Source organism: Dickeya oryzae, assembly GCF_020406815.2.
Classification (GTDB): Bacteria; Pseudomonadota; Gammaproteobacteria; order Enterobacterales; family Enterobacteriaceae; genus Dickeya; species Dickeya oryzae.
The window spans coordinates 3056585-3114255 of the sequence record NZ_CP162670.1; the positions used below are offsets into that span (position 1 = coordinate 3056585).

The 57671-nt window shown below is 54.1% G+C and carries 30 protein-coding genes and 2 pseudogenes; 9 read left to right on the forward strand and 23 right to left on the reverse strand.

Annotated elements, in window-relative coordinates:
* Window positions 1-29: 29 nt before the first annotated feature.
* Window positions 30-377 carry an HNH nuclease YajD gene (gene yajD, locus LF929_RS13390; RefSeq protein WP_038903932.1) on the forward strand — a complete coding sequence of 116 codons (348 nt, stop codon included), beginning with the start codon at window positions 30-32 and terminating at the stop codon, window positions 375-377.
* A gap of 114 nt (window positions 378-491) precedes the next feature.
* On the opposite strand, the gene LF929_RS13395 is transcribed toward yajD, so the two are convergent.
* From LF929_RS13395 to LF929_RS13410, 4 genes are all read right to left on the reverse strand, one after another.
* Complete coding sequence (locus LF929_RS13395) at window positions 492-968, reverse strand: DUF1348 family protein (RefSeq protein WP_016943792.1); 477 nt, start codon at window positions 966-968, stop codon at window positions 492-494.
* A gap of 64 nt (window positions 969-1032) precedes the next feature.
* The gene (locus LF929_RS13400) at window positions 1033-1599 is read right to left on the reverse strand and encodes a TetR/AcrR family transcriptional regulator (RefSeq protein ID WP_226093124.1); all 567 of its coding nucleotides are present in this window, start codon (window positions 1597-1599) and stop codon (window positions 1033-1035) included.
* Window positions 1600-2159: 560 nt separating this feature from the next.
* Entirely contained in the window at window positions 2160-2462 is a 303-nt protein-coding gene (locus LF929_RS13405; protein ID WP_038907515.1) for a putative quinol monooxygenase, read from the reverse strand.
* A 60-nt stretch (window positions 2463-2522) separates the two neighbouring features.
* On the reverse strand, window positions 2523-3539 hold the full coding sequence (locus tag LF929_RS13410; protein WP_226093123.1) for an NADP-dependent oxidoreductase: 1017 nt from the start codon (window positions 3537-3539) through the stop codon (window positions 2523-2525).
* Window positions 3540-3630: 91 nt separating this feature from the next.
* Between LF929_RS13410 and LF929_RS13415 the strand changes: the two genes are divergently transcribed.
* The gene (locus tag LF929_RS13415; RefSeq protein WP_226093134.1) at window positions 3631-4533 is read left to right on the forward strand and encodes a LysR family transcriptional regulator; all 903 of its coding nucleotides are present in this window, start codon (window positions 3631-3633) and stop codon (window positions 4531-4533) included.
* 111 nt (window positions 4534-4644) lie between these two features.
* On the opposite strand, the gene LF929_RS13420 is transcribed toward LF929_RS13415, so the two are convergent.
* Window positions 4645-5133: an Lrp/AsnC family transcriptional regulator gene (locus LF929_RS13420; protein ID WP_210175404.1), complete on the reverse strand. Its 489-nt coding sequence runs from the start codon at window positions 5131-5133 to the stop codon at window positions 4645-4647.
* A 321-nt stretch (window positions 5134-5454) separates the two neighbouring features.
* On the opposite strand from LF929_RS13420, the pseudogene LF929_RS13425 reads away from it, so the two are divergent.
* The 5 genes and pseudogenes from LF929_RS13425 (at window position 5455) to LF929_RS13445 (ending at window position 9503) form a co-directional block, all read left to right on the forward strand.
* A pseudogene (locus LF929_RS13425) lies at window positions 5455-5711 on the forward strand (DUF2000 family protein).
* Between the two features lie 211 nt (window positions 5712-5922).
* Window positions 5923-6549, forward strand: coding sequence for a LysE family translocator (locus LF929_RS13430; protein WP_210177069.1), 627 nt, complete (start codon window positions 5923-5925; stop codon window positions 6547-6549).
* A 69-nt stretch (window positions 6550-6618) separates the two neighbouring features.
* Window positions 6619-7232, forward strand: a pseudogene (locus LF929_RS13435) (IS3 family transposase); the annotation flags it as partial.
* Window positions 7233-7508: 276 nt separating this feature from the next.
* Window positions 7509-8090, forward strand: coding sequence for a hypothetical protein (locus LF929_RS13440; RefSeq protein WP_038907511.1), 582 nt, complete (start codon window positions 7509-7511; stop codon window positions 8088-8090).
* A gap of 558 nt (window positions 8091-8648) precedes the next feature.
* Window positions 8649-9503 carry a fumarylacetoacetate hydrolase family protein gene (locus LF929_RS13445; RefSeq protein ID WP_210175402.1) on the forward strand — a complete coding sequence of 285 codons (855 nt, stop codon included), beginning with the start codon at window positions 8649-8651 and terminating at the stop codon, window positions 9501-9503.
* 73 nt (window positions 9504-9576) lie between these two features.
* Here the strand turns inward: LF929_RS13445 and solL are convergent, their stop codons facing one another.
* From solL to LF929_RS13510, 13 genes are all read right to left on the reverse strand, one after another.
* Window positions 9577-10992: a solanimycin export family MATE transporter SolL gene (gene solL / locus LF929_RS13450; protein ID WP_264085003.1), complete on the reverse strand. Its 1416-nt coding sequence runs from the start codon at window positions 10990-10992 to the stop codon at window positions 9577-9579.
* A 101-nt stretch (window positions 10993-11093) separates the two neighbouring features.
* On the reverse strand, window positions 11094-11636 hold the full coding sequence (locus LF929_RS13455) for a MaoC/PaaZ C-terminal domain-containing protein (protein WP_226093132.1): 543 nt from the start codon (window positions 11634-11636) through the stop codon (window positions 11094-11096).
* 178 nt (window positions 11637-11814) lie between these two features.
* A complete protein-coding gene (gene solJ, locus LF929_RS13460; protein ID WP_226093122.1) occupies window positions 11815-12534 on the reverse strand; it encodes a solanimycin biosynthesis MBL-fold hydrolase SolJ in 720 nt (239 codons plus the stop codon).
* 73 nt (window positions 12535-12607) lie between these two features.
* Window positions 12608-13873 carry a glycosyltransferase gene (locus LF929_RS13465; RefSeq protein WP_038907508.1) on the reverse strand — a complete coding sequence of 422 codons (1266 nt, stop codon included), beginning with the start codon at window positions 13871-13873 and terminating at the stop codon, window positions 12608-12610.
* 60 nt (window positions 13874-13933) lie between these two features.
* Complete coding sequence (solI, locus tag LF929_RS13470) at window positions 13934-15220, reverse strand: solanimycin biosynthesis cytochrome P450 SolI (RefSeq protein WP_226093121.1); 1287 nt, start codon at window positions 15218-15220, stop codon at window positions 13934-13936.
* Window positions 15221-15347: 127 nt separating this feature from the next.
* Window positions 15348-21137 (reverse strand): non-ribosomal peptide synthetase, encoded by a 5790-nt coding sequence (locus LF929_RS13475; protein WP_226093120.1) that lies wholly within the window; start codon window positions 21135-21137, stop codon window positions 15348-15350.
* Window positions 21134-24625, reverse strand: a complete 3492-nt coding sequence (gene solG / locus LF929_RS13480) for a solanimycin non-ribosomal peptide synthetase SolG (RefSeq protein WP_038903910.1) — start codon at window positions 24623-24625, stop codon at window positions 21134-21136. The genes LF929_RS13475 and solG overlap by 4 nt, the downstream gene beginning before the upstream one ends.
* 103 nt (window positions 24626-24728) lie before the next feature.
* Window positions 24729-31643: a non-ribosomal peptide synthetase gene (locus tag LF929_RS13485; RefSeq protein ID WP_226093119.1), complete on the reverse strand. Its 6915-nt coding sequence runs from the start codon at window positions 31641-31643 to the stop codon at window positions 24729-24731.
* Between the two features lie 3 nt (window positions 31644-31646).
* Window positions 31647-33539, reverse strand: a complete 1893-nt coding sequence (gene fabD, locus LF929_RS13490; RefSeq protein ID WP_226093118.1) for an ACP S-malonyltransferase — start codon at window positions 33537-33539, stop codon at window positions 31647-31649.
* A gap of 71 nt (window positions 33540-33610) precedes the next feature.
* Entirely contained in the window at window positions 33611-33880 is a 270-nt protein-coding gene (locus LF929_RS13495; protein WP_019844740.1) for an acyl carrier protein, read from the reverse strand.
* A 24-nt stretch (window positions 33881-33904) separates the two neighbouring features.
* Window positions 33905-35149, reverse strand: coding sequence for an aminotransferase class I/II-fold pyridoxal phosphate-dependent enzyme (locus tag LF929_RS13500; protein ID WP_038903904.1), 1245 nt, complete (start codon window positions 35147-35149; stop codon window positions 33905-33907).
* A 51-nt stretch (window positions 35150-35200) separates the two neighbouring features.
* Window positions 35201-36190 carry an NAD-dependent epimerase/dehydratase family protein gene (locus LF929_RS13505; RefSeq protein WP_226093117.1) on the reverse strand — a complete coding sequence of 330 codons (990 nt, stop codon included), beginning with the start codon at window positions 36188-36190 and terminating at the stop codon, window positions 35201-35203.
* Window positions 36187-52383, reverse strand: coding sequence for an SDR family NAD(P)-dependent oxidoreductase (locus tag LF929_RS13510; RefSeq protein ID WP_226093116.1), 16197 nt, complete (start codon window positions 52381-52383; stop codon window positions 36187-36189). The genes LF929_RS13505 and LF929_RS13510 overlap by 4 nt, the downstream gene beginning before the upstream one ends.
* Window positions 52384-53054: 671 nt before the next feature.
* Here LF929_RS13510 and LF929_RS13515 point away from each other — a divergent pair.
* Window positions 53055-53552, forward strand: a complete 498-nt coding sequence (locus LF929_RS13515; protein WP_038903900.1) for a hypothetical protein — start codon at window positions 53055-53057, stop codon at window positions 53550-53552.
* Between the two features lie 166 nt (window positions 53553-53718).
* Here LF929_RS13515 and LF929_RS13520 read toward each other — a convergent pair whose 3' ends face one another.
* Both LF929_RS13520 and LF929_RS13525 read right to left on the reverse strand, forming a co-directional pair.
* Complete coding sequence (locus LF929_RS13520) at window positions 53719-54057, reverse strand: DUF1869 domain-containing protein (protein ID WP_226093115.1); 339 nt, start codon at window positions 54055-54057, stop codon at window positions 53719-53721.
* A 10-nt stretch (window positions 54058-54067) separates the two neighbouring features.
* Entirely contained in the window at window positions 54068-54400 is a 333-nt protein-coding gene (locus LF929_RS13525) for a DUF1971 domain-containing protein (RefSeq protein ID WP_226093114.1), read from the reverse strand.
* A 341-nt stretch (window positions 54401-54741) separates the two neighbouring features.
* Between LF929_RS13525 and LF929_RS13530 the strand changes: the two genes are divergently transcribed.
* Window positions 54742-55332, forward strand: a complete 591-nt coding sequence (locus tag LF929_RS13530; RefSeq protein WP_226093131.1) for a flavin reductase family protein — start codon at window positions 54742-54744, stop codon at window positions 55330-55332.
* Between the two features lie 120 nt (window positions 55333-55452).
* Here the strand turns inward: LF929_RS13530 and LF929_RS13535 are convergent, their stop codons facing one another.
* The 3 genes from LF929_RS13535 to LF929_RS13545 all read right to left on the reverse strand — a co-directional run bounded on the left by LF929_RS13535 (window position 55453) and on the right by LF929_RS13545 (window position 57565).
* Window positions 55453-55938, reverse strand: a complete 486-nt coding sequence (locus tag LF929_RS13535; RefSeq protein ID WP_038903894.1) for a DUF2501 domain-containing protein — start codon at window positions 55936-55938, stop codon at window positions 55453-55455.
* A gap of 146 nt (window positions 55939-56084) precedes the next feature.
* Window positions 56085-56984: a helix-turn-helix domain-containing protein gene (locus LF929_RS13540; RefSeq protein ID WP_038903893.1), complete on the reverse strand. Its 900-nt coding sequence runs from the start codon at window positions 56982-56984 to the stop codon at window positions 56085-56087.
* A gap of 125 nt (window positions 56985-57109) precedes the next feature.
* A complete protein-coding gene (locus LF929_RS13545) occupies window positions 57110-57565 on the reverse strand; it encodes a MarR family transcriptional regulator (RefSeq protein WP_152446766.1) in 456 nt (151 codons plus the stop codon).
* Window positions 57566-57671 lie beyond the last annotated feature (106 nt).

Sequence of the window (57671 nt, forward strand, 5' to 3'; positions counted from 1 at the left end):
TTATCCCTTTACAACAGGCAGCATCGGCAATGGCTTTAATCCCCAAAAACTACGCGCGGCTGGAAAGCGGTTACCGTGAGAAAGCACTAAAAATCTATCCATGGGTGTGTGGACGTTGCTCACGGGAGTTCGTTTATTCAAACCTACGCGAATTAACGGTTCACCATATCGATCACGACCACACCAATAACCCTGAAGATGGCAGCAACTGGGAGTTGTTATGTTTGTATTGCCATGACCACGAACACTCGAAGTACACGGAAGCCGAGCAGTACGGTACAACCGTTGTGGCGGGGGAAGACGCGCAAAAAGATGTTGGCGCAGCCACCTATAATCCCTTTGCCGACCTCAAATCGATGCTTAATAAGAAGAAGTAGTGACAGCAACGTCCGCTTTACACACTGAGGCATTCGACAAACGAACATCACACCGATGAGACAAGCCCGGCAAGGACACAGTAGCCGGGCACCCAATGAGGGGAACAGGGAAAGTTACAGGCCCAGCTCAGATAAACCCGGATGGTCATCCGGACGACGTCCCAGAGGCCAGTGGAACTTGCGCTCACTTTCTTTGATAGGCATGTCATTGATACATGCGTAGCGATGATGCATCAGCCCGTCTTCACCAAATTCCCAGTTTTCGTTGCCGTAAGAACGGAACCAGTTACCGGAGTCATCGCGCCACTCGTAAGCGTACCGGACAGCAATGCGGTCACCGTCGAAGGCCCACAGCTCCTTGATAAGACGGTACTCCAACTCTTTTTTCCACTTGCGTTCGAGGAAACCCCTGGCCTCTTCACGATTATTGGCAAACTCTGCGCGGTTGCGCCATTTGGTGTCCAGAGAGTAAGCGAGCGACACTTTATCGGCATCGCGGGTGTTCCAGCCATCTTCAGCAAGCCTTACTTTTTCAATTGCTGACTCGCGGGTGAACGGCGGCAGTGGTGGACGGATTTGTGAATCGGACATGGTGGTGCCTCCAGGATAATTGGATATTTCAGTGAGTGTTTCATCGTTGGAGCTCAGACCCCTGTTACGGGATCGGTTTCAGTAATAGCTGAGCGACATCTCTTGCATCATCGGCGGCGCTGTAATCGCCCATAACACGCGACATGGTGATAGCGCCTTCAATCAGTATCAGTAGCTGCCGGGCCAGAGGTAACGGCTGCCCTGTATCCAGTTGCCCGGTAAGCTCAAGCACGTAATCCAGTAGTTTCTGTTTGTGCAGCTTGGCTATTTGACGAACCGGATCAGAAGGATCCCCCACTTCGCCTGCCGTGTTGATAAACGCGCATCCGCGATATCCCTCTGACTCGAACCAGCCTTTAAGCACAGTGAACATATTCAGGATGCGCGCCTGCGGCGTATCCGCCTTGTCGCATTCCGTCCTGAACCACTCCATCCAGCGCACATCACGCGCACTCAGCGCCGCGGCAGCCACTTCATCCTTGTTCGTGAAATGGCGATAAATACTTTTCCGGGCCACGCCTGAAGTCTTCACCAGAAGATCCATACCGGTGGCATGAATACCGTTCTGGTAGATGAGCTGTTCAGCGGTCGCGAGAATCTTCTCTCGTGTGTTAGTCATGTTTTTGTTCATAGGATGATGGTAGAACGATCGTTCTCCTCGATCAAGTGTTAGTCGATAATCTTTTTTATCCCCCGGCGGGGGGAATTAACAAAGTGCTTTAAAATCAAAAACAAAACATACATCTGGCAAAAAAATTGTATAACGCTGTAGCGTGTCGGAACGAAAACCCGATATCCGGCGGGTTATTCCGTACGATCTCAGCGTGATGGATGGATGACGCGTTAGGGAGAGGCAGGTTAAAAAAATCCTGTAAAAATCAGGCGGTCTGAATTCTTGAAAACACAGTGAGTTTAACCGGCCCACGGATCCGGATGACGTCAGCCCTTTCCTGAACGGAAGCAAACGACACGGGCTGCCCAGAGCAGCAACCCTGTGGAAGAGATCAGCATCGCTACGAATTCTTCCTGAAACGACGCGACGATTATCCGGCCATCTTTGTGAAAGATGATGCACTTATGATCACGCTCTGGAAAACGCAAACAGAAGCCCCGTTAAATAGTTAACATGTTATGCTTCCTACGATGAGAATACGGTTACTCTCAACACATTCAATCGTTACCACATTGTCATTACACATCCAAAAGACCTCTTTCGTTAAAGGCGTCATATTTCAGAACATCTCCCTTCATGCGTCCCTGCCATTGGGTGATAAACGCTTGGGTGTTGGTCGCGGCAAGATGCGCAGTCAGTGCATCCTGATTTTGCCAACGTTCAGATACGAGCACTCTTGCCATCAGAGGATCCTCTACTGCAACGTCATACGCGAGGTTTCCTTCACGCTTTCGCACGGTTTGAGCAAGTAACTTTATATCAGCCATAAACTGCTGTAAGTAAGAGGGGTCAATCACCACATAACCGGAAATGATGAGCATATTCTTTGCCTTTTCTGTTACTCCCCGACCGTCATACAGGGCTGGTCGGGAAAGTGATTATCAAAAATTTGTCAGCACAATTTTGCCCTGAATACTTCCCATTGCCGCACGCCGATGGGCAGCAGATGCCATGGCTAACGGATAAGTGCTATCAACGACGACCCGGATAATACCGGTTTCCAGAAGATGACCAGCTTCAGATAATTGCGCACCACTGGAACGTACTTGCGTTGATGACACCAAAATATCTTTTTGGGCGGCCTCACTCCTTGCGGAAAAACCCAAAGGATTAACGAGAAATAATGCACCGCCTGGTCTTATACAGCGCAGAAAGCGATCCATATTGGCGCCACCAACTGCATCAAGAACGAGATCAACATTCTTTACGGCTCTCTCGGCCGCTGTTGTGGTGTAGTCGATAAATTCGTCAGCACCCAGGTCGCGTAATAGCGTCTCATTGCGCGAAGACGCCACCGCAATCACCCGCGCACCTTTCCAACGAGCAAGCTGCACGGCAAGGTGTCCCACGCCGCCACCGGCCCCATTAACCAATACGGTCCGACCTGCCAATGGCACCGCTTTATGAGGGAAAGGCTGGAAAGGATTCGGCGCATCATGCCCCGTTTCGACAAGAAACTGCCAGGCCGTGAGGAGTGACATCGGCGCACCCGCGGCTTCAACATGTCCAATTCCCCGAGGTTTCAGCGCCAGCTCTGATGAAGGAACGCTGACATAGTCTGCATAGGCACCACTGCCCGCCATCACCCTCTCAGGAAAGCGCACCATCGAATAGACCTCATCTCCGATGCTGAACGCTGTAACATTTTTACCGACCGCTGCGACAACGCCGGATATGTCAGTACCTAAAATGAGCGGGAAAGCGGGATTTGGCCACCATTCCGGCGGCAATGCCCGATAACCGTCACGCAGATACCAGTCTGGCGGATTAAGGCCGGCCGCCCGCACATGGACAAGAACATCGTCATTTCCCACCCGTGGCATGGATATGTCTTCATAAAGCAGATTATCTGGCCCGCCAAACGCATGTAGCTGTACTGCTTTCATCATTTCAGTCATTACCATCTCGCTCTAAAAGGTACTCAGGTGACAGAGCATACGACCAATATCCGGGATTGATAATGTGGCTGAATTTCGCTTTACTTATGCCATGAAGGAACAAATTGGTTTTGAAAGACTCACGGGTCTCATTGCATTCGCGCGCGCAGGCGCTTTGGGTAGCTATACTGCCGCTGCCCGCTCGCTTTCCGTTTCTCCTTCAGCCATCAGTAAAAGTATTCAACGGCTGGAGAAGCATCTCGGTGTCACCTTATTCACCCGAACAACACGTTCGCTCGTATTGACTGCCGAAGGGCGTGAGCTGCATGAACGAGCTTTGCAGTTATTACGGGATGCCGAGGAGATAGAGCAGATAGCGAAGCGCTCGCGTGCCGAGCCTGCAGGGATGTTGCGCATTGCGGCATCGTTACCGGTGGGCATCCATATGATTGCTCCGGTGCTTGCGGAATTTTGCGCGCGTCATCCAAAAGTGACGATTGATTTACGCTTGAGCGATCGGGTGGTAAGCATCGTTGATGAGAATATTGATATTGCCATTCGGATGGGTGATCTCGCGGACTCCAATCTGCTATCACGTCGTCTTCCGCCGTATCAGATAGGTTGTTATGCCTCGCCTGAGTATTTAGCCCATAGCCCCCTTCCGGCACACCCCAATGACCTCATCGGGCATAAAACGATTAATCTGCGTTACCAAAATACAGGGCAACTTTTTCGCTGGCCGTTCCGCATCGGGGAGCGGGAGGTTGAAATAGTGCCGCCGTCAACAGTGATTGTTGATGCAAGCGAAGCGGTCATCGCAGCAGTTGCAGCCGGAGCCGGAATAGGTATGGCTTCAGATTTTATGGTCGCGGCTCTGGTAAGGGAGAAAAAATTAGTTCCTGTACTCTCAGATTTTGCTGTGGAGCGTCGCAATATTTCAGCGGTCTGGCATGAAAGCCGTCGTTCAAATCCTGCGGTACGTGCCTTTCTGGACCATATGCTTAAATACGCTTAAATTGCCTGCCTTCGGCGATAATAAATACGGCACTGTGAGCGTTACCGTGAGCATGGTCTGCTGGTGTATGAGAACCTGCTGAAGCAGGGTTTTTACACCTGGTATCCATTATTACTGGGGAAGATCATTCTCGGGCAGTTTTTTTATTGGATAAGTAACCAATGGTTTGATTTCTTTAAGGACAAACATGCTCTGCATTTCTTTAATTCCCGGCAAGCGGCGTACAACTGACATGGCGAAATCAGCATAGTAATCCAGATCAGATACCACAACTTGTAGCAAAAAGTCTGCATCTCCACCGATGCTATAGCAAGCAACCACATCTGCCAATGCAGTGACCTCTTCTTCGAATTTTTTTGCCTCCGCTTCACTGTGGCTATCAATCGAGACCCGAATGAAAACCATCACGCCCAGACCGATCTTTTTACGGTCAAGGACAGCACGGTAGCCCTGAATCACCCCATCTTCCTCAAGCTTGCGCACTTTGCGCCAACAAGGAGACGCTGACATGCCTATCTTTTCAGCCAGTACCTGGTTAGTTACACGCGCATCGTCTTGTAACAGCTTGAGGATTTTCATATCTATCGGGCTAAGCGCCATAATGGAAAACTCCTTTCTTTTTTTAAGCACCAGAGGGTAATCTTTACCTAAAAATCACGAACAAGTAAATAATATAGGTAACAATTTTCCATTGAGCTGCTGCATAATATATGTACTTCTTCGATAAATTATTACAAACAGCATAAGGGAACCGCTGAATCATATGTTGATGCATATAGTCATGTTTACATTCAGGAGCCCATGGAGCTGGTCATCCCTGGAAACCATTGATGCCGAAAGAGCAAATAGTGGTTTGCTATCTGTATTAAATGACCTCCCCAGTATTCATTGAAATATTTTCTACATAATTGAGGATAAAAGATGAAATTTGATGCCAGCCAACATCGCTGTACGATTATTATTGATAAAGATCTGCCAACGGGTCTTGCTATGAATGCAGCGAGCGTCATTGGAGTCAGTTTTGGACGTATGATTGAAAACCTTGTTGGTCCTGATATGCAAAGTCTTGACAACGTCAATTATCCTGGTGTTATTTACAGCCCACTTCCTGTTCTGGACTCATTGGCCCAAAAAAGAAAATAACAAAAATGACAGGAAATCTCCCACTCTACAAATAATTTACCGTCAATAATTAAAATGTGGCCTCAATTGCTCACGTCAGAAATTCCCCCGACAGCACGTAAGCTGCAAAAAACCTTATTTAAGCCCGTTGGGCTTGCCGTTCAGGATCTGGTCTTTGCAAGAGCCGTTGTTGCTCACACCCAAATATCTATGGACAACGAGTTTAAATAATCTTCTTTCCCGTATTTAATTTCGACAGGAAAAATCATGTTAGGAACTGCTCAAATCATATCTTATATTGCTGCGCTCGGTTTAGCTGCCGCAATCCCAGGACCAGGAATGACTGCATTAGTCGCCCGTAGCGTAAGTGGTGGTGTAGTAACCGGTTTTACGATGCTGGCCGGATTAATTCTCGGGGATTTGATTTATTTGTCTATTGCGGTATTTGGTCTGGCGGTAATCGCACATACTTATACATCTCTTTTCACACTGATTAACTGGGCCGCTTCACTCTATTTATGTATGCTGGCATGGCAATTCTGGCGCTACCAGCCTCAGGCAATAAACATTGCCAAAAGAGCAACCAAACGAGAATTAGCATCTGCATGGTTTTCAGGGTTGACTATTACACTTGGGAATCCTAAAACCATCGCCTTCTATCTGGCAATACTGCCTCTTGTTATCTCCCTGGATAATGTATCATTACAAATATGGGGAGGAATGTTGGTGCCGATTACCATATTCGTCCTTCTGGCTGTTGGAGCAGCCTTTATTCTCGCCGCACTCAGAATACGACACGTCCTCACCAGTGCAAATGCACAACGGCTCCTTTTTCGGTCGGCGGGATTGATTATGATGCTGGCTGCGTTTGGTATGGTGATCAAGACATTTTAGCGTTCCATTCCCCAGCATCTACTAACAGATTTGGGATCCCATAAAAATGGAAATAATCGGGTAGTCTTAAGTGAGATCCTGAAACTCAGGGCACAGTTAAAGCGTACCGAAGAAAAACGGGACACTCTGAAAAAGGCCGCGCGATACTTTACGAGGGAGCCCGACTGAAGTACCGCTTTATCAATGAACGCCGTTCTGTATGGGGTGTCATGACGATGTGTCGGGTATTGAATGCCGCCCGGGCCGGATTTTATGCATGGCTGCATAATCCGGTCTGTGCACGCGATAAAGATAGCCAGCGCCTGCTGGCTCTCATCCGCGATTCGTACGCCCTGAGCGGTGGCGTATATGGCTATCGCCGAGTCCATGGTGATCTGAGCGAAATCGGTCAAACCTACGGTAAAAATCGTGTAGGTCGCATCAATGCAACTGAACCGGATCAAAGCGGTACGTGGCTATAAAGCGCCACGCCAGATCGCAGGCAGACCTTCCGTTGTCGCCCCGAATCGTATGCAGCGTGAATTTACCGTGGTAATACCGATGTCCCCCTCTCGCGTGAACTGGCGCTGGATGCGCTGATGATGGCCGTATTGAAGCGTAAACCAGAAAGCGAGGTCATAGTATACAGCGATCAGGGTAGCCAGTACGGCAGTGACGACTGGCAGCGATTCTACCTGGCAGATATGGACTGAACGCCGAAATGGATACAGATTTTTAGCATTCCCCTGAATCGCGCCTTGCGCATAACAATCTCCTCGGACATATCGGAAGATCTCTAAAAATAAATGGCTCGGTTTACAGGGACACTTACAATTATAAATAATAAATTACAACTACGAGCATTAGTTAATTGTTAAAATTCCACTATTGATTTAATGGGCTAACAGTGGTAATGATTTCAGGCATTTAGGTTTATAAAGTATTCTTACATTACTGTCTCATGGAAGGGATCTATCATCATGATTATTGTCAGTGATCGGATTAATAGCATTCGAAATTCACATATCCGTCTTGGTACACTCGGCCCAGAAGGAACCAGTAGTGAATACGTAGCTAAAAAATTCATAAAAAATCATTTGGAAAGTAATAATACAGAATGTGAAATAAAGCTGTATGACACGTTCGAAGAAGCTAAAGAAAAACTTCTTGATGGTTCAATAAATTATATAATCTGCCCCCATGCTTATAAAAAGATAAATGATTTTTATATGCATCCCCTCATCTCTCTGATAGAGATATTCCAATGTGATACACCTATGTATGGTGTTGCCGTAAGGCAAGATTATTCTTTTGAAAACAAAGACCTTGAAGAACAGGTCATAGTGAGTCATTCAGCACCGCTGGAGTTAGTGGCCAACTACCTCGGAACAAAAACCAATTTCCATATAGTGAATTCAACCAGTAAGGCTGCTGAATTGATTGCTAATGGCAATTTCAACTTAGCTATAACAAATGAAGAAGCCTTGAAAAAATTCGACCTGAGATTTGTGCATGAGTTTAAGAAGATTTCAATGAGTTGGTCACTTTTTGGCAGAGCATGAATTCGCTACCATTTATTAACTTAAATCCTACAATAATTTTATATATAAAAACATTTTTCGCCCCGCTGATTTAATGGGAGAACAGGATTAATGAGGAATTTATTGCGATAGATATTAAAAGATAAAAAAAGTGAAAATTACTCTTTAGAAAATCGGTTTTTAAGACCATACATGAAGAAACAAAATGAAAGGTCTTGCGGGAAAAACCGTCATAGTAATAGGCGGTGCTTCAGGGATTGGTCGCACTACAGCCTTATTTTTTCTAAAATGGGTAGCAGGCCAATAACCAGATAGCACCCAGTATAAGCCCCATAGTGAGTTTCAGGCTGTTCTCCCTGAGCGTGGCAATACGACGGTGCTATCTCAACCAGGCAAAGCAGCGAATAGGCCATTGTCATCAAATAAACCGACCAGTGCATCCGTAGTCTGTTGTATGTGATGATTCATCAGTTGTTTGATTCGTTGGGTATCTTTGTCCAGCGCCGCGTCCATCAACGCCTTCGTTATCCACGTTAAAAAACAAAAGATATCTGCTTTGAAAAACGAAAGAGGTTCGCGATGAAAATATGTCGTTACGGCAATCAGGGGCAGGAAAAACCTGGCGTTTTGGATGCACATAATATCTTAAGGGACCTTTCCGGCAGAGTAAGCGATATCACCCCGGAAACGCTCCCCATCGTGTTGGATCTGCTAAAGAAAGAAGACGATATCGCCAGGCTGCCTGAAGTTAAAGGGAATCCACGGTTAGGTTCGCCACTCAACACCGTATCGAAGTTTGTCGCCATCGGCCTGAACTATCTTGATCACGCTAAAGAGGCGAATCTTGCTGCTCCTGATGAACCCGTGATCTTTTTTAAAGCACCGAGTTGTATGAGCGGACCTGACGACAATATCGTCATTCCTCCGCATTCCACAAAGCTCGACTGGGAAGCCGAGCTGGGAATCGTTATTCGCCGAGAGGCAAAACAAGTCAGTCATGATGATGCGCTGAACTATGTTGCGGGCTATTGCATTGTGAATGATATCTCTGATCGGGGTTTCCAATTCCAATCATCACAATGGGACAAAGCGAAAAGTTGCGATACCTTCGGCCCTGTCGGCCCTTATATCGTCACGCCGGATGAAGTGGGTGATCCCCAGCAGTTACAGATCTGGCTTGAGGTGAATGGGGAAAGACGGCAGGACAGCCATACTTCCCTGATGATTTTCTCCGTGGCGCACATCGTCTCCTATGTCAGCCATTACATGACGCTCAAACCCGGCGATATTATCGCAACCGGTACTCCTGCCGGTGTGGGGCTGGGGATGAAACCTGAGCCTGTCTGGCTCAAGGACGGAGACCACATCCGTATCCACATTGAAAAACTGGGATACCAGAACCAGTTGGTGACTAAACAGGCTGTCAGCCGCTGATTACCACATTGCGACCGGTGAATCATCCCGGTCGTTACTGACCGGGCATGACACGCGGTATGCTCTTCAGCGATCAGACGGTATCGGGTTGTTTCTGTGCAGAATCACCCAATGAATGCGTTAGCTTTGAGCGTTGCCAGTCAATTCGCTCAAAGAACATTATTGTCAGCCCTGCCATGAGCAGGTTAGTGACAGGAAACGCCCACCACAAACCGGACACGCCAAGCGACGTATAGTGGGATAACCCCCACGCCAGCGGGATTTGAATCAGCCACTGAGAAACCAGCGCCAGCGCCATTGTCGTCATGGTGCGCCCTGTTGCGCGAAACGCCCCGTTTAATGCCATCTGTAACCCAATTAGCCCATAACTGGGGGCTATCAGGTGGAAGAAATGCGTTCCGTGAGCAATCACCATCGGCTGGTCGGGGGCAAATGTACCGATAATATAAGGGCTAAATACGACCCCTATCAGGCCAATGACAGTCAGTATCAGAAATGAAATAGCGCCACTGAGTCGACCAATCGCCCGCGCACGTTCAGATTGTCCGGCACCGACATTTTGTCCTACCAGCGTCGCGGTGGCGATTGACATCCCTATCGCTGGCACAATGACCAGCGCATTGATATTAATCACCACACCGTACGCGGCCGTCACGTCGGTGCCCAGCCCGGTAACCAGTGTCATCATACCGCTCGCCCCCAAGGCGTGCGCGCAGAGTTCAATGGATGCTGGCATGCCAAGACGAGCGACGGATTTCACCATGTCCATTTTGGGTTTCATCGCACGGAAATAGATCTTAAGGCCAACACGACCAAAGCGTAATACCAGTAACCCCGCGACCATCGCAATGCCCTGATTAATCAGCGTGGCGATCGCCGCCCCGGCTACGCCAAAGGCAGGAATAATGCCGTAACCGAAGATCAATAGCGGATCCATGATGGCGTTGAGAATCAGCGTACCCAGTGTAATCAACAATGGAATACGCACCTCGCCAGCGCCTCTCATCAACGACTGCAACATAGAGAAACCAAAGGTAAATATGATGCCGCTGATGATGACACGCAAAAAACTGAGCGCGTAGGGGAACACCTCATTCTGCGCACCCAGCGCGCGTAACAGCCAGGGGGCGAGGAAATACCCCGCCACCGCAATAGGTATGGAAAACAGTATCGACAGCGTAAACACCTGGGCGGCAATATCGTTTGCCCGTTGATACAAGCGAGCGCCGATACACTGTGCCACCAGTGTTGTGCCCGCCACACTCAGCCCAATACCTAAAGCAAAAGCCAGAAAGATGATGGGCTGACTCACCGATATCGCCGCCACGGCTTTGTCACCCAAACGCCCGACCCAGAATGCATCAATCATGATGTATCCTGACTGTAAAAGATTGGCAAAAATAACCGGCACACCTATTTTTGCCAGTGAGCGTAATATCGAGCCTTGTAATAAGGCATTTGATTTTTCATTAGCGATTTCAGGTGACAAGAGTTGATCCCTTAATGTCCGTAGTAATGGGAAACCGACCGTGATGAAAACAGTGAATATCGATGAGCTTTCCCATCACACTGTTTCAGTGCGGTGGAATGTTACATCGCCTTCGATTCCGTGCATCCCTTAAATACAAGGAGTTTACCGAGTAACTCCTGTCGTATTTTATTGTCATGACCTATTGTAAAAATATGAATACTCATCATGGCTCTGTCTGGCCTGGCTGGAGAAATGTCGATATCAATAATCTTTGCTTTTATTCGCAAGAGATCACCCGGCCGGGTAGGCCGAAGCCAGGTAATATTTTCCACCCCTTTGCCGATAATGCCATGAGCCAGCGGTAAACACCTCACCAGCAGATTCATGGTAATACTTACCGTATGCCAGCCGCTCGCCGCCAGCCCCCTGAAGATAGACTCTTTTGCCAGTTTATCGTCCATGTGGAAAGACTGCGGATCATACCGGGTTGAAAACTCTATGATTTCCTCGGCACTGACATAATACTCCGAACTATAAAAAACCAGGCCGACCTTAAGGTCATCCATGTACAGTTTTGGTAACGCCGTATCCCCTATATCATTCTCTATTGAGTATGCATCTGCCGAATTGACATAATCGCTTGAGTAGTTTTCATCTTGCATATTCACGAGCCTCCCTTCCTGACATGAACATATCCGCTTCATGCTAACAGTGATTTATTCCCATACACTGCGCGCCCTATAAGCAACCATCGGTGAAAATAAGAGATATCTATCCATCGCCGTCAGATTTCAGGATGCTGCCCTTCATGAAATCCGAACGACTCCAGGTGTTAGTTTTCTATGAAAAAGCCATCCATGACGATTTATTTTGGCCTTTTCTCATACGAAAGTTTGTAAACAACTCCTGATTATCGAAAGACAAATAAACGTTATAACGAAATACCTCTTCAAACGTTAAACCAGGTGGATACCTATAACTGTGTCCAGGATAAATACGAACCGTTCCAGGTAAAATAGCCTTCAGGCGTTCAAGACTCGAAAATAGGTGCGCCGCATCATCATGATTGGCACACAGTCCGCACCCTTCAATAAACAACGTGTCCCCGGTAAAGAGATGCGGGCCTATCCAATAACAGACACTCCCTGGCGTATGGCCCGGCGTTATTATCGGGCGAACCAGCATTCCCGCGACATGCCAGGCCTGTTCATCAAACCAGCGTGCCGCTGGCGTACTGAAACCGGAACACGCTGCCTCCTTGCGCGACAGCCATACCGGGCAGCCATGTTTCTCTGCCAGGCACCCGGCGAGATCAATATGATCAGGATGAGCATGGGTTATCAATATTCCTGCCAGTTGCGCATTCGCCGTGCGAAGTGCCGTTTCCAGCCGGTCTATTTCCCATGCTGGATCAACCAGCAATGCCTGCCCTGTGCCACGATTAAGCACCATATAGTTGTTATTAATAAAGCGGCCACGACGCACCTTTATCGTCGTTACCGCTATATCGGCTGATGACATCGTATACGCTGACGACACCCTCTTATTTTCCAACCACATAGCACTTACTCCACACCATCACTGGTCAAATTCATCCCTTATCACACCACCAGCGCAACCAGAGATCGCGATTTCACAGTAACCCCCAGCACTGCAATTCGGATATCGTGTTCTCCACCCCGCGCTCCTGGCGAATTTGTTGTCCAAGTGCCTTGGCTCGCTCCCTGACGGCGGAAGAAAAACTCCGGTTAAATGCCTGCGCGATGTCATCTTCACCAGACCGTTTCAGATCAAGACTGCCGCCACTGCCGCCCAGCGCCTCCAGCCGCCACGCCCAATAAAACTGGTCGTAAATAAACGGCATAATCACCTGAGGTGTTCCGGCCCTTAGCGCCGCCGCCACCGTCCCACTGCCACCGTGATGGAAAACGGTTCTTACCCGGGGGAATAACCATTCATGCGATACGTGCTCGACACAAATAACCCCTGGCAGACTGGCCGCGACAATCATGTCTGTGTCGATAGCCCCGCCACCGCTCATAATGACGGCCCGCACGCCTAACCGTTTAATGACATTGATGATTTTCTTTGTCAGCCCTTCGGGATCGGTACTTTTCATGCTGCCAAACCCGATATAGACCGGCGGTGCGCCCTCGGCGATAAACTGCTCCAACGTCGGCGATATCGACGACATTGACTGGACAGCGCCAAACCAACTGCCGGTTATCTTAACGGTCTCTTCAGGCCATTCTGGCGGCCGTGGCACCACATGCGGACTAAACGCATAGATAACCTTTCTGGCCTGATTGCTTTTATCAAACCAGGGGCCGAACCAGCTCCATGTCGGCAAACCAAGATGCGTGCGACAGGCACTGAAAGACTTCGCCACAAAACGCCACATGATGATGCGCAGCAACTTCCATACCGCGAGATTAATCGGCCCCGGTAACCTGATTATTTTTTTCAGGAAAAACGGCGGAATAGAACGCGATGGCGTCAATGGCGCAAAGTAAACGGTCACGACAGGAATATCGAGTTTCTCACCGATGGATACGGCCAACGGTACCGCCTGGTTAGCGGCGATAATCAGGCGACTATGCGTGGCGGCCTTAATAGCCTGCTCGACCCACAGCGACATCAGTTGGTCAACGACCCCCGACATTTTTTTCGCGTTCTTATACGACGATTCACCATCCATCAGCTCTTGTTCAATCTTTCTGGCCTCTGGGAGATCAAGACTCCATGTGTGATATCCCAGCCCTTCATCGGTAACGATTTTCTCATTTCGTTCCCCCGACATGATGGAGCACTCGTGCCCCATCTGTTGAAGTTTCTTACCCAGAACGATAAACGGCCGTATATCTCCCATTGAGCCGGCGGTAAAAATAGATATTTTCATCTATTGCACACCTCGCAATCGTAATATTTCAGCACTCGTTCCACTTATTGCCTCGGATACTCAGTCTTTGTGGATAATGACGTTCAGATTCTCAAAACCATGTAAAAAGTTTGAGTAATTGCGCTCAGGCTCTTCCAGTACCTCTATTCTGGAAAAACGCTTGAGAATCTCTTCCCAGACAATCGTCAGTTGCATTTCGGCCAGTCGGCTACCGATACAGGTATGAATACCTACGCCAAAGGAGAGGTGTCTGCGCGAGCGTTCACGGTCAATGCTGAAGACATCCGGCTCATCAATCACCGAACCATCGCGGTTACCGGACGCATACCACATCACCACACGGTCGCCTGCTTTGATGGTTTTGCCATTAAGCTCAACGTCACGGTTAGCCACACGGCTCATAAAATTGACCGGCGGGTAAAAACGCAGTGTTTCCGACACCATCGGCATCACCAGTTTGGGGTCAGTCTTGAGTTTGGCAAACTCCTGCGGGTATTTATTGAGCAGGTACAGGCTGCTTGAAATGGTATTACGCGTCGTATCGTTACCACCGATAATCAGCAGCACGATGGTGCCGCGGTACTGCTCCAGGGTCATATCGCAGGTGTCGGGATGATGCGCCAATACGGAGATCAGGTCATAACCGGGCGGTGCATTACGGCGTTTTTCCCACAGTTCTTCAAACACCTGATAGCACTTCACTGTTTCTTGCGCTTTTTGCTCCCAGCTGGTGACCGGGCCATGTCCCGGTTCGAACATCAGCACGTCAGACCAATAGGTCAGTTTACGGCGATCCTCAAAAGGGAAATCGAGCAGCGTTGCCAGTACGGTGGCCGTCATCTCTTTAGAGACCCTGTCCACCCAGTCAAAGGGCTCGCCAATCGGCAGGCTATCGAGAATCATGCCAGCACGTTCGCGCATTACCGGTGCCATTTTCGACAGACTGGAGGGCGCGACCGCCGGGGTTGCTGCCTTGCGGTGTTTAGTGTGCTCAGGGGGGTCCATCGTAATGAAACCCACGTTCTTGCGACGTTCATGACCCAATGCTTGCAGCGCGGTTTCCAGTCGGTCTTTCTCTTCGAGCGTTTTCAGATCGATATTCTGCGTGGAAGTGAAATCGCGATGATTGCTACCTACCGTGCGGATGTCATCCCACAGGGTGACCGACCAGTAAGGCCCAAACTCACTTTCCGGCGTGAAATGTACCGGGTCTTCACGCCGCAGACGCTCAAACACCGGCAGTTCTGTTCCATTTACAAAGCGATCCCGGCGTGCAGGATTAATTTTATCCAATGGGATCGCATTCACATCCTCAACCACATCCTGTAATTGTTTCGTCATTTTCATCCACTCATTCCCTTGTTGTAAGCGTGCGACCGCACCATCCACGTCTGCATCGACAGCGCGATAGCCAGGTTGCCGAAGGTGCCAACCCTGCGCCTTCGGCAACCCGGGGGCGAGCCCCGCTATGCGTTTACCCACCGTTCACCGTAGCGATTTTGGCGCTATCGACCTGCACATCGGCCTGCACAGACTGCGCAAACTGGAGCCACTCGCGCGCCAGTTCAGTCACATGCGGTGCCTTCAACACCGTAAAGTGCTGTGCTGGCCCGGCGATGGTTTCCAGTTTATCTATCCAGTAAGCCCATCCAGCCGCATCGTCATGTCGACGCTGACTATCCGCATCAGGCTGTTTCCAGGGGTCACGCACCTGAATCAGGTTCACCGGACCGTGGTAACGCGCGGTCGGTCGATACTGCGTTTGTCTGGCGGCATAAAAGGTTTGCCACGGACCTTGCAGTAACCGGGGCGACGAGTTGGACGGGATTTTCCCTGCACGACTCAGGTGTTGATGTACGGCCGACAACATCTGCTCAATGTCATGACGGGCATAAAGCGATTCGTCTATTTCCAGCGCCATCTCCAGCGTGAATCCGATACTCTCAACATACTCGCGCATACAGGCGCCCAGGCTCGGCGTCGCTGATGATGCCTGACGGCCCAGGGGGGCTTCGGAGTCGATAATCGTCAACGACGCCACCACACCGCCTTGTGCCTCCAGCCGACTCGCCATGTCGAACGCCACCTGCCCACCAAAAGAGTGCCCCAGCAGATGAATCGGTGTCTTCTCACCGATACCTGCCTGATGAAGCGCCATAAGGTTACGCACCGCCGCCGCTTCCACTGAGGGATCCGGTTCGCCGACGCCATCCACCCCTTTCGGCATTAACCCATAGACCGTCTGTTGTTGAGGCAACGCCTGTATGAAAGGCAGGAAATCCGTCACGCTCGCCCCCGCCCCAGGCACACAAAACAGCGGGATGCTGGTGCTATCGCCCTTCTGTAAGGTGATAAGTGGCTTGAAATCATCAGCCGCCATGCCCACCACCGGTGAGCCTGCCACACGTGCAGCTACCCCCACCGGTTTTGCCAGATCGGGCGTCGTCAGTTGATGAATCGATGCGTTCGGATTGGCGACCACAGCCTCTAACGTCGCGAGATAACCAGCGACCATGCGCTCGGCAGTCTCACGACGGAACAGGTCGGTGGCATACTCCATAATGCCCCCCAGTCCCAGCGGTTCCCCCGTATCGCTGTATTCTTCATACAGCGTGAAATAGAGATCCCACTTGGCATGCCCGCTGTGTACGGGATAAAGCCGCGCTTTCAACCCAGGAACGTTGAGGGTTTCCGAGGGTGCGTTTTGTAGGATCATCATGGTCTGGTACAGCGGGTAGTGAGACAACGGACGCTCCGGCAGTAGCTCGCTGACCAGTTTCAGGTAAGGAATATCCTGATGTCCATACGAACTGAGTGCCTGTGTGCGCACCCGTGCGAGCACCTCATTGACGGTGGGGTCACCGGAAGTATCAACACGCATCACCCACTGCGTCAGGAAGCACCCCACCAGGTTATGTAGCGCTTCGTCGCTGCGACCGGCTGAAATCGCACCCAGCGGAATATCGGTGCCTGCACCAAGCTGGGTGTAATAGATGCCGAGAGCCGCCTGCAATACCATCGACAGCGTCATGTTGCGCTCATGAGCCAGCTCGCTCAGCCGCTGGTGCAAGTCGACATTGACCTGCAACGGCACCAATTCGCCACGATAGCTGGGTTTAGCCGGGCGTGGGTAGTCTTGCGGCAGCGCCAGCGTTTGCGGTACCCCTGCAAGGGTGATTTTCCAATACGCCAGTTGTTCCGCATACAGGCTGTTCGCATCGGCAGGGTCACCCAGCAGCTCGCGGTGCCACACCGCATAGTCAGCATACTGCACCGGCAGCGGCGTAAACTGCGGTGCATGACCGGCGACACGCGCCTTGTAGGCCAGGGTGAGATCCCGCGTCAGCGGTGCCAGTGAAAAGGCGTCACAGGCAATATGGTGAAATAACATCACCAGAATGTGTTTTTGCGGCCCAACCCGCAGTATTGACGGACGGAACGGCAAATCTGTCGACAGGTCGAATAACGAGGTAATCGCCGTAGACACCGCCTGGGGTACCTGCTCGGCTTCCACTTGCGTGTACGGGACATCGATATGCACATTAGCAAAGGGCTCGATGACCTGAACCGACTGGTCGTCCACCACCGCAAACCGGGTGCGCAGCGGTTCATGCCGTTCCACCAGGTCGTACAACGCGGCCGTTAACGCAACCACATCCAGCTCGCCTTCAAGCGAGACCACAATCGGCGTATTGAGTGATGAACCGCCACGGACAGTATGCCCCACCCACATCAGCTGTTGGCTGTAAGAGATGGGCAGCGGATCCGGTCGCGGTTCTACGCGGGTCAACGGTTTGCGCACTTTGACGTGCTCATCAAGCTGTTTCGCCAGTTTCTCGACCGTCGGGTTCTCAAACAGTAACCGCACCGGCAGCTCAATCCCCAATCGACCACGGATACGGGCGATTAATCCGGTAGCCAGAATGGAGTGCCCACCCATCGCGAAGAAGTCATCGTCAATGCCGATTTGCGGCTGCTGGAGTAATTCGGCATACAGTTCGCACAGCACCGTTTCACGTGCATTACGCGGTGCCCGATAGACCGCGGTATCGCTAACTTCCACCGCAGGCAGCGCTTTGCGGTCCACCTTCCCGTTAGCCGTCAGTGGGAACTGTGACAGTGTGACAATCCGTGAAGGCACCATGTAATCAGGCACGCGTTGACCAAGATAATCCTGCACCGCTGATTCAGAGAATGTCGATGCTGCCGCAGCCAACCCTTCCCCTACGACGTAAGCCACCAGCCGTTTGCCGCTGCCATTATCCACCGCCAATACCAGGGCTTTCTCAACGAGTGGATGCTCTACCAGACGCGCTTCTATCTCGCCCAGTTCGATACGAAAACCGCGCAACTTGACCTGCTGATCGTTACGCCCGATAAACAGCACATTACCGTCGTCCTGATAACGCACCAGATCGCCGGTACGATACAGCCGGGCGTGTGGGTCATCGACAAACGGATCAGCGATGAAACGCTCGTCGGTCAAATCCTGCCGGTTCAGATAACCGAGTGCAACGCCATCCCCACCGATATACAGCTCGCCGACTGCACCGACTGGCACCGGATGCTGGTGTTTATCCAGCACATAGAGCCGGGTATTGCCGATAGGCCGCCCGATAGGAATGCTACTGGTGGTATCCGTCAGCTCATTGATCGGGTAGGTGGTGGCGAAGGTGGTGGTTTCCGTCGGGCCGTAGCCATTGACCAGTTTCACAGACGGAACCGCGCGCCGTACCTGTGCGATGATGTTGGGATCCAGCGCATCGCCACCGATAAACAGCGCGGAGAACTGTGCAAGAACCGGCGTCAGTTCGGTATAAAGCTGATTGAACAGCCCCACCGTCAGCCACATTTGGCTCACACGCTGAGCATGCAATGTGCGCACCAACCGGGCTGGGGTAAGCAGGGTATCCTGATCGATAACCACACAGGTGCCGCCATTGAGCAGCGGCCCCCATATTTCCAGTGTGCTGGCGTCAAAGGCGGTATTGGCTGCCAGCGCCATACGATCGCCTGGTGCAAACACACCAACGCCGCTGTTTATCACCAGCCGATTGATGGCGTAATGCGGCACCATCACCCCTTTGGGTATCCCGGTGGAGCCGGAGGTGTAAATGATATAGGCTGGGGCGTTGGCAGAAACCTGCACCGTCACCTCGTCATCACTCGCCTGCATCACTTCGTCACTGTTGATATCAATGACGGTGCCATCGATAGCGGGCACGAAGGCATCCGTCGCCAGCGCCTGATGCGCATCGCTTATCAAAAACCGGGCGGCGCAATCCTCAATAACCCACCGCACACGCTCTTGCGGTGCCTGCGGATCCAGCGGCACGTAAGTCGCCCCCACCTTGAGTATGCCAATCGTTGCCGCCAGCAAGGCGCTGCCACGCGGCAGCAACAACGCCACCACGTCACCGGGTTTTACACCACGGGCAACCAGCACCTGCGCCAGTCGGTTAGCACACTGATTGAGGCTGCAATAGCTAATCTGTGCGTCACCTTCGATGACCGCTATCGCATGTGGACTGTGCGCTACCTGCTGCTCGAACAGACGATGAACCGGCGTATTCGCCGGATACGGTACCGTCGTGGCATTCCAGTCAACCAGCAGTTGGGTGCGTTCGTCAGGCGGGAGAATATCCAGCGCATGCATCGGTGTTGCTGGGGCATTATCCAGCGCATCCGCCAGGCTTTTCATCGCCTGCTGGAAATACCCTGCAATCCGTTGTGCCGACAACGATGGTGCAGCCAGCACGCTCATACGCAGCGTTTCGCCAAAATCGTCCACCGATACGGTCAGCGGATAGTCGGTATGCTCCTCAAAACCGTGCCATTCCACCTCATCACGCTCACCAGTGGTATCCACGCTTTCGTCTTCAGACTGCTGGTTATGACGGTAGTTGAATAACACGTTGAACAACGGGGTTGGCGGTGCAATCCCGCTACAGCGCTGAGCCAGACTGAGCGAGGCGTGTTCATGACCCAGTAATGCCGCCAGACGTTTGTGCGTTTGACGCACACTCTCTTCCACGCCCACGTTGCCCAAATCAAGACGGATCGGCAGCGTGTTAATGAACGGCCCCATGATCTGGTCCGCTCCTTCCCCGGCTTGTAAACGGCCAAGCAGGATAGTGCCGAACACGACGGTATCGCTGTCGCTGGCGCGTGCCATCACCTGTCCCCACACCAGATGGCAGAGGCTGCCCATACTGACGCCAAGGCGGCGCGCCTGCGCACGCAAACGTGCGACGACACCCGGCTCGACATTCTGGCGTAGCTCCGCCACCCCAGTGTTATCCGCCGTGCCGGTCGACATGCCGAATGCCAGCGTCGGTTCCTCAATATCACCCAGCATCTGCTGGAAGAATTGCTCGTGCTCCGCCTGCGTCGTCCCATTGCGCACACTGGCAATTAACCGGCGGAACGGTTGCGGTGCTGGCAATGACTGACCTTGCCCCATCAGGAAGGCGCGAATATCACGAATCATGATCTGCAACGAGGCGATATCGTCGATCAGGTGATGCAACAGCATCAACATCTCAAAACGCCCGCTTTGTGGGTCATGCGCGGTATACAAACTCAGCAACGGTGCCCGGGTCAGGTCAATACGGTAGTGCGCGGGGTTATAGCGCTCCACCAATTGCGCCATGATGGGGCCATTGGCTGGATCAAGCTCAATTTCCGTCACCTGCACCGGCGCATGACGCAGCACGACCTGCGCGGTACGCGATACCCCGTGCGAGAAAAAAGCGGTACGCAAAATGTCGTGCCGATCCACGGTCTGTTGAACCGCCTCGATATAGCGCGTCATCACCTCTCGGTTAGCCAACGAAATGCGGGCAAACTGCAGGTACGGGTCCCCTTTTTCGCTCAGTTGGTGCAAAAAGAGGATCCCTTCCTGTAACGGCGTCAATGCATAGATATCCTGCACATTCGCCACGCCACCCGGCACATTGGCCACAATATGCGCAATATCCTCCTGGGTCAGCTCGATCAACGGCAACATATCTGGCGTCAGGTGGGTCGTCTGCGGCGTGATCAGGTTCGCCGGCACCCTTGAACCCCCACTCCCGTCTTGCGAGGAGAGCGCTCTTCCCTGGCGCAGGGCGTCAACGAGAGCCGCTTTGTGCTCCCGCAACGCCGCTTTGATATCAGGGGTCAACGACCCCTTTGCTGCCTTGATGACCAGTGCATCACCGTCAAGTGATAAGGCGATGTTGGCCTGATCCAGTATCTGCAACATGTCATCAAAATCGGTCATAATCTCATCTCGTCGAGTTCAATGGTACGAGCGGACAGTTCCGCCAACGTCGGGCTATCGAACAGGGCACGGATTTCCGTGCTCAAATCGCGCTGGCGCAGGTGTTCCATCAGTTGCACCGCCAACAACGAATGCCCACCCAACTCAAAGAAGTTGTCGTGACGACCGATGCGTTCGACACCCAGCAGTTCCTGCCACAGTTCCGCCATCGCGATTTCAATGTCACCCTGCGGGGCTTCATAAGCGCGACGGGAGAACGACGAGTCATCCGGCTGCGGTAACGCTTTGCGATCGAGCTTGCCATTGGCGGTCAGCGGCAGTTGTTCCAGCGTGACGAAGGCCGCAGGCACCATGTATTCCGGCAACTGTGCTGCCAGGCTGCTACGCCACTGGGCAATATGCTCAGAGGTGCTTAACCCATCAGCCTGACCTTCTGCACTCAGCACCACGTAGGCCACCAGACGCAGATCACCCTGGGCATCCGCACGGGCCACGACGACAGCATCACCGATAGACGGCTGTTTGAGCAGTTCCGCGTCAATTTCGCCCAATTCGATACGGAAACCGCGAATCTTGACCTGGTTATCGTTACGACCCAGGTACTCGATATCGCCGTCCGACAGATAACGCGCGATGTCACCGGTACGGTACATCCGCGCATCGGCGTTGCTGGCAAACGGGTCGTGCACGAAGCGTTCCGCCGTCAGGTCAGGACGGTTAAGGTATCCACGTGCGACACCGACCCCACCGATATACAGCTCGCCTACGACGCCACGCGGTACCGGACGCAGGTGCTGGTCCAGCAAATAGATACGCAGGTTAGCGATAGGACGACCAATCGGTACGGTGGCGGTTTCAGGCAAGTTTTTCGGACAGGTCCACGCCGTCACGTCGATCGCCGCTTCGGTCGGTCCGTACAGGTTATGTACCGCCGTGTCCGGCAGCAGTTTGTAGCAACGAGCCACACTGGCGGAACTGAGTGCCTCACCGCTGCACACAATACGGCGCAGTGAGCGGCAGGCCGCCACGCTGTCGTTTGCCAGGAACAGGTTCAGCATCGACGGCACAAAGTGCATGGTGGTGATGTTGTTGGCCTGAATCACCTCAGCCAGCGCCTGGGTGTCTTTGTGCGCGCCCGGAGGTGCCATGACCAGCGTTGCACCAACGGAAAGCGGCCAGAAGAACTCCCATACCGACACGTCAAAGCTGAAGGTGGTTTTTTGCAATACGGCATCGCTGCTATCGAGTTGATAGGCGTCTTGCATCCACTGCAAGCGGTTGATCAGACCACGGTGTTCGTTTTCTACGCCTTTCGGTTTACCGGTTGAGCCGGAGGTGTAAATCACGTAGGCGAGATTGCGCGATGTCAGGCCCAATTCAGCAGGCGACAGCGACTCCTTCGACAACGCAGAATCAGCCAAAGACGTGGCATCCAACTCCAGCGTAATGATACCGGAGGTATCAAGCTCAGCGGTCACTTCACGACCACGTTTGTCTAGCAGCAACAGTTTCGGCGCGGAATCCTGCAAAATGTAGGACAGACGTTCCTGCGGGTAATCGGGGTCAAGCGGTACATACGCACCACCGGCTTTGATAATCCCCATCAGGCCTACGACCATCTCGATGCTGCGGTCCAGACAAATTGCTACGCGGTCATCGGGTTTCACCCCTTGCTGGTGCAAATGGTGCGCCAGTTGGTTAGACAGGGCGTTCAGCTCGGCATAGCTCAGTTCACGGTCGCCAAAGCGCAGCGCCGTCGCCGAGGGAGTCCGTTTCACCTGCTCTTCAAACATCTGGTGGGTATAGGCAAACGCCGGGTAAACCTTGTCGGTGTTATTCCACTCTTTCAACAGCAAATTGCGTTCTGCAGCCGGCAAAATATCAATCTGCTGCATCGGCGTAGTGGGCGCGTTATCCAGTGCTGTTGAGATATTTTCAAGCGCTTGTTGCGTGTAAGCGAACAGCAGTTCCGGGTCCAGCGACTCCACCACCTGAATATTCAGGCCCAGCGCGTTGCCGTAGTCATCCACCGACAGCGTGATCGGGTAGGTGGTGCGCTCTTCAAACCCATCCCACTGATCGGCTTCCGGCACCACGAAATCCAGCGAATTGCTTTCCGACTCACGGTTATGGCGATAGTTAAACAAGGTGTTGAACAGCGGAGTAGAGCTGTTCACGCCACTGCAACGCAGTGCCAGCGCCAGCGAGGCATGCTCGTGGCTCAGCAATTCCGCCAGACGTTTGTGGGTGGTACGCACGCTTTCCTCAACGCTGGCACCTTGCATATCCAGGCGGATAGGCAGCGTGTTAATGAATGGCCCCATGATCTGGTCCGCGCCATCACCGGCATGCATACGGCCAAACAGGATAGTCCCGAAGACCACCGAATCCTGACCGCTAACGCAGGACAACACTTGTCCCCAGGCCAGATGGCAGATACTGCCGAGGCTGACCCCCAGACGACGTGCATGCGCACGCAGGCTGTCGTTCAAACGCTGGGGTACCTTGCGGTTAACTTCGACTATCTCGAAGTCATCCAGCATGTTGACCAGGCCGTAAGGTGCGGTAGGTTCATCAATGTCACCCAGCGTCGAGCGGAAATACCGTTCATGTTCCTGCGGGCTCTTGCCAAGCCGCACCTGTGCAATCAGGCGGCGAAACGGCTGCGCCGGGGGCAGCGTGTGACCACGGCCCGCCAGGAAGGTATGAATCTCGGCGGACAAAATCAGCACGGAGGTAATGTCATCGATCAGGTGATGCAATACACGGAACATTTCCCAGCGGTCGTTACGCTTGTCATAGGCGACAAACGCGTGCAACAACGGCGGTTTAGCCAGATCGATGCTGTAGTGTGAGGGGTCAAAGCGTTCGGCCAGTTGTTCGGCGATCGGACCATTGGCGGGATCCAACTCCACATCCAGCACATGCAGTGTCGCCTGACGCTGAACCACCTGGCACGGTGTCGATACCCCTTCCCAGTAAAAACCGGTACGCATGATATCGTGGCGATCGACAACCTTTTGCACCGCAGCAAGATAGTTGTCGACTTTTTCACGGCTATCAAACGTCATCTGCCCGGTTTGCAGGTACGGGTCGCCTTTGCTGGCCAGCATGTGATGGAACAGGATCCCTTCCTGCAACGGTGCCAGCGAGTAGATATCCTGAATGTTACTCACACCGCCGGGTACCTGTGCCACCACGTGGTCGATATCTTTTTGGGTCAAGTCGATAAGCGGCAGCAGTTCAGGGGTAATCGCCGTGGTTTGCGGTGTAATTTTGTTTTCAGGAACCACCACTTCAAACGCGTTTGACAGGCGTTTCCCATTACGCAGCGCATGCACCATAGTGGCTTTGTGCTCGCGTAACGCACTCTTAATCTCGCTGGTGAGCGCACCTTTGGCTGAGGTAATAACCAGGTCCTCGTTATCCAGCGATATCGAGATCTTTGCCTCTTCCAGGGTCACCAGTAATTGTTCGAAATCGCTCATTTTTTATCCTCCGTGATCATAACGTGTAGTCGATGGTGCTTGACGTAATGCAATGCAACAAAACAGCCAGGGCTATGCAGCCAACCTACGGGAAACAGCCTGCTCACAGTCGAGTCTCCGCCAGTTCAATGGTTCTGGCCGCAATGTCTGCCAGAACCGGTGTATCAAACAGCGTGCGTATCTCGATGCTCAGCCCCCTGCGGCGCAACTGCTCAATCAAACGCACGGCTAACAACGAATAACCTCCCAACTCGAAGAAATGATCCTGACGACCGACCCGCTCGACACCGAGCAGCTCTTCCCAGATAGCAGCCATCGTGATTTCCATCTCCCCCTGAGGAGGCACATAAGCGCGACGGGCGAACGACAGCTCATCCGGCGCGACCAGCGCATTGCGGTCTATCTTGCCGTTCGGCGTCAGCGGCAACGCTTTAAGCGTCACAAAGGCTGCTGGCACCATGTAATCCGGCAAGGCATCCTGCAGGTGCTTACGCAGCGCCTGACGGCTGAAGTGGCTTTGCACCATGTTTTTGAGCGTGGCCACGTGTTCCAGCGCCGCTAACGTATTCTCCGGCACAATCCAGTCGATCAGACACGACACCTCATCGACCCCGGCTTCCTGCAGATTTTCCGCCACAGACAGCGCGGATTCCGGCGTACCGATAAACGACAGTTCACGGGTATAACGCCTGAACGCGAACTCCAGGATGCGGTGTTTGTCTTCACTGGGCAGCGTATCGAGGTTGATGTTCTGTTCTTTAAGCCACCCAGACAGCAAGCTGAGATGACCTTCCAGATAACCCAGGAACGGCCCTTTCGCCTGTGTCAGTACCTCGTCCAGGTTCTCTCCCAGATAGGTGTGGATCATCACCGTCACGATGCCGGTGCGAGGATCAAAGCCGACTTTTTCACGCGCCTCACGGTATATCGCGATATGCTGGGCCAGCCCTTCGATGTTCTGCGTGAGCAAGTGGGTCAGCAAATGCGCGCCACTACGCCCGGCATACTCAAAGGTCTCTGGCGCACCCGCCGCCGTTATCCAAATCGGCAATTCTTTTTGCACCGGTGCCGGGTAAATCTGGACGTCGATGTGATTGCCGTGATGATCCCGGCGAGAAACGCTGCCGCCCTGCCACAGCGTTCTCAGCTCCTCAATACGGTGTTGCATCACCGCGCGGCGGTCGTCGTAATGATCGGGAGCCAGCACAAAATCTCGCTGATTCCAGCCGGACGCGATACCGATACCGATACGGCCGTTCGACAGGTTGTCGACTATCGACCAGTCTTCCGCCACGCCGAGCGCATCGTGCAGCGGCATGACCACACTGCCCGCACGCAGCTGGATATGCCGTGTTCTGGCCGCCAGCGACGCGCTTAACAACGCCGGATTAGCGAACAACCCACCCACGCCGTGGAAGTGACGCTCCGGCGTCCAGACGGCGGTAAAGCCGTGCGTATCGCCAAACTCCGTCACCTCGGTGCAATAGTGATACCCCTGCTGGGCGTCGGTATGCGCACCGAATAAAAACAGGCTGAAATCCAGGCTTTCAGAGCGGGAAGAGGGTTCCTGCTCGCTTTTTTCGCCACGGCCGGGCACCACGTAGGCCACCAGTCGGGTCGCCCCGGACATATCTTCTCTGGCGACCACCACCGCTTCACGCACTGACGGATGACTCAACAACCGGGCTTCGATTTCCCCCAGCTCTATCCGGTGCCCGCGTAATTTCAACTGGTGATCGGTACGGCCGAGGAACACCAGCCGCCCATCGTCCATCAGTTGTGCAAAATCACCGGTCCGGTAAAGGCGTGCCGCCGAATCAGTTGAGAAGGGATCGGGAATAAAGCGCTCAGCGGTCAGTTCCGGACGCTGATGGTAACCACGGGCTACCCCGTCCCCACCGATATACAGCTCGCCGATAGCCCCCATCGGCACCGGTTTGCCATGCTTGTCCAGCAGATAGACCTGGGTGTTGGCAATCGGGCGACCAATCGACTGGTTGTATTGCGTCACATCCCCGGCATTCACGCGATTACAGGTTGACCACACCGTGGTTTCTGTCGGACCGTAGAGGTTCCACAGGGATTCCCCGAAGGCATGCAGGCGCGTAGCCAGATCACTGGGTAACGCCTCACCGCCGCACAGAATCTTCAATTGCTTATGCGGTGTCGCGTCGGCATCCACCAGCAAGCGCCAGGTGGTGGGGGTCGCCTGCATAATGGTGATATCGAGGGTTTGCAGCAGCGTCAGCAGCGCGTGGGGATCCATCGCCTGTGTGCGGCTGGCCAGCACAATCGACGCCCCTGTCATCAACGGCAGATAGAGTTCAAGCCCGGCGATATCAAACGAAATACTGGTCACGGAGAGCAGGCAGTCGCGGGTGCCCAGTTGGAATAACGCCTGCATCCCGGTGAGGAAGTTGACCACCTGACGATGTTCAACCATCACCCCTTTTGGCTTGCCGGTAGAACCTGAGGTGTAAATCACATACGCCAAATGTCGGCTATGCTGCATTGCCACATCCGGATTGTCGCCGGGCAGTTCGTCCCAGCGCGCGCTGTCACGTTCCAGATCCACCACGGTGACATCATGCCCTGTCTGCTCCCCAAAGACCTCGCGTCCACGTCTGTCGACCACCAGTACCTTCGGTGTGGCATCGTCGAGAATATACGCCAGTCGTGTCGCCGGGTATTCCGGGTCAAGCGGCACATACGCTCCCCCCGCCTTGAGGATCGCCAGTAAGGCGATGAGCATGGTTTCCGAGCGTTCAGTACATAACGCGACGCGTGTATCCGGCACGACACCCTGCGCTATCAGGTAGTGAGCCAGACGGTTAGCCCGCTGATTCAATTCGGCATAGCTCAGACGCACGTTGCCCATTTGCAACGCCAGCGCCTGCGGTTGTTGCGCGACCTGCTGCTCAAACAATTGGTGAATCATCGTGGTCGCCGGGAAGGCCAGCGCCGTATTGTTCACGGTTTTCAGCAGTTGCTGGTGTTCTTCGGGCGGCAACACCGTCAGTTCATACAACGGCGTGGCGGCAGAAGAAGCGGTACTGGAAGCTTCCAGCGCGCTCACCAGGCTCAGCATACTCTGCTGGAAGTAACCCCAGATACGCTCGCCCGACAGCGATTCCACCACCTGAATGCCAATATCAAAGCCAGTGTCAGCATCATCCACCGAAACCGAAATAGGATAGTTGGTACGCTCGTCAAAACCGTGCCATGCCACACCGTCAAACTCGATTCCGCCTAACACGTCCACATCGGTCGGGCGGTTACGACGGTAATTGAAGACGGTACTGAACATCGGCGTCGGTGCCACTATCCCGCTGCCTTGTTGCGCCAGCGACAAGGTGGTGTGCTCATGCTTTATCAACGCAGTCAGGCGCTGATGGGTTTGACGCACCGCATCGACTACCGAAACGTCACCGACATCAATACGCAACGGCAAGGTATTAATGCACGGGCCCATGATTTTATCGCTGTTTTCACCGTGCATACGCCCTGACAACACGGTGCCGAACACCACGCTATCGTTGCCACAGGCGGCGCTCAGTACCTGCGCCCAGCTCACATGACACAGGCTACTGACACTGACGCCAAGACGGCGTGCCTGTGTCCGCAACCGTTCACCCAGCGCGCCCGCCAGCGGACGCCGGGTCTCATGGATACGCTGACCGTTGAGGTGGCCGTTACGCAGATTAAACGGGGCGGACGGCTCGGTGATGTCCGACAGCATGTCACGGAAAAAGGCCAGTTCTTGTTGCGTATCACGACCGTGTTGCAAACGCGCCACGTGATGACGGAACGGTACCGGTGCGGGCAAACTCTCGCCGTTACCGGTAAGGAACGCCTGAATGTCAGAGAGCAAAATCTGCAACGACGGGATGTCATCCACCAAATGATGGATATACATCAGCGCTTCCCAGCGGGCCTGCTGGTCGTCGTAAGCCACCGCCATGCGCAGCAACGGCGGCTGCGTGAGATCAATGCGATGGGTTTGAGGATCGAACTGCGCTTTTAGTTGATCGACTACAGGCAGTTGCTCGACCACCGGGCCTTGCTGCGCATCCAGGTTGAGTGTGGTGACGTGCAAGCGTGCATGACGCAGCACAACCTGTACCGGCGTTTCCACCCCTTGCCAGATAAAAGCGGTACGCAACACATCGTGGCGGTCAATGACGCACTGAATAGCATCAAGGTAGCGGTCCAGCGTCTCGCGGTGTGCAAACGACAGGTGACCACACTGCAGGTAGGGGTCTCCGGCTTCATCAAACAGATGGTGAAAGAGGATGCCTTCCTGTAGCGGTGCCAGCGCATAGATATCCTGAATATTGGCCACACCACCCGGAATCCGGGCCACAATCTGATCTATCTGCTGTTGCGACAGCGACACCAGCGGGAAAAGCGCCGGGTGCAGCGCGGTGGTTTCCGGCGTCACCTGATTTTCCGGTATCACCCATGTCTGCGAGGCGTCGTCTTCATCACGAACCTGTTGCGCCAGATCAGCCAGCACCGGATGAGCGAAGATGGTCGGCACATCGGTGTAGTACTGCTGCTCACGCAGCATCGCCTGCAACTGCATCGCCATCAACGAATGGCCACCCAGTTCGAAGAAGTTGTCCTGCCGCCCGACCTGATGCACGCCCAGTATGGTCTGCCATAACTGCGCCAGCACGGTTTCGATACCGGCATGAGGTGCTTCAAAGTCACGCTGCACGTAGGCGTTATCATCCGGTAACGGCAAGGCTTTGCGGTCAATCTTGCCATTGGCGGTCAGCGGCAGTGATGCCATCACCACAAACGCCGACGGGACCATGTAGCCGGGCAGTTGCGTGGCTAAGACGTCACGCCATTGCGTAATCGCGCCGTCGCTGTGGTAACCGGCCTCGGGTACCACATAGGCCACCAAACGCGCCTCGCCGCCATCCGGTGTGATACCGATAACCGTCGCGTCTTTGATATGTTCCAGCGCGGTAATACGTGACTCAATCTCCCCAAGCTCAATGCGGTATCCGCTCAATTTGATTTGGTGATCGCGCCGACCGAGGAACTCGATACGCCCATCGTCAAACCAGCGACCGATATCACCGGTGCGGTAGACGCGGCCTCCGGCAACCCAGGGGTCGTCGATAAACTGCTGAGCCGTCAGCTCAGGGCGGTTCATGTACCCGACCGCAACACCCTCACCGCCGATCCAGATTTCGCCCGCCATCCCCGGCGCGCAAAGCTGCCCAAAATTATCGACCACGTACATCCGGGTATTGGCAATCGGCCGTCCGATGCTCAGGCGCGTATCCTGACTTTTTTCAAAACCACGCATCCACGCCGACGACATAATGGTGGTTTCTGTCGGACCGTAGCCATTGATATAACGACAGCGTTCACTCCAGCGTTCAATCAACCCCAGTGTCGGCGCTGAACCGGCGGTCAAAATGGTCATGCCTTGCGGCACTAAAGCCGGATCGAGGTGTGTGAGGTAGGGCGGCGGGAATGCCGAGAAACGGATGTCGTTTGCCGTCATGTAGCTCATCAGCGCCGGTGGGTTCTGAATCAACGCGTTCGACAGCAGATGTAATTCACACCCTCGGGTCAGCGTACCAAAAATTTCCCCCGCCGAGGCATCAAAGGTATAAGGCGCGAACTGGGTAATCGGTTGCCCGACGCTAAAAATACCGATGTGTTCACACCAGGCACAGAAGTTAATCAGGCTGCGATGGGCGATCTCCACACCTTTTGGCGTGCCGGTCGTGCCGGAGGTATAGATAACGTAGGCGATGGTGTGTGAGTCGATAGCGTCAAACGCGGTATCGTCACGCAGGTCACCCTGCGGTTGCTGATGGAGATAGTCCTCGACAAAAAGCAGCGTACTGCTTTCATCGTCACTGAAATCTGACTGATTGGCCCGGCTGGTCAGCGTCCAGCGCACGTTGGCGTCATTAATGATAAACGCGCGACGTTCGCTCGGCGCATCCAGAGCGACAGGCACGTAAGCAGCACCCAGCCTGATGATACCCAACATGGCAGCGATCAGGTTCGGTGTTTTATCCATACTCAGTACGATGCGATCGCCTTTCGTCACCCCGACACGACGCAGCCCTGCGGCGATAAGCCCGGCACGCTCGGCAAGTTGCCGATAACTTAAGCGTTCATCATCAGCCACCAGTGCGGTGGCCTCGTTTCTGGCCGCCACCTGTTCAGCAAACAACGCGTACAGCGAGCGATCCAGCGCCACATCCAGTTGCGTGGCATTCCATTCGTGGACCACACGTTCAACTTCAGCGCTATTCAGCAGCGACTGCGCCCCCACCGTGCGCTCAGCCCCCTGACCAAAACTCACCAACAGTTGTTGCAGGCGTTCGAGAATGTTATGCGCATCCGCATCGCTGATATCACCCGCGCGGTAATGCAGTGCCAGCAACAAGTTATCCCCAGTGTGTGCGACAAGATGCAGCGGCACAGACTCGTCCAGATTTTCCGGTTCCGGGTGTTGCTCGTCACGTACACTGAGCAGTGATTCAAACAGTGTCTGGTTTGAGAAACCACTCACACCTTGCGACAAGGCCTCTGGCAGCAACCCGGCATGTTGCCGGTGCTGCTCAAACACGGCGGCGATATCACGAAACCACTGATGCAACGTGCGCCCGCCATCCATCGCCAGTCGCAACGGCAGCGCACACGCGTCCCCGGCCTCACCGGCGGCGAAACGCTTGCCAAACAGCACCTCATCCTCACCGCTGTATTTACTCAACAACAGCGCCCATGCGGCGGTCAGCAACACCTCCCAGGAGGTCGACTCACGCTGCACCAGCGCCAGTAATTCTGAATTCAGCGTCCGCCCAACGTGAGAAACGAGCACTCGATTCTCTTGCGTAGCGGAGGCGGCCATCTCCCCACTCTCCGTGGTATTGACAAAGTTGGCGTTCGCCGTCCTTTGCGCGCCGGTAAGATGATGCTGCCAATACGCCACAGCTGTTTCCTTACGCGACAAGAGCATATTTTCCTGCGTGATAACCATCGGTTACGCTCCCTCTGTGACAACTTTTATAGAATTATTTTTTAACGTACTCAGTAAGTTGGATACGCTTTCGGCGTTTCTGCCGAATTGATTAATGGCCGCGCCGTGCTGAAAACGTCCAGCAAAACCGTATTTAATGAACGTTGACAACGTGCCGGTCGGGCTGAGATCAACAAAGAATGTGCCGTCTTTCACCTTCAGCGATTGCATCAGGCGGTAAAAATCAACAGGTTCGCGCAACACACGCCAGAAATACTCGCTGTCCCACCGTTCAACCGATGTGCCCAACAAGGAGGAGTACACGGTCATTTCCGGTGCGTTTTTCGCAAGGGTATCAACCAGTGCGCGGAACTCTGTCTCGATGACGGCGATGCCGGACGAGTGGAACGGTTGCTCAACCGGCAGCAACATCGAAATCACGTCCTGTTGCGTCAGACGCACTTTGAGCGCCGACAGGCTGGCCTTATTGCCGCTAACTACAAAGTTATTCTGGAAGTTAATGCTGGCAAGCTCAGTCCCCTGATACAGCGCGGGGTTGCTATGAAAGTGCGATACCGGTGCCAGCACGCTCATCATGCCGCCGCCAGCCGTTTTCTCATGCAGCATGTGCGCCTGCGACACCACCAGTTTCATGGCGTCATCCAGCGTCAGTACGCCCGCGACGACAGCGGCGATACACTCACCCAGGCTGTATCCCAGTACGGCGTCGGGTTTGATGCCTTCGGCGTTGAACATGTGGGTCAGGCTAACCCCGACACTCAGCAGCGCCACATTCGACAACGCCACATCCGAGAGCGGCAGTTGACGACGGGTATCGTCATACAGTGTTTCCACCAGACTGTAGCCAGTGTGTTTACGGCACAGCGCGTCGCAGCTATCCATCTGACGGCGGAACGCGTCATTCCGGCGATACAGCTCCTGGCCCATGCCGTAATATTGCGAGCCCTGCCCGCCGAACATAAACACCACCCCAGAGCCAGTGGCATCTGACGCCGGTGAGTGGCGAGTGGGTTGCGCTGCAGGGGCGTTCGCGTCATCAAGCACCATCGGTTGTGCTTTGATCTTCGCAAACAACCCGGTGAGCACTTGCCCCGGCCCGATTTCCTGTTGACTGACCTCACCCGAGGCCAGTAACCGCGACATACTTTCGTACCAACGCACAGGGTGGCTTATCTGGCGCGTCAGCAGTTCGAGATAATCCGACGTGGGGTAGTCGTGCGCGGTGTAGTTGGAAATCACCCGCGCGTTGAGCGGATTGAAGGTAAAACGGCGGGCAAACTGCGCGAATTGGGTTTCAATGTCACGCATATAGCGGGAATGGAACGCCGCGCTCACGTTCAGCTTGATGTAACGCGCCCCGGCTGAGGTAAACAGCGACTCACAGGCAACGATGTCATCATACAACCCTGAAATGACGATCTGCTGGGCGCAGTTGATGTTGGCGATATCGATACCGCTGAACGGTGACGACGCCAGCAGCGCCATCACCTGATTCAGGTCGATACCCAAAATCGCCGCCATCGCCCCACGTGGCGCTTTCGACATCAGCATGCCGCGCTCTCTGACCAGTGCAACACCGGTGGCAAAGTCAAACGCCCCTGCCGCAAACAGCGCAGCAAATTCACCCAGACTATGACCGGCGTAGCAATCCGGCGCGTCTGCGCCGTCTTGCCGATGGGCCAGAACCCCGAGCGCTGAAACAACAAACAACGCCGGTTGGGTGAATTCCGTTTCACCCAGTACGCCCTGAGGATCGCTCAGGCACAGATCACGAATCGAGAAACCGAGTACCTCGTCAGCCTCCCGAACACGCTCGGGGAAACGCTCAAACAGCGCACTCCCCATCCCTTTCTGCTGCGATCCCTGACCAGGAAATACCCAAATTGAAGAAGGCATAAATCCCCTATTACTGTTCCCCAGTATTGTCACTTAACGTTGCTTGTTGCTCCCGCCTTCCGTTCGCGGGATCAGGACTTAAGCGCGTCTTCCGGTAGATGCGCTTCAATCGTACTGACCAGGTCGCCGAGCGTGTAAATACCGCGTTTATCGCCGTCGTTGACCTTGATGTTGAGTCGCTTCTCTATCTCGTACCACGACTCCAGCATCTCAACCGAATCCACGCCGAGCTCGCCACCAATGAAGGCATCCAGCTCTACGACATCGGGCGTAAACCCGGTGTTTTTGATGCCATTAATGATGTCGAGTACAACCGCGAGAACATCTTTCTGAGCGTCCATTTCTTCTCTCCTTCATCCAGTCCGTTAGAGCGCGTCAAACTCGCGCGCAACCTCAGTGATAATCTCAACGACCTGATCGATCTCTTCACGGGTGTGGGTCGACATGACCGAGATACGCAGACGTTCTTTATCGGGGGGAACCATGGGGTATTCCATGATGTTGGCAAACACGCCGCGCTCGAAAATGCGGCGATTGATGTTGCCCACCACAGAGAGCTTGCTAAAGAAAATGGGAATAATGCCCGACTCGCCGCGCAGGATGTTGAATCCTTTCGCTTCCAGCTGGTCTTGCATGTAACGCACATTGTCGTGCAGACGGGCGATACGCTCTGGCTCACGCTCCATCACGTCCAGCGCCGCGGAAATCGCCGCAATCGTCGGCTGAGCTAACCCGGAGGTGAACAAATAGGGGTAAGAGAAGTTGCGCAGCATAAAGATGTGCTCGCGGCTACCGGAAATAAACGCCCCTTGCGCGCCCAACGATTTGCTACAGGTGGACATACGCAAGTCGACCTGACCTAACAAATCCAGATGCTCAAGCGTGCCTTTACCGGTCGGCCCCATGGTGCCCAGGCCATGCGCGTCATCGAGAATGATGATGATGTCATGCTTGCGGCAGATCTCGATGTAACGCTTAAGGTCGATGATCGAACCGTCGGTAGAACGCACCCCTTCTACGGTCGAGAAAATCTGGGTATTCGGTTTGGAGCGTGCCCGAATTTTAGGCAGCATCGCTTCAAAGTCGTCCAGACGTTCCGGGTCGAAGGTAAAGAACGGCACATTAGTCATTTTGACCGCGTTGATAACGCTGGCGTGGCTGTTCTGGTCATAGATGATGATATCGTTACGGTTCATCAGCCCATTGACCCAGCACAGGTTGGCCATATAGCCGCTTGGCAGCAATACCGCATCTTCGTGGCCCGCTAACGCCGCCAGACGCAACTCCAGATCCCGATGCTGCTTGGTGTAGCCGGAAAACGCCGGTGATCCGCCAGTGCCAATGCCGTATTTTTCTACGGCTTCCATCACCTTGCTTTTAACGTAAGGGTGATTAGCCAGCCCCAGGTAGCTATTCGAGCCAAACACCAGAACGCTTCTGAAGTCATCGCTGTGCAGGTCTTTGTATTGCATCTGCGCATCGACAGGCCCCATCCCCTGACGGCTGAACATAAACCCTTTTTCGAGTTCTTTTAAATAGGTGTCATAGCGTAATTTTACGCGCTCTTTGAATGGCTTACGTTCGAGTTCGATCAGATCATGAAAATCCATTATAAAAACCTCCTTGATGATTTATTCTCTTTTAGAGAATGATTCGGCTTGCTAAGGCGCAATAAACCCGTTGACCCGATACCAGGACACACACTCATCCACCATCTGGCTTAAGGGCGAGGGCCGGTAACCCAGCTCACGCTCCGCTTTTGCACTGCTAAAGTAATAAACGCCACCGAAAACACGCAGGCGGTAGGCATCCACCACCGGTTCGCCGCGTACCAGCCAGGGCAGTTTTTCCTGAAGCCACGTTTTCAGATAGACAGATGAATAAGGGGTTTGAGGCCGGTCGGCTTTACAGGGCACGACCGCTTCAATCGTGTTAATCAGCTCGCTATAGCGCGTATTGGCCCCGGCAATCAGGTAGCGTTCGCCAACCTTACCGTTGGTCAAGGCGCTGACGTGCGCCTCGCCAACATCGCCTGCGCCGCAAAAACTGGCACCGCCGGGAGGCAGGAACGGCAACTGGTTATAAGCAACCGCCAGCACCATACGTCCCCACTGCATGGAATAGTCATACTCACCCAGCACTTCCGCCGGATTCAGGATGACGGCAGACAAGCCGCGATCGCAGGCCCGATACACCAGCGCCTCTGCCTGCAATTTGCTTTGGGCATAAGGGTTTTTGGCACGAAAACCCGACAGCGCGGTGTCTTCGGTGGCTTGTGCCGTAGGATCGTTATGCGCCCCTATCGTCGAGCTGGTGCTGGTATAAACCAGCCGGGGTATCCCGCAGGCCAGCGCCGCGTCAATCACGGCACGCGTACCTTCCACATTCACCGCCGCCAGCAGCGGCCAGTCGCGTGGATTACTGCTGGTATTGCCCGCCGTATGGATAACCCCGTCATGCCCTTCCATCGCAGCGCGCAGGCGCTGGCCGTCATGCAATTCGCCACGCACCAGGGTGACGCCGAAAGGTTCCAGAAAGCTCACATTGGAAGACGCACGCACATACGCTGTGACCTGATGGTTGGCCGCCAGCAGCGCTTTTACCACGTTGAGCCCGACAAATCCGTTTGCTCCGGTGATCAGTATTTTCATGGTGTTTGATCTTGCTGGTTAAGTTTTTCAAGCGTTTTCAAAAAGGCCTTACGCCCTTCCCCTTTGCTGCGCATCGGCAATGCGGCCGGATTTTTATCCGGATGGCGGGACGCGCCATCCAGCAGCAGCACGAACTGCTCAAGCAGCTGATTAAGCTGTGTCACCTGGATATCCCTACCCCGGCATACCAGACGCACATGCACACCGTTCCCTTCAAGGCGCACCAACAGCGCCAGACGCAGTGACGGGTGTGTCGCAAACAACGCGGATACCGCCGGGGTCACCGCGACATCGTCCGTCAGCAGCGCCACCGTACTGTCGAACAACGCCACATCGCCGCCCCATTGGGCCAGTTGCTCTGACGTGGCACCGACATGCTCAAGGCATTGACCCAGTTGTTTTTCAACACCCTTGAGCCAGGCGGCGGTCTTATGACGTCCCACCACCTGAATGCGGGTAGGAATCAGGCGGGGTTCATCGCTCTCAAGGTGTCGAATCAGACCAAACTGCGCCTGTTTGACCCGCGCATGGCGATTGACGAGCAGCGCCCACCCCGCGGTTAGCAGCGTTTCCAGCGCAATTTCCTGACGTTGCGTGCAGGTCTGCATCGCCACCACGGTGTCAGGGTCGATATGCAGCTCGGCTGACAGGAGTGGCTGCTCCACGTCGTCATCCAGAACGGTGGCCTCACCGAGCAACGCCGATGCCGTCAGCGAGCCTACCTCCTCGTCAGCCTGCAACAGCCCGCGCCAGAACGCCTGCAATGACGTGTCATCCTGGGTTGAGGCATCCTGGGTTGAGGTGTTGTCCACTGGCACGGCATACGCAAACCACGCCTGCGGCACAACCGGCGAGACTGTCGCCTCAGCGTCCAGCGCGGCGATCTCCTGCCGTGGTGTTTGTCGCACCGGGGCATCAAGGCGCAACGCGGCGTACAGGTCGCAAGGCTTACTGGCAAACGGGTAGCCGGGGAACGGCACACGCTGACGAGGCTCGGCGTCGTGCAGCAGGCTCCAGTCGATATCGCACCCGCGAGTCCACAGCGTGGCAACGTTGGCGAACTGCCGGTTTTTAACCAGTTCGCGGACAAAGTGCTTACCGGCCTCGCCAGCGATGAGTTGTGACACGTCTTTGCTGTCGTGGATGTTTCCGCTGTAGGTCTCCCGGCGGCTATGGTCGGCTCCTGGTTGGGCAATAAAGCCCTCCAGTTTCGCCAGCAGGTCCTCCTGACTGGTCGCGACGATAGCCAAACGATGATCCAGCATGACGCGCCCTGTCTGACTGGTGTAGGCCAGGTCCGCGAGCGAAAGCGCACGCCCTTGTTGCTGTTGCTGCTGGATAAAGTCACGCAGTTCACTGGCATAGGCGACGACACGCTCCACCTGCTGAGCCGACAGCACCACTATTTGTGCATGGGTAATCTGTGCATGGGTGGGCGCGTTTTCTTCCCGGCTCGCCCGTTGGTGTGCGTGCGGTCTGACCAGCGCATCGGCCGATTCCACCACGACAAAGGCGGTCGAACCGCCCATGCCATAGGCGTTAATCCCGGCCAGACGAGAACCTCTGGCGTTGGTCTGCCATTCCTGCGCCTCACGCGGGAACACGAAAGCGGATGTTTCATGCTCAAACGAGGTGTTGATGCGCTGCAGGTTGACGCACGGTGACACACGCCCGTGTTGCATGCTCAGCAGCACCTTAATCAACGAACAGATGCCCGATGCCGCTTCCATATGCCCCAGGTTGGCTTTAGTACCCAGCGCGCAGAAATGTTGCGCCTGAGTCTGGCGGCGTAATGCGTTAGACAGTGCCTTCAGTTCAATCGGGTCGCCCAGTTCCGTCGCCGCACCGTGGCTTTCGATGTAAGTCAGTTCGTTAACATCGATGCGTGCTTCGTTGATGGCCCGCACGGCGGTTTCTTCCATAACCGTCAGGTTCGGCAGGTATTGCCCTGCACCGGTACCGGCATGCCCAATGCTGGAACCCCGCAACACACCGTAGATGTGATCGCCATCGGCCAGCGCGCGGCTCAGACGTTTAAGCACCACGATGCCGCTGCCTTCGCTCGGAATCAGGCCGTTGGCCCGTTCATCGAAGGTGTGCTCCTTGCCGTCGGCAGACAGCACCTTCATCTCTTGCAACAGCATGTATTTGCTGGGATGCAGACTCAGGTTGACGCCGCCTGCCAGCGCCATATCACACTCCCCACCGAGGATGGCTTTACGAGCGATATGTACGCTTGTCAGCGATGACGCGCAGGTGGTGGCGATGCTGAAACTCGGGCCACGCAGGTTCATCAAAAATGAGATGCGATTCGCCAGCTCACTGACGACCGAACCGGCACCGGGGTAACGACCGGTGCGGGCATAAATCTCTGCCATCACCCAGGTGAAGTCTTCGTTCATTGCCCCAACGTAGACGCCCACCTGCTGATCGCTGAGTGCCGCCGGGGTATAACCGGCATTCTCCAGCGCGTGCCAGGCACTACGCAGTAACACACGTACTTGCGGATCGAGGCGACTGGCTTCTTCGCCGCTCATACGGAACATCTCTGGATCAAAGACATCCACGTTGCTGAGGAAACCACCGCGATTTACATAACGCGGGTTACCGTTATCTTCTGCAGGGAGCGTCCAGCGCGCATCCGGAATGGCACTCAGGCTCTCTTTGCCCGCCTGAATGTCGGCCCAGAAATCCGCCAGACTCGCGGCACCTGGGAACTCACCCGCCATACCAATAATCGCCACGGCGTCGCTATCGGCCTGCACGCTGGCTGTTGACGACATCGGTGTACGCATCACTCGTGAGCGCAACGCATCCGTAACCGTAGCAGGTACCGTCCGTTTGACAGGCGGCGCAACAGGTGTACTGGCGTGATGGTGGCTGACAGTGTCTGTACGCTGCGGTGCAGCCTCAGCGGTATGAGCCACCGGTGTCGCGCCATAACGCTCGCACAGGTATCCCGCCAGCTTCGCGGTGGTGTTGTACTCAAACGGCGCGGTTTTCGGCAGCCCGTCGTACTCTTTTTCCAGCACCGCACGCAGTTCCATCAGCATGACGGAATCCATCCCGAGCTGTTCAAAGGTGGCATCCACCACGATATCGCTGGCAGGCAGCTTGGTGATGGCTGAAATCTTCTCTTTGAGCGCGCTCTCGCTACGTGCATACGCACTGTCGCCAGCCGGTGTCGTTATCCCCGCTGTCGGTTGCGGACGCGGTGCCTGCGTCACCGTCGGCACAGCGATTGACGGTGCGGGCTGCACGGTTTCCTCAACCTGAATGCGTAATGAACGGGCAACCTTGTTGCGATCGCCAACCGCGACCAGCAGTTCCGGACGCTGTTCAAGCAGTGCGCGTTCGAGCGCGATAATACCGGCCTCCTGGCCTAACGCCGCCATCCCTGAAAACTCGAACAGACTGGCATCGTCTTGTTCGATGTTCATCTGCCCGCTGGCCCACAATGGCCAGTTGACGGAGAGCGTCTGACCGCTGCGTTGTCCCTTTTTCACCTGCTGGGTACGCCATAGCGCATGGCTATCCATAAAGCGGTTACCGGCGGCATACGCGCCAGACCCCAGGTCACCCAGCACCGCAGAAACGGAGGAGAAGTTGATAAAGACAGCGAGTGGCTCTTGTGCTGTAGCACGGTCAAGGGCCACCAGACCGTCAACTTTCGGTCCGATCAGCGCATCAAACTCATCATCCGACAGCTCAGTCATCGGCGTGGCACTGGCAACACCGGCGCAGTGCAGCACACCATCGAGTGCACCGAACGCCGCTTTTGCCTGCGCAATCAAGGCGTCGGCCTGCCCGTCCTGCGCCATATCGGCCGCGACGTAACAGACTTCAGCACCCAGCTCACGCATCGCGGCCAGTTGCTGCATGACCGCCTCACTGGGCCTGGCCGAACGGCCGCTCAGCACGAGGCGCGCCTGATAGCGGGATGCCAGATACTGCGCCATCAGCAATCCCAGCTTGCCCGCACCACCGGTTATCACATAGTGACCGTGCTGGACGAAACGCAATTGCGGCTGGCTGCCCTGACCATCGGCTTGCGGCGGCGTGATGGCGCCAGCCTGACGCTGATAGCGAACGCCCTGCCGATAGGCCACTTCAAGCCCGGCAAGCGCCTGCGGACGTTGCTCGAACTCCTGATACACCGCATCGGCCAGCGACGCGGCGTCATTCGCATCGCTACGCAGCGTGAACAGCTCGAAACGATGGTTGATGGTCAGCAATGAACGGGCGTACCCGCTGACCGCATCCTGCTGCGGTTCCACCTGGTCATCAGACGCGGTATAGACGTTGACGCAGCGCAGCGCTTGCCCCGGATTTACTGTTTCCAGCGCCACAAACAGGTGCCGTAACGACTGTAATGGCGCATGCAATGGCGCCTGTAATGACGACGCACTGCCAATGGCGGTGACATCATCAAAATGGCTATCGGTACCAATCGCCTGCACGATGTGGGTCGGCCACCATTGCTGTTCAGCCAGTTGCTCACACAACGCCCGCATGCTTAAGGCCGACTGGGTATCAACGCTAAAGCGGTGGCTATCGTGCTGGGCGAACGCGCTGGCCGCTGTCGCGGTGATGAGGCTGGCATCATCGCCATAACGTGCGCGCAGCGCTTCAGCCAGGCTCTCGTTATCGCTGAGCACCAACACTCGCGTCGTCGCGGTGCGCATTGACGCATCAGAAACGACTGCCGGTAACGGTGATACCTGCCACTCGTAAGCATAATACTGCACGTCTTGCGACGCCGAAGGCTGTGCCGAACGGGCATCCTGTTCCAGTCTGCGGGCGGCGAAATCACGCAGCCGCGCCAGCACCCGACCGGTGGCATCCAGCAACGTAATATCGTGTTTCTGAATGGTGCTGCCTGCCTGCTGACCACCCGCTTGCGATTGGGCAGATGTCACATAGGCATAGCACTCCGTACCGAGTGGGTGGCGGAACTCCAGTTCCCCCAGAGAGAACGGCACGATAGGCGTGGCGTATTCCACCGGCTCCAGCCCGACCGCCAGACAGGTACGCAGTGCCCCATCCAACAGTGACGGGTGCAGATAAAACGCATCAGCATGCACGCCCTCCGGCAGGCACAGGTGGCTCAGCGCGGCGTCCGCGAAGCGATAGCGCTCACGGGTCACCTGATAGCTCGGGCCATACGCGAAGCCCATGCGGGCAAAATCGGCGTAGATAGCAGCCTGATCGCTTTCGCGTTTACCGCTGCTACGCAAGGCCTCAAGATCGATCCACTCCTCTTCAGGTTGTTCCGCTTCGGGGCGGTAGACCAGTTCGGCCTCCAGCGAGGGCACATCGGTATGGCGGTTACGTACTGCGACCTGTACGTTGTCGTCGCCGGTATGCGCCAGTGCGATCTCCACATCCACCGGTTCGCTATCCACCTCAAGCGCGTTCATCCACATCAGATTGCGGATTGCCGCTACCGTCCAGTCGCTTTCCATCGCCAGTTGACCGGCCGCATGGAGCATTTCGATGTAGGCCGAACCGGGTAAAATCATCCGCGCGTCACGGCTGCCGACCACATGGTCACGCAGGTAACGCTCTTGCCCGGTCAGTTGTTTGATAAACTTCTGCTGCGCCAGCGTTGAAATATTCTGATCTATCAACGGATGCAGCGATGCCGCACGGTGCGAAGCGTCCTGAGCCGACGGCAGCGCCAGCCAGTGGCTACGCATCATCAGCGGCAGCGGCGGGAACGACACCCGACGCACCGATCCTGCTGTTGTGCTGGTGGTGTTTCCGCTGGTGGTAAAGAGTGACGGTGCAAACTGCTGCCAGTTCACATCCAGCATCGTGGTCCACAACCGCCCTAAACGCAGCAGTTGACGTTCCTGAACCAGCGAGGTGATCAGTTCATCAAGCTGTTTGCCTTCCAGAATGGTATCCAGACGCTCGCCACCGCCCGCAAGATGCCCGCGGAACAGTTGCTTCGCCGCGCCCTCACGCTGGTATTGCTCAAGTTGGTTCAGCAGGTCGTCCAGACTGCTCGCCACCACCGCCAGACGTTCCGTCATGGCATCGCGACCGACCAGTGAAGAGAAGGCCAGCGAGTCAAAATCCGGCGCGGTGTGTGGTTCGCGTACCGCCTGGCGCAGGAAGTTCACCATCCGCTCAACATACAGCGCTAAACGTGCATCGCTATCCGCCGAGAGCACAAACAGCCGTGGCTCTCCCGGTAGCAGTTGGGCCACAGCCCGTGTCGGTGCTTCTTCTATCAACACGTGGGCGTTGGAGCCACCCGCCCCGAAGGCGCTCAGGCCAGCACGGCGCGGGTGATCAATCGCGGCATCCCACGGTTCGAGCGACTGCACTACACGAAATGGCGATGCGGCAAAGTTAATTTTTTCATTCAGCGTGCGTGAATGCAGCGACGGTACAATCTGACGGTGACGCAGTTGCAGCAGGATTTTGGTCAACCCGGCGATACCGGCGGCAGACTCCAGATGCCCGATATTACTTTTCACCGAACCGATACGGCACCGCCCCGGCAACAGCGCAGACGTTGCCCCTTGCTGTGCGTGATGTTGATCTCGGTGATATTGATCACGGTAATGTTGAGCACTGATACGTGAAAAGGCTTTGGTCAGGCCGGAAATTTCAATCGGGTCGCCCAGCATGGTGCCAGTACCGTGCGCCTCGATGTAATCGACGCTGGCAGGGTCCCAGCCGGCACGCGACAGCGCAGTACTGATAACGTTGCTCTGCGCCGCCTGATTCGGCACGGTAAAGCCGCTGGTCTTTCCGCCGTGATTCAGCGCCGTTGCCTTGATAACGCCATAAATCTGGTCGCCATCGGCAATCGCCTGCTGTAACGGTTTGAGCAACACAGCCCCCATCCCTTCACCGGGAACATAGCCATCACCGCCTTCGCCGAAGGCACGGCAACGCCCATCGCTGGACAGGAATTGGTTCTGCCCCAGTTGGTAGTACTTCATCGGGTGCACAATCAGATTGATGCCACCGGCTATCGCCATGTTGCAATCGCCGTTTTGGATCGCCTGACAGGCCATATGCAGCGCCGTGAGTGACGACGAGCACATGGTATCCAGCGCCACGCTCGGGCCATTCAGATTGAAATAGAACGACACGCGGTTAGCGACCGAGGAATGCAGCGACATCGCCCAGCCCGATTCATGCTGTTTTTCCGTCGTTTCAATGCATTGATAGTGCGACCACATCACCCCGACATAGACGCCGACTTGCGCCTTACTCAGCGCCTGACGAGAGTAGCTGGCGTCTGAGATACATTCCCAGGCAGTTTGCAGGAACAGTCGCTCTTGTGGGTCCAGCAGTTCGGCTTCGCGTGGCGAAATATTGAAATACTGGCTATCAAACTTATCCACATCATCGATAAATCCGCCCCATTTGCTGTATACCTTGTTCTTCGGCCCCCGCTCTGGCGAGTAATGTGGGTGATAATCCCAGCGAGACAGCGGAATTTCGCTAACGCTATCAACACCGCTGGTCAAATTGGCCCAGAACTCATCGACATTGCGGGCCCCCGGATAACGGCCACTGAGCCCGATAACGGCAATATCCGTGCTCGCACCGGCTTCACCCGAGGTATTGCGTTTCAGCGCATCGATACGCGAATGGTTTAACAAACTGGCCAACGTCGGGCGTGCAGGCGCTGCCGAGACCCCATTGGAGTGTGCGGGTGCCGATGAAGACGGCGGTGCAACCTGCAGCGTGTCGGCCCACTCCGCCAGCGTTTGATAACGGTAGACGTCGCTGGCATTCGCCTCGGCAAAACGCGCGTCCAGCTCATGTTGCAGACGAATCAGGTTGATGGTATCGAGCGGCCATTGCCACAGCGGCGTCAGTACCGACAGGTTGGCCGCCGTCGGGCCGATCGCCACCGTCAGACTGTCAAACAGTCCACGACTGGCCGTATCATCGTCCCCTTCGGCATTGCTTGTCGCAGCAGGCACCCGGCTTTCCTCTGACGCCGTCGATGCCACCGGAGCCAGAGCGACTGCTGTCGCTGGCTGCAACGCGGCAACCTGTTCCGGGTAGCTTTCGCACAGGAAATCAGCCAGCGAGTCGATGTCTGGGTACTCATAAAACAGGGTTTGCGACACCTCACCAAAGGTGGCCGCCAGCTTACCGTTCAGCGCCAGGATCATCATCGAATCCAGGCCGTAATCCGACAATTGCGTGGCCGGTCTCACTTCGCTGGCATCCAGCTTCGTGACCTCCACGATATTAGCCATCAGATAATCCAGCACGCTGTCACGCACCGAAAGGGTTGGTGCTGTTGCAGATGCGATGGTTGGTACAACCGGTGCAGTGGCTTCTGTTGATGCTATCTGTGCCACCTGTGCCACCGCTTGTGGTGCGGCCGCTACGACGCCCGTGAACACCGCTACCTGCTCGGGGTAATTCTCCAGCAGATAGTCTGCCAGCGAGGCGAGGTCTTCATATTCATAGAACAACGTTTGTGGCAGCCCCTCAAACACCGCGGCAAGTTTCTCGTTCAACGCCAGGATCATCATCGAATCCAGACCATAATTCGATAACGGCCCGCTGGCGGTAACTTCACCGATGTCCAGTTTGGTCACATCGACAACCTGAGCAATCAGCGTACTGACCAGAGCGTCACGGGCAGACACTGCCCCTGCGGATTGCTGCGATGCAACAGCAACCGGCTGAGGTGCACGGGTGACGTCGGCACGCATAGGCGCGCTGGATTTCGCTTTCACCGCCCGTGAAGATTTCATTCCCAGATGCGGTACAGCCTGCGTCTGCAAGTGGGTGAGCCTGACCACTACATTACCGATGCTATCGAGCAAATCGATGTGGTAGCTCGCCGTCGCCCCACCTACGGCGTTATCACGACGCGCATACGCATAGCAAATCCCGTCAATCGGCTTGAATATCTGCAGTTTTGCCAGCGCGACCGGGACTTCCAGCGTATTCGCCGTGGTGCTAAAGCCACCAATACCCAGCGCGGTGCGCAGCGCACCGTCCAGCAGTGACGGTGGCAGGATAAACGGCTGCACAACTGACTCGGCTGACAAGCCATCAGGAAATTTCAGTTCCGCCAGCGCTTCTTCGGCATTGGCATACAGACATTCAATCACCTGAAAGGTCGGGCCCAGCGTAAAACCACGTTGCCGGAACGCCATGTCGATATCGTTACGCTGATAAACCTGACCATTCGCCTGCAAGCGTTGCAGGTTAGCCGGTTCCGGCTGAGGAGACGTGTCTTCGCGCAAGTGGCCGCCACCGAAGACGTGATGCTGCTCGCCGTCCACACGGTAGATTTCAAAATCCAGCCCCCCTTGCGACGGAGTCAGCGCGATCTCCACCTCCATATCATCACTGTCGACCAGAACAGGCTGACGCCATTGAATATTCTGTACCTGCGACAACAGCGGCCGCTCACCGGAGGCAGGCAACGCCCGGCCCTGCAACGCCAGTTCGCTGGCGCTCAGCGCCATTTCGATATACGCGGCACCCGGCAAAATACGGTTATCGCCAAGACGGTGATCGCTCAGGAAAAACTCCTCCGCACGCAGCCGTTTGCGAAATGCCTGCACGGCCAGCGTGGAGATATTGGCGTCGATCAGCGGGTGCAGCACACCAACCCCTGACGCAGCGCTCGTCAGCGGTGCCGTGGCGGGTAACGCCGGTGCCCAGCAATCCTGACGCTGGAAGGCATAACCGGGCAGAGACAGACGCTGGCGGCGTATTGCCGCATGCAACTGGCTCCAGTCCACCTCATGCCCGTTAGCCCAGGCTTCACCCAGCGCGCCAAGACGCCCTTGTTTGAGCCACTCAGCCAACGGCGGCGTTGACGTCGCCTGACGTGCATTCGCTTGACGTGCATTTTCTTGACGTAAATTGTCCCGATGTCCGGTGCTCAGGCCCGACAATTGCTGTTGGGTATAGGCGCGCAGCAGGTTGACCGCCTCGGTTGCCGTTTCAGCGACAAACGCCAGACGATACTCATGCGCCACACGCCCAACTTGCAGCGTATAAGCCATATCCTGTAACGACAGTGCCGGGTGTTGCGCGATGAAATCGGCCAGTTGTCCGGCCATCGCCTGCAACGCCGGCTCACGGCGTGCAGACAGCACGATTAACGCCGGTTTACCTTTATCGGCATCAACGCTGGCTGATGGTGGTGCAATGTATTCCTCGACGATCAGATGGGCGTTGCTGCCGCCCGCGCCAAACGAACTGATACCGGCGATACGCGGGATTTCCCGTGTCACGGACTGACCGTCCTGCTGTGTGACTTCCAGCACCGGGCGCTGCCAGTGTTCCAGCGATTGCTGAACCCGGAACGGCCCACTCTGAAAATCGATAAACGGGTTAATCACATCGGATTGGATGGACGGCACCAGTGTCTGGTGCTTCATTTGCAGCAACACCTTGGTCAGCGCCGACATGCCCGCCGCCGCTTCCAGATGACCAATGTTGGCTTTCACCGAACCGATCGCACAGTATTTACTGCTGTCCCCGGCAATCGAAAAGGCTTTATTCAGGCCGCTGATTTCAATCGGATCGCCCAATTTGGTGCCGGTGCCATGCGCCTCAACGTAGCTGATATGTCGTGGGTTCACCCTGGCGGTTTCCAGCGCCTCGGCAATCAAATCTGCCTGACGCTTCGCGTTAGGCACCGTGAAGCCGGAAGTTTTACCGCCATGGTTAACCGCCGTCCCCCGGATGATGCCATAGATGTGGTCACCTTCTGCCAGCGCACGCGACAGCGGTTTTAATACCACGGCCCCGACCCCTTCACCCGGCACATACCCGGTGCCACCTTCGCCAAAACTGCGGCAACGACCGTCCGAGGAGAGGAAATGCATATTGGATAACAGGTGATACTTATACGGATGCAGCGACAGGTTGACGCCACCGGCAATCGCCACCGGGATATCGCCGCTGCGAAGCGCCTGACACGCGATATGGATAGCAGTCAGTGACGAGGAGCACGCCGTGTCCAGCGCCATGCTCGGGCCAGAGAAGTTAAAGAAGTGCGAGACCCGGTTCGCGACCGACCAGTAAGACGAATGCGAGGTGGTCCACGCCTGTTCCGGGCTGGTGACCGCATGAAGCTGGTAATCCCCCCACATCATGCCGACATACACACCGACGCGATTTTCCCGCCCGGCGTGCGCGGGCGCGAGCTTATCTGCCGTGTATCCGGCATCTTCAATGGCGTGCGTGACAGTCTCAAGGAACAGCCACTCGTTCGGGTCCATGATTTCCGTTTCTTTCGGCGAAATATTGAAATAACGCAAATCAAAGCGTTCCACATCCGACAGGAACCCGCCCCAACGGCTATAGCTTTTCCCCGGTGTGGCCGCCCCTTGCTGGAACCAGTGATCATCCCAGCGATCGGCGGGAATCTCGATAACGCAGTCACGCCCCTGGCTCAGGTTGAGCCAGAACTGTTCGAGGTTCTGTGCCTCAGGGTAACGCCCGGCGATACCGATGATGGCAATGTCATCCTCGTTCAGCACCGGTTGCGCCGACCGGGAAGCGGGTGCCACGGCACGCACGCTATTCGATGCGGATGCGGCGGCATGATGCACTGGCGGTACCACCGCCGCTGACGGAGCGCTTCCTTGCAAACCACGGCAGGCATCCTGACAGTTTTCCAGCAGGAAGCGACTCAGCTCATCCATGGTTTGGTATTCAAAAAACAGCGTCATCGGCAGCGCGCTGCCAAATGTCTTTTTCAGCTCATTGACCAAATCAATGACCACCACCGAATCAAAACCATAATCACGGAAGAAACCGTGACGTTCGAAATGCGGCGGGATCTGGAGTTTTCTGGCAAACAGCTCGGACAAATAACGGATCACCCCATCCTGCAAGGCGTGCGGGTCGGCCACATCCGTCGTGGCTACCGCTGCTGCATCAGGCTGTTGCGGCAATGATGGATGCGACACGGTGGGTTCAACAACGCCCAACACCTCATCTATCCGTGCACGTTCGCCCGGCACACCGGGCATAACCACCAGCTGCGATGCCTGACTTTGCAGGGCATAGTCGAAAATCGCGATGCCGTCCTCGGTCAGTAGCGGCACAATCCCGAACTGGCTTTTCAGGAAGCCCGCTTCTTTCTCGGTCAGGCGCATGCCGCCGTCCTGCCAATACGGCCAGTTCAGCGAGAGGGTTTTGCCGCTGCGTTCGCCTTGCTGTTGCCGAACATTACGCTGAAAGGCGAAGTAATCTTCAAAGGCATTGCCAAAGGCGTAATCACACTGCCCCATGTTGCCCAGAACACCGGTGATGGACGAGAACAGCACGAAAAAGTCGAGCGGCAGTTCACGGGTCGCGTCATCCAGCAACCAGGTGCCGATCGCTTTCGGGGTGATGACACGCCCAAAGGCTTCCGGGCTTTTACGCAGAATAAAGTTATCTTCGATAACACCCGCAGAGTGGATGACACCGTTGAGCGCATGCCCCGCTGTGCGAATAGCATCAATCAGCCCTTGCACGCTAGCGGGGTCGTTCATGTCACACGCCAGATAAATGGCGTTGCCGCCCAGCGCATTCAGGGCGTCAAGCTGTTGCTGACGCGGTTCATCCAGTGCAGAACGGCCACTCAAATAGACGGTGGCACCGTAACGTGAACACAGGAAACGGGCAAAAATCAGCCCCAACGCCCCCAACCCACCGGTGATCAGATACGTTCCCTGCTGGCGCAACACCGTCGGTGCGGACACCGGCCGGTTTACCACATCGGCCACATTTGCCGTATCCGCTGCCGCGATAGCGCGCGATGACGAGTGAGCTGAGGCCGATGACGGTGCATCGACAACAAAACGGCGCACCAGCCGCACACCCTGGCGATAACGCACATCCGCATCTTTAGACACGTCACTGAATTCAGTTTTAATCAACGCCGCGATAGCGGTGGACGCATCCGGTTCGCCATCCGCCACCGCCTCGTATTGCACCACCCGACCGATATACGCGGGTTTTTCAACACGTAACGTCCGGTAAAAGCCGCTGATAGCAGCAACATCCGGCAGGCTCTCGTCAGCGAGATGGAAATGCACGAAGCGAGCCTTCTTCACCTTACGCATCATTGCCTTCGTCAGCGCAAAAAGGCTATGTGGGCCCTGATTCAGACGAGTGGCAAAATCAACGTTGGCCTGCGGTGCACTGGCCCACAGTACCCGTTCAAAGTTAGCCCCCTGTGCTAACAGGGCATCGACCGCGGCGATAAAGTCATCATGATGACCGGGGCGAACCCAGGCACTTGCAGCTTCACGGTTTACATCCAGCGCTGAGGCCAGCAGGACTCGCTGCATCTGCGGCGGGTTTTCTGACTGCGCCAGCAGGTTTGCCAGCCAGTCGACATCCTGCTCTTCGCCCACCAGCACCCATTGCGTCATCGGTTCATCTGCCTCTGACACCGGTTTTTCAATCCAGTACGGCTGATACAGATTGATGCCATCAGATAACGCCGGTAACCGATGTTCCGGTTTCGACCGATCAGCGGCCGTGAGGGTGTCATCCAGCACGCGCATGCTTAAGCCACGGAATACCAGCGCCACACGTTCAGGGTGGTTTGCCTCGCAAACATGGATATCTACCTTGAAAACACCATCATGGAGAAGATGCTCGTCAGACACAGTGATGGTCGCGGTCATAGCAGAATGGCAAGGGCGCAATAACACCAGCCCTTCCAGTGCGAAGGGGATGACGAGCGCCCCTTGCTGATTATCCTGACGCGAGGCACGCAGTTTTTCCGTCGCCCAGACCACCGCGGACTGCAACGCGCCATCCGCCAATGACGGGTGGATAACAAAGTCGGTACTATGAGCATCCGGTAATGCCAGTTGGGCAATACAGGCATGCTCATTGAATTGGATTTGTTGAATGGCACGCAGCTCGGCGCCATAACACATCTGCAGACTATCAAGCAGTTGATAACTGGCGGGCGCATCACGCACCGGTGCATCGTCTGTCAACGACACCGCCGGTAACGCCGGATGTTCTGCGTCGGAAAAACCGACCATCCCCTGGCAGTAAAGCGTTTGGCCACTATCGAGGACCTGGAACAGCCACTGTTTACCCGGTTGATGCGGATCAATCTGAATAAACAGATCGGTTGCGGCATCATGGAACTCAAGCGGTTTTAACCAGGCCACCTGAGCGAAGCTGAGCGCGTCAGCCTCGTTTAGCGCGATAGCATCGGTGAACGCGGCGCGCACCAGTTCGAGATAAACCACACCCGGTAATATGATTTGACCGCCAATCTGATGACCGGCAATAAAAAACTCATCCCCCGCCAGCCGGGCCTGATAGCGGGAACTGCCAACATTAACAACACGGTGACGCGCGCCACGTAACGCAGAGGCAGAGGAGTCGGTACGATAGCTGTCACTCAGCCAGAATGGCGTATGCATAAACGGATAACCGGGTAACGCCATGTGCGGAGGGTGGCTACCGCCAAATAACCGGGACCACTCCAGTTGCGCACCGCGCAAATAACAGGTGCCCAATTGCTGCAACAGCGGCGTCGCGGCAGTCGAATCCGCTTCGCGCAACGCATCAAGCAGGGCTTCCCCCTCAATCCGCGCGTTTTCCAGTGCCTGTGCGTCATCTGCCACATGGTCTTGCAACGACACCGGGCCTTGCTCCACCGCCTGCGTCAGCGCCTGAATAATCGTCTGACGGTCAGTGCCCACACAGCTATAGCGATAAGCGAGATGATCACGGCGCATCAGTAATGTTGCGCTTACTGCGCTTAACGCAGCGTCTGCATGCTCACTCAACCAGTCGAGCAAATCTTTCTGACGTTGCAATAACGCCGCCGGGCTTTTAGCCGACAGAGCAATTAACCAGGGCGTATCCGCCGCTGATGGGTTTTCCTGATGTGCCGTGTTGACCGGCTCAGGCGCTTCTTCCAGTACGATGTGAGCGTTGGTCCCGCCAAAGCCAAACGAACTCACCCCCGCACGGCGTGGCGTGTTTTCCGCCAGTCGCGGCCACTCACGGGCCTTATCGACGAAGAAAAACGGCGTTGCGGTGGTGTCAATGTTGGGGTTAAGCGCCTGGAAATTGCGCAATGGCGGTAACGTGCGGTGTTTAAACGCCAGTAATACTTTGATGATACCAGCCACACCGGCCGCGGCTTCAAGGTGGCCGATGTTGCTCTTCACCGACGTCACACCACAATAAGCCTCATTTAACGTCGCCCCTTGTTGCTGGGCGAGCGTACTGAAAGCATGGGTAAGCCCGGAAAATTCAATCGGGTCACCTTTGGGTGTTCCGGTGCCATGCGCTTCCACCAGACCAATCGAATCAACCGGTACGCCCGCGTTCGTGTGTGCGGCAATAATGACATCGGCCTGAGCTTCCGCACTGGGGTACGTCATCGTGTACGTGGTGCCGCAATGGTTAACCGCGCTGCCTTTAATCACGCCGTGGATGACATCGCCGTCAGCCAGTGCACTATCCAGTGGCTTTAATAATAAAACGCCAGCGCCTTCTCCGCGGACATAGCCATCAGCACGGTTGTCAAAAGAGTGACAAGCACCGGTAGGTGACATCATTCCCATTTTTGCAAAAGACTGATGCCGGGTAGAAGTTAAAATAAGGTTAACACCACCGCTGATTGCAATATCACAATCACCACTGGCGATGGCCTGAATAGCATTATGGATAGCGTTTAATGAGCCAGAACAGGCCGTATCAATGGCGACACTCGGGCCGCGAAAACCAAAGAAATGTGAAATACGGTTGGCAATAATCGATGTAGCGGTACCCGTGGAATGATGCGCTTCTATCGGCGCATGGGTATTTTCCTGTAATTCTTTATAATCGTTATTGAAAACACCGAGAATAACACCGACTTTATGCCCACGTAAGGTTGAGGGCGCAATACCCGCATCTTCCAGGCAAGACCAGGTCAGTTCCAGCATGATCCGTTGTTGGGGATCCATCGTTTCGGCGACTTTCGGGATTACGCCAAAGAATTGGTTATCAAAACCCTCAACATTATTAACAAACGCGGCCCATCGTTTTTCACTGGCATCAGGCCAATGTAACGATCTGCGGTTATCAGGTTGTGTATCGCGGTTAACATCAGCAATTTCAGAAACCGAATTGCGCTGATGGATTATATTTTCCCAGAAATCGCTGTAGTTATTGGCATCAGGAAAACGACAAGAGATCCCTATAATTGCAATATCCATACCCATCACCCATATCCATGTGATTATGTTTATTCTTCCTCGCAAAACAGATGCGAGTTAGCCGGTCAAATAGCCCTTTTGACAACGGTTTTAATCGTAGAACAATGAATTTGATATTCCATTACCATTAAACGGAGGATTCTGATGGATATTGCATTAAAAACAGTCACACATCTAATACTATCAAAAAATTTTTTTGTCAGGATGTTACTTACCCCCCTATGAATACGACAAAAAACAAAGCATAAATAACATAATATATTGTTTTATAACGATAAGTTAATGTAACAAAAATACATAATTTCCGATATAAACAGAATGAAATAGATGAAAAAGATAAATCACCAAAATAAAGCATTATATTGAAAACGTTGTGTTAAACATCTTAACAAGATGGAAAATAATTTCAAACAAAATGAATACCATTCAAATCATGCCATCGTCTCAATGCAATAAAAGTGCAATAAAATGCAATGAAAATGGTAATGCAATAATTGCTTAAAATGAAAATGATTACCAGGCTAATATATTAACCACACTCATTCTATAGATAGGTAATAAAATATAATTTCATTTATTCAGAGAACATCGGATACCATAAACGCGTTCGCCATCGTTATTGACAGCCATTTATTACTTTTTACAACCAAAACATTTTAAATGGAGTTATTATGTTAGGAATTGTAACGGATATGCCAGTGTGGGTAATTATACTTTTAGTCTCCTCCCTGCTTTATTGTATAAGTTTCTGCTTTAAAAAAGATGTCAGCATTAAACTCCTGATCATTATCCCCGGCGGATTTATGATTGTCTCGATTATTTCGTTATTACAACAAGGCAATATTATTATTGCAGGTTTGATGTGGCTTGCTGGTTGTATTATCGGGGGTATGGCGGCAAATCGGATATTCTCACCTCAGACTTATCATCCTGGACGTAAAGCCGGTACCATTACCGTACCGGGAACCTGGTCTGTTATTATCATTTTTTTGGTTTACTTCCCTCTTCGCTATTATATCGGTTATCGTCAGGCAATGGCGGCCGACCATGTTCTTAGCATGCCGCTGATTTTATTATTAGCAGTGTCTTCCGGCGGCGCTGTCGGTTTCTTTACCCTTCGTGCATGCATTATATTCTGGCGTTATAAAAAATTAGCCGTGAAGGAATAGCAGAGTGGGTCAATTCAGCCGGTTCAGGGACTCCGATAACACCGAGTCCCTGGAATGTTCAGACAACCGCCGCGCGAGCATCCGCATCGGAGATAGCCTGTCGTGGAGATAGTCTCTGGTAATGGGGGTATTCGCTCACAGGCGTCTTAAACGTGTTGCAAGAGCCTCACCAGCCGCACACGTTCGTCTCCTCGTCGGATTCGTAGCCTCTTACAATGTTAATCAGTTCTTTGACGGCATCTGCCGCGATTGCCGGGTCCTTTAACACTGTCAGGGTGGCGAAGTCTTTATCAACGGACACCCCATTATTGTTGTTGGTCACACTCAGCACGACGTCGCTGTCATCACCCATTTTTCCCGACAGCGCGCTGATCAAATCCGTCACCGCCTGAGCGGCGACATCCGGCACATACAACGCCATCGGTTTAAGAAACACCCGTTCTTCTCTTTGATGGTGTTCACGGCCTGATAACGCTAAGGAATAACCTTTATTCTCGATATCCACGATAACTCCCTTACCCTTCGATTAAAATTTTAGGATCAACATAAAAATCGACGTTAAATAACGTGTCATCGGATAACGCTTCTATACGGTGCCACGTCTCTGGCGGGAAAACACCAAACTGCCCGGCCTCAATCGTCAGCGTATCAACCGGGTCCAGACTGGTTTCGTCCGCATAACCGTAATAGCGGATGGTCCCCTGCATGACGCATAAACGTGGGTAAACCCCCTGTCGGGTTCCGGCATCCAGATGACGTTGCCAAATAGACGCGGGGGCCGTTTCTTTTGTCCAAAATGATGTGGTTCGTGTGTGAATATAATGAGCGGGTATAACGATTCGTTGCATAGTTCAGCCTCTCTTTCCCCGATAAGATTGAAATGACGGGAAGATAAAACCATATGTTGCATATCATATACCTCTTTTTTAGTTTGTGGATTACTTTTTACACCCAATTGAATAAATTAAATAAAATCATTAAAAATAAAATAGATGAAATAAAAAAGGCATGACATTAGACGAGAGAAAACAATCACTTAAAATTAATAAACCTCATTTAATAGCCTGATATCAATAGGCCCGACGCCCAATAGATTACCCCATAAATACTCAATTATAGTTATTGTTAAATGAATACAGGGAGAGTAGAAATGGGCAGTAGAGTTCCGTTAGCAATAGGCATCGCCACAATGAAGAAGAACGTAAAATTAAATTCATTTTATTATGGATTCCCGGTATTTCTCGTCACCACAATAGATAGCAAAAATGGGAATACCAATATTTCCCCAGCCTCGTCAGCCATTTCTCTGGGGGACAAGATTATTATAGGCATTAGTAAAGGGAGTAAAACTCACAGTAACTTGCTGTCAGGCTCTGATGTGGTCATCAATATTCCTGACTATAATCTGTGGGAAAAAGTGGAAGCGCTCGGCAAACTGACAGGGGGAGAAACACTGTCTGAAAGACAGATAAAATGGGGCGTTCAGGTCTGTCATGATAAATTTGCCCAGACCGGACTTCATACGGAAAAATCCACCCGCGTCGCACCACCACGCGTGGTTGAATGTCCGATTCAAGCGGAATGTAAAACCGTAAGCACAACGGATAAAGGACGTTTTATACTCGCAGAGCTTGATATTCTGACCGTGTGGGTGGAAAACCACCTCTTAGGTCAACATGATGTTGTCGATTCATCAAAATGGAAGCCACTGATCTACAACTTCCGTGAATACGATACCACCGGCGACGCATTAGGCTTTAATTTTAAATACGGGCATTAATTCGACAAGATCCCGTTATCCCCTAAATAATCCGAGTTGCAGGACAATGCCCGTACCGCGTTTGTCCTGCAACGGCGTTTTAGGAGAGCAATGCCTCTCACACAGCGGCGGGCATATTCATCAGGAAATGAATTTCACGCCTTGTTTTAACACGATATCGCACGCCTTGGTTTTGACCTTTTCCGCGAGCGGGCTGTTGCCAATCGCATTCAGATCGACCTGTTTCCCCTCACCGGTCTTTAACAACCCCGATACTCCTTGCAGGTAATCCGCAGGTTTCTTCTGTTCCGGTTGAGAAGCCAGCCCCAGCTTACTCATCAACTGATTTTTGATATTTTCGGTGTTCGTGGCCGCAACCAGTTTCTGTTTTATGCAGTATTGCAGGATGCCCGCCGCATTATGCATGCTGCCAGCACTCAGCGAGCGCGCATCACTACTGAGCAGGCTACCAAGCCCGCTGGTATTGCTATCCGAAGCATTATGCTGGCTTAACTGGCTGGCCGCGCTGGAAAGGGAATCTTGCCAGCTGGCCGCCTGAACATAACCAGAAACTGCCATCAGGGCGGCAATACCCGCCATGTTCACTGCACGTTTGATTACTGTCATAACACGCTTGCTCTTCTTTGTTATCGAAAACTGCGATGAGTATACCTGCACTGTGGCAAGCCACCATCCGATAAAACTGAAACAGAACGCGTCATCATCATGGTGCAGTAACTGAGCCAATACGCCATCAGACCGATGAGCCAGACTTATTTCCTGTCAAACGGCGCGTAGTATTCCACTTCAAAATACCCGGTATCTATTTTGCCGTTTTCATCTTTCCTGCACCGAATGATCTCCAGTACGCCACCATTGACATGGGTATAGTCCTGGCCGGGTAAGATGTGGTGGTAAATCGCTTTCAAAAACGATTTGTATTCCTGCTCGTCACCGGAAAAGGCGAAGCGTAAATAACGGTCACTTGATGTTGACGCCTGACTGTCCACATCATCAGCAAGCAGGCGTTCATGCGGGTCGACTGCACTCATGTGATACGCCACGCGCACATGGCGATTAACCCGGTTTTCATCCGGGATCACGGTCGAAAAGGAATAAATGACCACCTCGTCGCCATCATATTGCTGGCTTGCCTGCTCCCACCAGTGGACCCGGTGCGAAATGTCATTCCCCGCGAGGAAGTCATCAACATTTTGCGAATGTTCAAACGAAAAGGTGGCCGTCGGTCTGGCCGGTAAATTAACCAGTTCGGGGATCGGCAGCCAGTCAACACCCGCGCCTAATGACGGTTGCAGATTGGAGAAATCCCAGAATGAGGTTCTGCGGTAATGGCCTGGCGACATACCAAAACGTTTTTTGAAGGTGCGGGTAAACGACTGCTGCGAGTCAAAGCAATAACGTAACGCCACATCCTGAACGGTTTGGCTGGTGAGCTTTAACTCCACCGCCGCCTTGCTCAAACGCCGGTTGCGAATATAGGTTCCCAGAGAAACGCCGGTTTCCTTCTTAAACAACCGCTGCAAATGCCATTTGCTATAACCCGATTTCGCGGTGACGTCATTGATCATCAGTGGGCTTTCAAGATGGTTTTCTATCCAGCCAACCAGCTCAGTAGTAAATCTCACCATCGATGGCATCGTTGATAACATCATTGCAAAATCCCCCTTACTGACTACCAGAAATACACTCAACCCTACCGATAACACGTCGGCATCAGCGTCAACACCCCGCCGCAGGAGCGCGGCGTGGGCGGACACAACATACCGAAGAGATAACGTCAGTAAGGCAAGTAGCGCGCCACCACATCATCCGGCAGCATCTTGGTTAGCAGCCGTTTCAGTTGTTCCGTTTCCTCAGGCGTCAGGCGAGCAGTGATCTTCGCCGGCAAAACCTGCATCCCTTCCTGTTCAAACTGCTGGCAGATTTCCCGCCCTTTTTCCGTCAACGCCAGAATCACCTGCCGTTTATCACTGGGGTGAGACTGACGAATGAGCAACTCCCGCTTCGCCATACGCTCAATCATGCGGCTCAGCGCGCCGCCGTCCATCATCACGTTTTTGCTCACCTCTATCGGGCTGGTCAGCCCTTTATAGATACTGATCAAGACCTTGAACTGTGGAGCGGTGATATCACCGTCAGCAAAATACTCATTGAGCAGGTGATCTTTAAACTGATTCGACAGGTGGATAAGCAAACCTATCGGGCAAAGCGCATCGTCGTGGTTACTGTTCATGACTTCGTAAAATTGACCAGGCATTAATTGAGTAAGAAATTAATGCCTGGTCAGTGAAATGTCAACAGCGATTCGTGCCCAGTTACATTTTCGCAACAATTAAGGA

Excerpts from the sequence above, each read along its gene's own strand:
- LF929_RS13500 (WP_038903904.1), bottom strand. The coding sequence starts at position 35,149 with ATGGATTTTCATGATCTGATCGAACTCGAACGTAAGCCATTCAAAGAG.
- LF929_RS13535 (WP_038903894.1), bottom strand. The coding sequence starts at position 55,938 with ATGACAGTAATCAAACGTGCAGTGAACATGGCGGGTATTGCCGCCCTG.
- LF929_RS13395 (WP_016943792.1), bottom strand. The coding sequence starts at position 968 with ATGTCCGATTCACAAATCCGTCCACCACTGCCGCCGTTCACCCGCGAG.
- LF929_RS13400 (WP_226093124.1), bottom strand. The coding sequence starts at position 1,599 with ATGAACAAAAACATGACTAACACACGAGAGAAGATTCTCGCGACCGCT.
- LF929_RS13505 (WP_226093117.1), bottom strand. The coding sequence starts at position 36,190 with ATGAAAATACTGATCACCGGAGCAAACGGATTTGTCGGGCTCAACGTG.
- fabD (WP_226093118.1), bottom strand. The coding sequence starts at position 33,539 with ATGCCTTCTTCAATTTGGGTATTTCCTGGTCAGGGATCGCAGCAGAAA.
- LF929_RS13445 (WP_210175402.1), top strand. The coding sequence starts at position 8,649 with ATGAAAATATGTCGTTACGGCAATCAGGGGCAGGAAAAACCTGGCGTT.
- solJ (WP_226093122.1), bottom strand. The coding sequence starts at position 12,534 with ATGTGGTTGGAAAATAAGAGGGTGTCGTCAGCGTATACGATGTCATCA.
- LF929_RS13455 (WP_226093132.1), bottom strand. The coding sequence starts at position 11,636 with ATGCAAGATGAAAACTACTCAAGCGATTATGTCAATTCGGCAGATGCA.
- LF929_RS13430 (WP_210177069.1), top strand. The coding sequence starts at position 5,923 with ATGTTAGGAACTGCTCAAATCATATCTTATATTGCTGCGCTCGGTTTA.
- LF929_RS13530 (WP_226093131.1), top strand. The coding sequence starts at position 54,742 with ATGAAGAAGAACGTAAAATTAAATTCATTTTATTATGGATTCCCGGTA.
- LF929_RS13410 (WP_226093123.1), bottom strand. The coding sequence starts at position 3,539 with ATGACTGAAATGATGAAAGCAGTACAGCTACATGCGTTTGGCGGGCCA.
- LF929_RS13525 (WP_226093114.1), bottom strand. The coding sequence starts at position 54,400 with ATGCAACGAATCGTTATACCCGCTCATTATATTCACACACGAACCACA.
- LF929_RS13475 (WP_226093120.1), bottom strand. The coding sequence starts at position 21,137 with ATGACCGATTTTGATGACATGTTGCAGATACTGGATCAGGCCAACATC.
- solG (WP_038903910.1), bottom strand. The coding sequence starts at position 24,625 with ATGAGCGATTTCGAACAATTACTGGTGACCCTGGAAGAGGCAAAGATC.
- LF929_RS13405 (WP_038907515.1), bottom strand. The coding sequence starts at position 2,462 with ATGCTCATCATTTCCGGTTATGTGGTGATTGACCCCTCTTACTTACAG.
- LF929_RS13420 (WP_210175404.1), bottom strand. The coding sequence starts at position 5,133 with ATGGCGCTTAGCCCGATAGATATGAAAATCCTCAAGCTGTTACAAGAC.
- LF929_RS13495 (WP_019844740.1), bottom strand. The coding sequence starts at position 33,880 with ATGGACGCTCAGAAAGATGTTCTCGCGGTTGTACTCGACATCATTAAT.
- solI (WP_226093121.1), bottom strand. The coding sequence starts at position 15,220 with ATGAAAATGACGAAACAATTACAGGATGTGGTTGAGGATGTGAATGCG.
- LF929_RS13545 (WP_152446766.1), bottom strand. The coding sequence starts at position 57,565 with ATGAACAGTAACCACGACGATGCGCTTTGCCCGATAGGTTTGCTTATC.
- LF929_RS13540 (WP_038903893.1), bottom strand. The coding sequence starts at position 56,984 with ATGATGTTATCAACGATGCCATCGATGGTGAGATTTACTACTGAGCTG.
- LF929_RS13465 (WP_038907508.1), bottom strand. The coding sequence starts at position 13,873 with ATGAAAATATCTATTTTTACCGCCGGCTCAATGGGAGATATACGGCCG.
- LF929_RS13485 (WP_226093119.1), bottom strand. The coding sequence starts at position 31,643 with ATGGTTATCACGCAGGAAAATATGCTCTTGTCGCGTAAGGAAACAGCT.
- LF929_RS13440 (WP_038907511.1), top strand. The coding sequence starts at position 7,509 with ATGATTATTGTCAGTGATCGGATTAATAGCATTCGAAATTCACATATC.
- LF929_RS13515 (WP_038903900.1), top strand. The coding sequence starts at position 53,055 with ATGTTAGGAATTGTAACGGATATGCCAGTGTGGGTAATTATACTTTTA.
- LF929_RS13415 (WP_226093134.1), top strand. The coding sequence starts at position 3,631 with ATGAAGGAACAAATTGGTTTTGAAAGACTCACGGGTCTCATTGCATTC.
- yajD (WP_038903932.1), top strand. The coding sequence starts at position 30 with ATGGCTTTAATCCCCAAAAACTACGCGCGGCTGGAAAGCGGTTACCGT.
- LF929_RS13510 (WP_226093116.1), bottom strand. The coding sequence starts at position 52,383 with ATGGATATTGCAATTATAGGGATCTCTTGTCGTTTTCCTGATGCCAAT.